The following is a 57671-nucleotide window of genomic DNA, read 5'->3' as shown; positions in this document are numbered from 1 at the left end:
TCCCCCCGACCTTTCTTGACTTTCGACCGGCCGCACGGGCAGACCCCCGGCCGGTCTTGCATGAGGAGTAAGAACCGTGGCACGCGTGAAGCGGGCAGTGAATGCCCAGAAGAAGCGCCGCACCGTCCTGGAGACCGCCAGCGGTTACCGCGGGCAGCGCTCGCGCCTGTACCGCAAGGCCAAGGAGCAGGTGCTGCACTCGATGCAGTACGCCTACCGCGACCGTCGCGACCGCAAGGGTGACTTCCGCCAGCTGTGGATCACCCGCATCAACGCCGCGGCGCGCGCGAACGGCCTGACCTACAACCGGCTCATCCAGGGCCTGCGCCTCGCCGGCGTCGAGGTCGACCGCAAGATCCTCGCCGATCTCGCCGTCCGCGACGAGAAGGCGTTCAGCGGTCTGGTCCAGGTGGCGAAGACGGCCGTTGCCGCAGCCTGACCCGCACGCACTGTCACGACCCGGGGTGTTCACCGTTCGGACGCCCCGGGTCGTTGCCGCTCGGCGCCTGCACCGCCGCCGGGACCGCGACGAGACCGGCCGCTTCCTGGCCGAGGGCCCGCAGGCGGTCCGCGAGGCCGTCCGGGCCGGCGTCGTCGCCGAGCTCTTCGCCACCGCCGAGGCGGTGCGCCGCTACCCCGAGCTGACGGGGGACGCCAGCCTCGTCGACGACGGCGCCATGCAGGCCCTCGCCGACACCATGCAGCCGCAGGGCCTCGTGGCCGTGTGCCGGCAGCGCGACGTCCCGCTCGCCACGGTCCTCGCGTCGCGGCCCCGGCTGGTCGCCGTCTGCGTCGACATCCGCGACCCCGGCAACGCCGGCACCGTGCTGCGCACCGCCGACGCGGCCGGCGCCACCGCCGTCGTCTTCGCAGGCGACGCCGTCGACCCCTACAACGGCAAGGCCGTGCGCTCGTCGGCCGGCAGCCTGTTCCACGTCGACGTGGTGCGGGCCCGCGACGCCGCCGCCACGATCGCCGCCCTGCGCGCGGCCGGCGTGCAGACCCTCGCCGCCGACGGCTACGGCGACACCGACCTCTTCGACCTCGACGCCGAGCTGGCCCGGCCCACCGCCTGGCTCTTCGGCTCCGAGGCCCACGGCCTGCCCAAGGACCTGCGGGCCGACCGGCGGGTCCGGGTGCCCCTCTACGGCGGCGCCGAGAGCCTCAACCTCGCGGCGGCCGCCGCCGTATGCTTGTACACTTCGGCGAAAGCCCTGAGGAGCGTGTGATGAGCCTGTTTATGTGGCCCGCCGGTGGCGGTGGGCGGATGGGGCTCAGTATCTCCTGAACAGCGGTACCCCCTGACTCCTTCCCACGGCCGGCGGGCGGACCTCACTACACTGTCCGAGGCCAATCTCCCGTGGGAAGAGTCCGATGACGTACCGCAATGATCCGTACGACCCGAAGCAGCCGGCCCTGCTCGACCAGAGCGCGCTCGACGACGCCGTCGCCGGGGCCGACAAGGCGTTCGCCGACGCCGGTGACCTGGACGCCCTCGCCGCGCTGAAGCATCAGCACCTCGGCGACAAGGCCCCGGTGTCCCTGGCCCGCCGCGAGATCGGCTCGCTGCCCCCGGCGGCCAAGGCCGATGCCGGCAAGCGCGTCAACCTCGCCCGCGTCGCCATCCAGGCGGCCTTCGACGCCCGGCTCGCGGTGCTCACCGCCGAGCGGGAGGAGCGCGTCCTCGTCGAGGAGACGGTCGACGTCACGCTGCCGACCACCCGCCGCCCGGCCGGTGCCCAGCACCCGCTGACCAAGATCACGGAGCGGGCCAGCGACCTGTTCGTGAGCATGGGCTACGAGGTCGCCGAGGGGCCCGAGGTCGAGTGGGAGTGGTACAACTTCGACGCCCTCAACATGCACCCGGACCACCCGGCGCGCTCGATGATGGACACCTTCTTCGTCGCCGCCGGCAGCACGTCGGACCGGTCCCAGGCGCAGATCGACTCGCGCGTCGTCCTGCGCACCCACACCTCGCCGGTGCAGGCGCGCACCATGACGACCCGCAAGCCGCCGATCTACATCGTCTGCCCGGGCCGCACGTACCGCACCGACGAGCTCGACGCCACCCACACCCCGGTCTTCCAGCAGATCGAGGGGCTCGTGGTGGACAAGGGCATCACGATGGGGCACCTCAAGGGCACGCTCGACAAGTTCGTCAAGGGCATGTTCGGCGAGCAGGCGCGGACCCGGCTGCGCCCGGCGTACTTCCCGTTCGTCGAGCCGGGCGCCGAGATCGACGTGTGGTTCCCGCAGCATCGCGACGGCCCGCGCTGGGTCGAGTGGGGCGGCTGCGGCATGGTCAACCCGCGGGTGCTGCGCGCCTGCGGGATCGACCCGGAGGAGTACTCCGGCTTCGCGTTCGGCATGGGCATCGAGCGGGCGCTGATGTTCCGCAACGAGGCGTCGGACATGCGCGACATGGTGGAGGGCGACGTGCGGTACGCGCGGGCGTTCGGATGGGAGGCCTGAGGTGCGCGTTTCGCTTTCCTGGCTGCGTGAGCACGTCGACCTGCCGGCCGGCCTCGACGGTGACGGACTGGAGAAGGCCCTCGTCAAGGTCGGCCTGGAGGTCGAGGAGCTGCACGACGCCGGCGCCAGCGTCTCCGGGCCGCTCGTGGTCGGCCGGGTGGAGTCGATCGAGGAGCTGCAGGGGCTGAAGAAGCCGATCCGGTACTGCCTGGTCGACGTCGGCAACGAGCAGCCCCAGGGCATCATCTGCGGCGCCCGCAACTTCGCCGAGGGCGACCTGGTGGTCGTGGCGCTGCCCGGCGCCGTGCTGCCCGGCGACTTCACGATCTCGGCCCGCAAGACCTACGGCCGCGTGTCCAACGGCATGATCTGCTCCGGCGAGGAGCTCGGCGTCAGCGACGACCACGACGGGATCATCGTGCTGAGCCCGGACTCGGCGAAGCCCGGCGACGAGGCCCGGCCGATCGTCGGGCTCGGCGACATCGTGGTCGAGATCAACGTGACCCCGGACCGCGGCTACTGCTTCTCGGTCCGCGGCATCGCCCGCGAGCTGTCGCACTCCCTCGGCGGCGCCTACCGCGACCCGGTCGCGGCGGTGGTCCCCATCGAGGGCGACGGCAGCGACGCGTACCCGATCGAGGTGCTCGACAGCATCGCCTGCGACCGGTTCACCGCCGTCGCGGTCCGCGGCGTCGACCCGGCCGCGCCCACCCCGCAGTGGATGAAGCAGCGCCTGGCCACGGCCGGCATCCGCACCATCTCGCTGCCGGTCGACATCACCAACTACGTGATGATCGAGATGGGCCAGCCGATGCACGCCTGGGACCTCGGCCAGCTCACCGGCCCGCTGGTCGTGCGGCGCGCCGAGGCGGGGGAGAAGCTCACCACGCTCGACGGCGTCAACCGGGTGCTCGACCCCGAGGACATCGTCATCGCCGACGGCGCCGGCGTCGTCTCGCTGGCCGCGGTCATGGGCGGCACCACCACCGAGGTCTCCCCGGCCACGGTGGACGTGCTGTTCGAGGCCGCGCACTGGGACCCGCGCTCGGTGGCCCGCACGATCCGCCGGCACAAGCTGCCCAGCGAGGCCGGCAAGCGCTACGAGCGCGGCGTCGACCCGCAGATCACCGCGGCCGCCTGCGCGCGGGCGGCGGCGCTGCTGGCCGAGCACGGCGGCGGCACCGTCTCCACCGGCGTCACCGACGTCTACGCGGTCGTCCCGCCGGCCTCGATCACGATGTCGGTGCGGCGGCCGTCGCAGCTGGCCGGCGTCGAGTACGCGCCGGAGCGGGTGCTCGAGATCCTCGCGATGATCGGCACGCAGGTCGTGGCCGACGGCGACCGGCTCACCGTCACCCCGCCGAGCTGGCGGCACGACCTCAACGACCCCGCCGATCTCGCCGAGGAGGTGTTGCGCCTCGACGGGTACGACCGGATCCCCAGCGTGCTGCCGATCGCCCCGCCCGGGCGTGGGCTGACCGCCCTCCAGCGGCGGCGGCGCACCATCGGCCGGGCACTCGCCGACGCCGGCTACGTCGAGGCGCTGTGCTGGCCGTTCGTCGGCACGCCGGCCCTTGACGCGCTGCGGGTCCCGGACGGCGACCCGCGCCGGGAGGCGCTGCTGCTGCGCAACCCGCTGTCCGACGAGGAGCCGGCGCTGCGCACCACGCTGCTGCCGCCGCTGTTCGCCGCGCTGCGCCGCAACCTCGGCCGCGGGCTCAAGGACGTGGCGCTGTTCGAGATCGGGCCGGTGTTCCTGCCCGCCGGGCCGCTGCCGGTCTTCCCGGCCGCGGGCGTCGACGGGCCGCCGAGCGACGAGGAACGGGCCGGGATCGACGCGAACCTGCCGCACCAGCCGTGGCACGTCGCCACCGTCATCGCCGGCGAGGCCGACCCCGCCGGGTGGTGGGGCGGCGGCCGCGCGGCCGACTGGGCCGACGCGGTCGAGTCGGCCCGGACCGTCGCCGCGGCGGCCGGCGTGACGCTCACCGTGCGTGCGGCGAACTACGCGCCGTGGCACCCGGGGCGCTGCGCCGCGCTGCTGGTCGGCGACGTCGTCGTCGGGCACGCGGGGGAGCTGCACCCGGCGGTCTGCGCGGACCTGGACCTGCCGCGCCGGACCGTGGCGATGGAGCTCGACCTGGACGCCGTGCCGCTGCCGGGCGTGTCGATCGCGCCCCGGCTGTCGAACTTCCCGACCGCCCTCATCGACGTCGCGCTCGTGGTCGACGCGGCCACCCCGGCCGGCGAGGTCGAGGCGGCGCTGGCCGAGGGCGCGGGGCCGCTGCTGGAGTCGGTCCGGCTCTTCGACGTGTACGCCGGGCAGCAGCTGGGCGAGGGGCGCAAGTCCCTGGCCTACAAGCTCACGTTCCGTGCTCCGGACCGCACGCTGACCGGCGAGGAGGCGCTCGCCGCGCGCGACGCCGCCGTCGCGGTGGCGGCCGACCGGCTCGGCGCTGTCCTGCGCGGAGCGTGACGGACCAGTTGCGCAGATCGTCGACGGCGGTCACATTTGTGAATGTGGCCGCCGTCACGTGTATCCATTATCGGACACTGTGCGTGATGCTCGGTGGCACCCGGATCCGGCGGAGATGGTACCGTCACGGCGCCGAGCCCAACCTTCCGCGCAGCTAGCGGCGTTGTACATAGGGCCGGGTCCGTGGCACAGGCCGGAACCGATCACGAATCTCCTGAAGGGGCAGCGCGTGTCAGACGTCAATGCATCGGCGGGGTTCACCACCGACGTCGTGGTGATCGGTGGTTGCGGCCGGGTGGGGCTCCCGCTCGGCATCGCGCTCGCCTCCCGTGGCTTGCAGGTGACCCTGTACGACATCAACGAGGCCGCCGTCGCGGTGGTCAACGGCGGCACCCTGCCGTTCGACGAGGAGGGCGCCGCGGAGCCGCTCGCGACCGCGGTGGCCGAGGGCCGGCTCAAGGCCAGCACCGACCCGGCCACCGTGGCCGAGGCCGAGCACCTGGTCGTCATCGTGGGCACGCCGGTCGACGAGCACCTCAACCCCAACATCGCGGCGGTGCCGAAGGCGATCGAGCGGTGCGCGGAGTACCTGCGCGACGGCCAGCTCATCGTCCTGCGCAGCACGGTGCACCCCGGGGTGACCGCGCTGACCGAGAAGCTCATCAAGAAGCTCGGGGTCAAGGCCGACGTGGCCTTCTGCCCGGAGCGCATCGCCGAGGGCAAGGCGATGACCGAGCTCTTCGAGCTGCCGCAGATCGTCGCCGCCCGCACGCCGGAGGCGACCGAGCGTGCCGAGAAGCTCTTCCGCAACCTGGCCAGCCAGATCGTCATCCTTGAGCCGGAGGAGGCGGAGCTGGCCAAGCTCTTCACGAACACGTGGCGGTACATCAAGTTCGCCGCCGCCAACCAGTTCTGGATGATGTCCAACGACTTCGGCCTGGACTTCGAGCGCATCCGGCACGCGATCCGGTTCCAGTACCCGCGCGCCACCGACATGCCGGGCGCCGGCTTCGCGGCCGGGCCGTGCCTGCTCAAGGACACGATGCAGCTCGCGGCGTTCAACAACAACAACTTCGTCCTCGGCCACAGCGCGATGCTCATCAACGAGGGCCTGCCGCTGTACGTCGTGTCGAAGCTCCAGGAGCGCTTCGACCTGTCGGAGATGACCGTCGGCATCCTGGGCATGGCGTTCAAGGGCGGCAGCGACGACATCCGCGAGTCGCTGGCGTACAAGCTGCGCAAGGTCGTGATGCTGCGCGCCAAGGAGACGCTCTGCAGCGACCCTTACGTCAAGGACGATCGATTCGTCCCGCTCGACGAGGTGCTCACGCGGGCGGACCTGCTCATCATCGCCGCGCCGCACCCGGAGTACCGTGACCTGCAGACCGACATCCCGGTCGCGGACATGTGGGGCGTGACGAACAAGGGCGTGCGTATATGAGCTTGGTACCACAGGTCTCTGTGGTGATCCCGGTCTACAACGAGGGCGCGGCGATCGTCCGCTGCCTCGACCGCATCCTCCGCGAGGTGATGATGCCGGCCGAGGTCCTCGTGGTGCACGACATGCCCGAGGACACGACCGTGCCGTTCGCGCGGGAGGTGGCCGACAGCGACCCGCGGGTGCGCACCGTGCTCAACACGTACGGCCGCGGCCCGGCCAACGCGATCCGCTTCGGCATCGACGTGGCCCGGGCCCCGGTCGCGGTGGTCACCATGGCCGACGGCTCCGACGACCCGCGCCAGATCGAGGACCTGGCGCGGCTCGTGGACCGCGGGGTGGTCGTCGCGGCCGCGTCCCGGTACATGCCGGGCGGGCAGCAGGTCGGCGGCCCCCGGCTCAAGCGGTTCCTGTCCCGCAACGCGGGCCGGACCCTGCACTGGTTCGCCCGGGTGGGCACGCGCGACGCCACGAACAGCTTCAAGGCGTACTCGACCGACTTCGTGCGCAAGGTCGGCATCGAGTCCAAGACCGGCTTCGAGATCGGCATCGAGCTCACCGCGAAGGCGGCCCGGCTGCGGCTGCCCGTGGCCGAGATCCCCACCATCTGGCTGGACCGCCAGCTCGGCGAGTCCCGCTTCGATGTGGGGCGGTTCATGCCGAGTTACCTCAAGTGGTACCGGTTCGCGTTCGGCCCCAGACTGACAATGGAACAGCTGGCCAAGCGCCCGGCGTCCACGGCGGCCCGCGTCGACGCGCAGGCCGCACGCGAAAGCTCATCCGCACCTCAAGGCTAAGGAGTGTTAGTGGCAAAGGTCCTGGTCACCGGCTCGGCCGGCTTCATCGGTGGATATGTCGTCGAGGAGCTGCTGGCCCGCGGCTACCAGGTCGTCGGCCTGGACAACTACTCGAAGTACGGCCCGGTCACCCGCAGCTACGATTCCCACCCGGACTACCGGTTCGTCGAGGGCGACGCCCGTGACGTCGACCTGGTCACCGAGCTGCTGGACGGCTGCGAGCACTTCATCGCCGGCGCGGCGCTCATCGGCGGCATCTCCTACTTCCACGCCTACGCTTACGACCTGCTCGCCACCAATGAGCGGATCATGGCCTCGTCCTGCGACGCCGCGATCAAGGCGTTCCAGGCTGGGACGCTGAAGAAGATGACGTACATGTCCTCGTCCATGGTCTTCGAGTCGACCACGCAGTGGCCGTCGAAGGAGGGCGACGAGCGCGCGGTGCCGCCGCCGCTGTCCTCCTACGGGTTCCAGAAGCTGGCCGTGGAGTACTTCGCCAAGGCCGCCTGGGACCAGTACCGGCTGCCGTACACGATCGTCCGCCCGTTCAACTGCGTCGGCGTGGGCGAGGGCCGCGCGCTGGGCGAGGTCGAGGTCCTCTCCGGCAACGTGAAGCTGGCCATGTCCCACGTGGTGCCCGACATCGTGCAGAAGATCGTCAAGGGCCAGGACCCGCTGCACATCCTGGGCACGGGCGAGCAGGTGCGCCACTACACGTACGGCGGCGACCTGGCCAAGGGCATCATCGCGGCGATGGAGTCCGACGCGGCGCTCAACGAGGACTTCAACGTCTCGACCGAGCAGTCGACCACGGTTCTCGAACTGGCCGAGGTGATCTGGCGCAAGATCAAGGGCCCCGACGTGCCGCTGCGCGTGATCTCCGACGACCCGTACGAGTACGACGTCCAGAAGCGCGTGCCGGACTGCAGCAAGGCGCGCGAGGTGCTCGGCTTCGAGGCGACGACGTCGCTGGACGAGATGCTGGACGAGGTCATCCCGTGGGTGACCGAGGCGGTCAAGGAAGGCCGGCTGTAAGGACATTCGACGTTGATGGGCCCCGCCGCTCGGCGGGGCCCATTTTCGTTGTATGGGTGTGCTTGCCCCTCGACAACACGAAATTTCCGGACATGCCCGACTCCGCCGCGCCGCGGCCGTGCCCGTGCCGGCCCGGCCCGCCGCGACCCCCGGCCCGCCCGAGCTGGATGGCGTGGCCGACGTAGCTGGCGCGGGGGAGACAGACGGCGCGCCCGAGGCTGGTGGCGTGGCTGAGGGCGGCGGCGTGGCCAATGTGGCTGGCGCGGTGGAGATGGGCGGTGTGCCCGAGGCTGGTGGCGTGGCCAGGGGCGGCGTGGTGGGGATAGGCGGCGCGCCCGAGACGGGTGGCGTGGCTGCGGGCGGCGGCGTGGCCGAGGCGGGTGACGCGGTGGAGGTGGGCGACGCTGGCGCGGTGGAGGTGGGTGGCGCTGGCGTAGTGGTGATTGGCGGTGCCGCCGGGGCGGGTGGCGTGGCTGAGCTGGATGGCGGAGCCGATGTAGCTGGCGTGGTGCAGATCGGCGGCGCGGCGGACGCGGGTAGCGCGGTGAGGATCGGGGGTGCGGTGGAGGCAGGCGGCGCGGCGGAACCGGATAGCGCGGCCGAGTTAGGTGGCGTGGCGAACCTCGATGGCGTTGCCGAGGTGGCCGGCGTGGTGGAGGTGGGTGGTGCTGCCGAGTTCGATGGGGTGGCTGAGCTGGGTGGTGTGGCCTGTGTAGCTGGCGCGGTGGAGATGGGCGCTGTCGGCGGGGTAGGCGGCGCGGCGGGCGCGGCCGGCGTGGGCGGTGCGGCGGACGCGACTTGGCCGGCGGGTGTGGGTGGGGTGGCGGATGCGATTCGCTGGGGCGATCTGGCCGGCGCGGGTGACGCGCGAGCAACGCCGAGCGCCGCCGAGGCTTTGCCCCGAAAAATCCCGAACGCTGGCGCGTTCAGGATTTTTCGAACATTTCACCTGTCGGGGTATAAATCCGATAAGTCGCGGCACGGAGCGCCCGACTTATCGCAATTCGCAGTATCCGTAGCGTTCGTCGGGCTGGGCGCGGCCGTCGGGCTGCTGAGGACCCGCGAGATCGACTCCATCTGGGCCGAGGACGGGCAGAACTTTCTCACCGACGCGCTCAACCGGCCCTGGTACGAGGCGATCTTCACGCCGTTCAACGGGTACTTCCACGTGGCCGCCCGGCTCGGCTGGGCGCTCATCGCGCTCTTCCCGCTGCGCTGGGCGGCCGTGCTCAACGCCGGACTCGACGCGCTGGTCACCAGCCTGCTCGCGGTTGCCGTGTACCGCGCGGCGCGGGAGCGCCTCTCCGGCGGGGCCGCCGCGCTCGTCGGGGTCAGCGCGGCGCTGCCGATCGGGTTCGTGCCCAACGCGCTGGCGCAGCTGCAGTTCCCGCTCGTGTACGCCGGGCTCTGGATGCTGCTGTGGCGGCGCGCGAGCCTGCTCACCGTCGGGCTTCCCGGGCTCGCGGCGCTCAACTCCATGCTCGGCGTCCTGCTGCTGCCGGTGGCGGTCGGTGGGCTCGTGAGGTACCGGTGCCGGGAATGGCTCTTGAAGCTTCTCGGGCTGCTGCCGGGCACATTGTTGCAGGTGGGGGCCATGCTCGCCGGGAGGACCGAGCGCGGGCTGGGCGAGCGGCCCGAGTGGGACCCGGCCGTGCTCGCCGCGCTCTACCTGCGGTGGGGGGTGCCGCACGCGTTCGTCGGGCTGGAGTGGCCGGCGTGGGCGCCGCTGGATCTCGGGCTGCTGGTCCCGGCGCTGCTGCTGGGGGCGGCGCTGTACCGCAGGGCGTACGCGAGCGTTCGGCTCGCGGGAATCCTGGCCGGGTTCGGGGCGATTGCCGGGGTTGTCCAGTTCGGCGCGCACGGGGGCGTGGAGGACCGGTACCTCGTGCTCGTCGCCCTGCCGACCATCGCCGCGGCGGCCTGCCTGGCCGATGGGGCGCAACAGTCAAGGTCGGTTTCCGGTTGCCTTGCGAGCCGTTTGCCACTTGTCGGGTTTGCGACAGTTTTTGCGATCGTGGCGGCGGTCAACCTGCGGCCCGAGGGGCCCCGCGACGGCTCGCCGCAGTGGGGGCCGACCGTGGCCCGCGCCCGGGCGGAATGCCTTGTACAGCCCGGTTCGGGGCGGGTGACCGTCCACATCGCGCAGTGGCCGGTGCTCGGCTGGGAGGCGGTGCTGCCCTGCTCCCGGCTGCGATGATCGAAGGTCGTTGCGGCTTCACGCGGGTGTATCGCGCAGTTCTCCTGCCGTTGCGACGGACGGGCGTTCGTTAGAGACTCGGCGTCGTGGTGAGCACCGCGTCGGCGCCCATCGGCCGGGCCGATCTCCTGAACCACGCCCGGGAGCGGCTCGCGGCGGGAGCCAGCGTCGTGCTGTGCGGGCCGGCGGGGATCGGCAAGTCCACCATCCTCGATGCGCTCGCCGCGGCCGAGACCGAGGCGCTGGTGCTGCGGGCGGCGGCCGCCGAGGCCGAGGCCGACCTGCCGTATCTGGCGCTCGTGGACCTCTTCGACGGCGCGCCCGACGCCTCTGACCTGCTGCCGGCCCACCTGCGCGCGGCCCTGGACGGCGCCCTGCTGCGCAGCGCCCTGCCGGCCACGCCGCACGACCAGCTCGCGGTGCGCCTGGCCGTGCTCGAGCTGTTGCGGGCCCTCGCGGCCGAGCGGCCGGTGCTGCTCATCCTCGACGACGTGCAGTGGATCGACGAGCCCAGCGCCGGGGTGCTGCGCTTCGTGTCGCGGCGGCTGGGGGAGGTGCCGGTGCGGGTCCTGGCCGCCGAGCGGGTGCCCGACGGCGGCGCGCCCACCCGGCTGGACCTGTGCCCGCCGCCCGGCGTCGCGCTGCCGGTGCCGCCGCTGCCCCAGAGCGACGTGGCCGACCTGCTGCGGGCCCGCTTCGGCGCCGAGGCCGGGCGGGCGCACGTGCAGCGCATCTTCGAGGCCTCGGCCGGCAACCCGCTCTTCGCCGTCGAGCTCGGGCGGGCCATCGGCAACAGCTCGTTCCCGGTCACCGATCCGCTGCCCGTTCCCGACCGCCTCCGCGAGCTGCTGTCCGCGCGCCTGCACGCCCTGCCCGCCGTCGACCGGCCGGCGTTGCTGGTCGTCGCCGCGGCGGCCCGCCCCAGCCTGACCCTCCTGGCCGCGTGCGGGCTCGCCGAGGGGCTGATCGAGGCGGCGCTGGCTTCGGGGGTACTGCACGTCGAGCCCGACGGCGCCATCCGCTTCTCCCACCCGTTGCTGCGCGAGATGGTCTACGCCGACGCCACCCCGGCCGCCCGCCGGGAGACCCACGAGCGGCTGGCCGACACCGTCACCGACCCGGTCGACCGGGCCCGCCACCTCGCCGCCGCCCGGCCCGAGCCCGACGAGGGGCTGGCCGAGTGTCTCGCCGACGCCGCGTCGGCCGCCCGGCTGCGAGGGGCCCCGGCCATGGCCGCCGACCTGGCCGCGCTCGCGGCCGACCGCACGCCCCGGGACACGCCGGGAGTGGCGGCGGTACGGCGTCTCAGCGCCGCCCAGTACGCGTACTCCGCCGGTTCGCCCGCCGACGCCCGCCGCCACGCCGCCGCGGCCCTGCGCGACGCGGCCGACCGGCGGACCAGGATCGGCGCGCGGCTGCTGCTGGTGGAGATGTCCGGCGAGGACCACTCCAACTCCGGCCCGCTGCTCGACGCCGCCTTCGTCGAGGCCGTCGACACCCCGGACCTGCTGGCCCACGTGCGGCTGTACAAGGCGATCAAGGCCTACTGGGACGGCGACAGCGAGGCCGCGCTGGCCGAGCTCAAGCGGGCCGAGGAGGCCGCCGAGCAGTGCGGCGACATGGAGCGGCTGGTCGAGGTGCTCAGCTGGCGGGGCAACATCCTGCTCGGCACCGAGGGCGACGAGTACCTCGAGCGGGCCGGCAAGCTGGCCCGCGGGCTGTCGCTCACCCCGGCCACCGTCGCGGCCCGGCAGGTGGCCGCGATGAGCCGCCTGTTCAAGGGCGAGACCGCGGAGGCGGTCCGGCGCATCGAGGCGCTGCGGATCGCGGTCGAGCGGGCCGGGACCGTGCGCGACCTCGCCGCCGTGCTGGTCTCCGTGGCCGGCATCTACTGGCGGGCGGGGCGCTGCGCCGACGCGCTGGCCGCCGGCCGGGACTGCGTGCGCCTCTACGTCGACGTCGAGACCACCCCCGGCCCCGGCTACCTGGTGGCCGCCCTGGTCGAGTACGCGGGCGGCACCGCCACGGCCGCCGCCGGCTACGCCGACCGGGGGCTGGCCGCGTGCCTCGCCGCCGGGGACGAGGACTGGATCAAGCTGGCCCACGCCACCAGCGGGCTGGTGCACATGCTGCGCGGCGACCCGGTGGCCGCCGCCGAGGCCATGCGCGAGGCCTACGCCCTGGACCAGCGGCTCGGCCGGCTCGACCCGGGCATCCTGCCCTGGCACGCCGACTTCGTCGAGGCCCTCGTCGGGGCCGGCGCCCGGGCGGAGGCGGCCGAGGTGCTCGAGGAGGTCGAGCAGCGGGCCCGCCACCTCGACCGCCGGGTGGTGTTCCTGGGCCTGACCCGGGCCCGGGCCGTGCTCACCGCCGCCACCGGCGAGGCCCGCGAGGGGGCCGAGCTGCTGCAGCGGGCCATCGAGGAGTGGCAGGACCACCCGTACCCCCTGGAGCTGGCCCGCGCCTATTACACCCTCGGCGGCCTCGAGCGGCGGGCCCACCGCCGCGGTGCCGCCCGGGCCGCCCTGTCCGAGGCCGTGCGCCGCTATGCGCTGGCCGAGGCCGACACGTGGCGCGAGGTCGCCGCGGCCGACCTGGCCCGCCTGGACGGCGGCCGGGGCGCGGGGCTGTCGGAGACCGAGCGGCGCATCGTCGAGCTGGTCCGGGCCGGGGCCACCAACCGGGAGATCGCGCGGGCGCTGTTCCTGTCCATCAAGGCGGTCGAGGCCAACCTCACGCGGCTCTACCGCCGCCTGAACGTCCGCAACCGGGCACAGCTGGCCAGGTTCCTGGATCCCGAATAGCCCTTCGGCAAGGTGCGGGGCGGCATCATCCGCGACGGCAGCACCCGGGCCACGCTGGCGTTCCGGCTATGCGTGGACACCGCAGAGACGGGTAGTACCGCCTTCGACGAACTGACCGCGACCGCCGGCTCCTCGACCATGGCCACCTACTCCGGCGTGAGGGTGGTCGCAACGTCCTTGAAACAGGCGGTTGCATAGCGATACAGTCGAGCGCATGGGAATACGTGTCGCCGTTGCGGGGGCCTCCGGGTACGCCGGCGGTGAGCTGTTGCGGATCATCGCCGGCCACCCGCAGTTCGAGCTCGCCGTGGCCACCGGGTTCGCGCAGGCCGGATCGACCATCGGAAGCGTCCACCCGCACGTGCGATCGCTGCGCGACGTCGTGCTCGCCAAGACCGACCCGGCCGTGCTCGCCGACGCCGACCTGGTCTTCCTGGCCCTGCCGCACGGCGAGTCCGCCGCCATCGCCGCGAAGCTGCCCGACTCGGTGAAGATCGTCGACCTCGGCGCCGACTTCCGGCTGCGCAGCGCCGCCGACTGGGAGAAGTACTACCCCGGCGCGCACGCCGGCACCTGGACCTACGGCCTGCCGGAGCTGCCCGGGCAGCGCGAGCTGATCGCCGCCTCGACCCGGGTGGCCAACACGGGCTGCTACGCGGTCACCGCGATCCTCGCGCTCGCCCCGCTCGTCGCGGCCGGCGTGGCCGACCCGGACGACGTGGTCATGGTGGCCGCCTCCGGCACCTCGGGCGCGGGGCGCTCGCCCAAGCAGCACCTGCTGGCCTCGGAGGTGATGGGGTCGATGTCGCCGTACAAGGCCGGCGCCCACCAGCACGTCGCCGAGATCAAGCAGGCCAGCGGGGCCCGGACCCTGTCCATGACGCCGCTGCTCGCCCCGATGCCGCGGGGCATCCTCGCCACCGTGACCACCCGGCCGCTCGGGGGCGCCGACCCGCGGGAGGTGCTGGCCGCCGCCTACGCCGACGAGCCCTTCGTGCACGTGCTGCCGGAGGGGCAGTGGCCGCAGACCGGGGCCACCTTCGGCGCCAACTCGGCCCACCTGCAGGCGACCCTGGACGTCGACAGCGGCCGGATCGTGGTCGTCTCGGCCACCGACAACCTGGTGAAGGGCGCGGCCGGGCAGGCCGTGCAGAACGCCAACATCATGCTGGGCCTGCCGGAGACCGCCGGCCTCGCCATCGACGGGATCGCGCCATGAGCGGTCCGGAGCGCAGCGTTGCGGAGGTGACGGTATGAGCGTCACCGCGCCCAAGGGCTTCCGCGCCAGTGGTGTCGCCGCCGGGATCAAGACCGAGGCGGGGGCGCTCGACGTGGCGCTCGTCATCAACGACGGGCCCGACACGACCGCCGCCGCGGTCTTCACCGGCAATCGGATCAAGGCCGCGCCCGTGCTGTGGAGCCAGCAGGTGCTCCGGGCCGGCATCGTGCGCGCCGTCGTGCTCAACTCCGGCGGGGCCAACGCGTGCACCGGGCCGGCCGGCTTCCAGGACACCCACGCCACCGCCGAGCACACCGCGGGCGTGCTGTCCGGGCGGGCGTCGCGCTTCCCGGTCGGGGCCGGCGACGTCGCGGTCTGCTCCACCGGGCTCATCGGCGAGCGGCTGCCGCTGCCGAAGCTGCTGCACGGCATCGACGCGGCGGCCCGCGGCCTGTCCCGCGACGGCGGGGCCGACGCGGCCAAGGCCATCATGACCACCGACACGATCTCGAAGACCGCCGTCCACAGTGGGCAGGGATTCACCGTCGGCGGGATGGCCAAGGGCGCCGGCATGCTCGCCCCGGGCCTGGCCACCATGCTCGTGGTGCTCACCACCGACGCCGTGGCCGACGCGTCCGCGCTGGACACCGCGCTGCGCGAGGCGACCGAGGTCACCTTCGACCGCCTCGACTCCGACGGCTGCATGTCCACCAACGACACCGTGCTGCTCATGGCCAGCGGGGCGTCCCGGATCGAGCCGACCCCGCAGGAGCTGGCCGAGGCGGTCACCGCGGTCTGCGCCGACCTGGCCCGGCAGCTCATCGCCGACGCCGAGGGCGCGACCAAGGAGATCGCCATCGAGGTCACCGGGGCCGCCTCCGCCGCCGACGCGGTCGAGGTGGGCCGGGCGATCTCCCGCAACAACCTGGTGAAGACCGCGTTCTTCGGCAACGACCCGAACTGGGGCCGGATCCTCGCCGCCATCGGCACCACGGCCGCGGCCTTCGAGCCGGACGAGGTCGACGTGGCCATCAACGGCGTGTGGATCTGCAAGGGCGGCGCGGCCGGCGAGGCCCGCACCAAGGTGGACCTGAGCGCCCGCGCGGTGACCGTGACCGTCGACCTGCACGCCGGCGACGTGTCCGCGACGGTCTGGACGAACGACCTCTCCATGGGGTACGTCCACGAGAACTCGGCCTACTCGTCGTGAACGGCCGGGACCTGGGCATCGCGCTGGGGAAGGCGAACACGCTCATCGAGGCGCTGCCGTGGCTTGAGCGGTTCTCCGGCGCGACCGTCGTGGTCAAGTACGGCGGCAACGCGATGGTCGACAACGAGCTCAAGCGGGCCTTCGCGGCCGACATGGTGTTCCTGCGCCACGTCGGCATCAAGCCCGTCGTCGTGCACGGCGGCGGCCCGCAGATCTCGGCCATGCTCAAGCGGCTCGGCATCACCAGCGAGTTCAAGGGCGGCCTGCGGGTCACCACCCCGGAGACCGCCGACGTGGTCCGCATGGTCCTCGTCGGGCAGGTCGGCCGGGAGCTCGTCGGGCTCATCAACGAGCACGGCCCGCACGCGGTCGGCATGTCGGGGGAGGACGCCGGGCTGTTCACCGCCGTGCGCCGCCCCGCCATCGTCGACGGCGCGCCCGTCGACATCGGTCAGGTCGGCGACGTCGAGCGGGTCAACGTCTCCGCGGTCGCCGACCTCATCGCGGCCGGGCGCATCCCGGTCGTGTCGACCGTCGCCCCGGACGCCGACGGGGTGCTGCACAACCTCAACGCCGACACCGCGGCGGGGGCCCTCGCGGTCGCCCTGCGGGCGCGCAAGCTCGTGGTGCTCACCGACGTCGAGGGGCTGTACCGCAACTACCCGGACCCGTCCTCGCTGATCTCGCAGCTGAGCGCGGACGAGCTCACCGAGCTGCTGCCGTCGCTGCAGTCGGGGATGGTGCCGAAGATGGAGGCCTGCCTGCGGGCGGTCAAGGGCGGGGTGCCGGCCGCGCACGTCGTCGACGGGCGGGTGCCGCACTCGCTGCTGCTGGAAGTGTTCACGTCGGAGGGTTTCGGGACGATGGTGGTGGCGCAATGACGGGTTCTCTGACCTCGAGGTTCGAGGCCTCCGTGATGAATACGTACGGCCCGCCGTCGCTGGGGCTGGTCAGCGGCCACGGCGCGGTGGTGGTCGACGAGGCCGGACGCTCCTACGTGGACTTCCTCGGCGGCATCGCGGTCAACCTGCTCGGCCACGGCCACCCGGCGGTCGTCGCCGCGGTCAGCGAGCAGATCGCGACCCTCGGCCACGTCTCCAACCTCTTCGCCTCGCCGCCCGTCGTGGCCCTCGCCGAGCGGCTGCTGGCCCTGGCCGGCCGCCCCGGCGCGGTCTTCTTCGGCAACTCCGGCGCCGAGGCCAACGAGGCCGCGTTCAAGCTGTCCCGGCGCACCGGCCGCACGAAGATCGTCGCGGCCGAGGCCGGCTTCCACGGCCGCACCATGGGCGCGCTGGCGCTGACCGGGCAGCCGGCGAAGCAGCAGCCGTTCCTGCCGCTGCCCGGCGAGGTCGTGCACGTGCCCTACGGCGACGTGGCGGCGCTCGAGGCGGCGGTGGACGACGCCACGGCGATGGTGCTGCTGGAGCCGATCCAGGGCGAGTCGGGCGTGGTCGTACCGCCGGCCGGGTATCTCACCGCGGCCCGCGAGCTCACCGCGCGGCACGGCGCCCTGCTCGCCCTCGACGAGGTGCAGACGGGCATCGGGCGCACCGGCTACTGGTTCGCCCACCAGGCCGAGGGCGTGCGCCCCGACGTCGTCACCCTGGCCAAGGGCCTCGGCGGCGGCCTGCCCCTCGGCGCGATGATGGCCTTCGACGAGGCCGCGACGCTGCTCGGCCCGGGTCAGCACGCCTCCACCTTCGGCGGCAACCCGGTCTGCTGCGCCGCCGCGCTGGCCGTGCTCGACACCATCGAGTCGGAGCACCTGCTCGACGCGACGAAGCGGCTCGGCGAGCGGATCCGCCGCGGCGTCGAGGCGCTGGGCCACCCGCTCGTCACCGGCGTGCGCGGGGCCGGCCTGCTGCTGGGCATCGTGCTGCGCGGCCCGGCCGCCGGTGCGCTGGCCGCGGTCATGCGGGACAAGGGCTTCCTGGCCCAGGCCGCCCAGCCCGACGTGCTGCGCATCGCCCCGCCGCTGATCCTCAGCGAGGAGCAGGCCGACGCGTTCGTGGCCGCCCTCGGCCCGGCGCTCACGGCGGTGCAGCCGTCATGACCCGCCACTTCTTGCGCGACGACGACCTCAGCGCCGCCGAGCAGCTGGAGGTGCTCGAGCTGGCCGCGGCCATGAAGGCCGACCGCACCGGGTTCTCCCCGCTGGCGGGCAAGTCCGTCGCCGTCATCTTCGAGAAGCCCTCGCTGCGCACCCGCGTGTCGTTCGAGGTCGGCATCGCCCAGCTGGGCGGCACGCCGGTCATCATCGACGCGACCACCACGCACTTCGGGCGGGGCGAGACGATCGGGGACGCGGCCCGGGTGCTGTCGCGCTACGTCGACGCGATCGTCATCCGGTCCAACTCCGACGCCCGCGTGGCCGAGCTCGCCGCCGAGGCGAGCGTGCCCGTCGTCAACGCCCTGACCGACGGCTTCCACCCCTGCCAGCTGCTCGCCGACCTGCAGACCGTGCGCGAGCGGTTCGGGCAGACCGAGGGGCGGATCCTGACGTACTTCGGCGACACCGCCAACAACATGGGCCACTCCTACGCGCTCGCGGGGGCGACCGCCGGGATGCGCGTGCGGCTCAGCGGGCCGGCCGGGTTCGAGCCCGACCCGGCGATCGTGGCGGCGGCCCGGGAGCGGGGCGTGGTCGAGCTGATCGGCGACCCGGCCGAGGCGGCCAAGGGCGCCGACGTGCTCGTCGCCGACACGTGGGTGTCGATGGGGCAGGAGGACGACGGGCTGGACCGGCGGACGCCGTTCATGCCGTACCAGATCAACAGCGCCTTGCTCCTCAACGCCAAGCCCGGCGCCATCGTCCTGCACTGCCTGCCCGCCCACCGCGGCGACGAGATCACCGGCGAGGTGATCGACGGACCGCAGTCGGCCGTCTGGGACGAGGCGGAGAACCGCCTGCACGCCCAGAAGGCCCTGCTCGCGTTCCTGCAGGAACGACGATGAGCTCGCCGGCCACCAAGGCGGCCCGGCTGGACCGCATCGCCTCGCTGATCCGCGGCGCGGCGGTGCACTCGCAGACCGAGCTCGCCGAGTTGCTGGCCGGCGACGGCTTCCAGGTCACGCAGGCCACGCTCTCGCGCGACCTGGAGGAACTGCGGGCGGTGAAGGTGCGCGGCGCGTACCTGATCCCGGAGGACGGCGAGCGGGCCCTGCGCCCGGCCGAGGAGGCCCCGACGCGGCTGATCCGGCTGCTGCGGGAGCTGCTGACCGGGGTGGACTGGTCCGGCAACCTGGTGGTGCTGCGCACCCCGCCCGGGGCGGCGCAGTTCCTGGCCAGCGCGATCGACCGGACCGGGCTGCCGGACATCGTGGGGACGATCGCGGGCGACGACACCATCCTGGTGGTCGCCCGCGAGGCCCCTGACCCGGCCCGCCCGTCGGCGGGGGAGCTGCTGGCCTCGAAATTGACGGCGTGGAGCCAGCCCGAGACGCTGTGAATATCATGACTTCCGATAAATACGCCGCTCCGAGACGCATTTATCGGACATTTCATGTTTTAGGCACCCATTGTAGTCACCTGTGATACGGCCCTGAGCCGCGGTGATCTTGTAGTTCGCATTGTGGAAGGATCGTTGCGTGGCTTCTGAGACCCCGACCCGCCTGTGGGGCGGCCGGTTCGCCGGCGGACCCGCCGAGGCGCTCGCCCGGCTGTCCGTGAGCGTGCAGTTCGACTGGCGCCTGGCGCCGTACGACATCGCCGGCTCCCGCGCCCACGCCCGCGTCCTGGCCCGCGCCGGCCTGCTCGACGCCGACGAGCTCGGCCGGATGCTCGCCGCCCTCGACGACCTCGAGTCCGCCTGCGCCGCCGGCGAGTTCCGCCCGAGCGTCGACGACGAGGACGTGCACACCGCCCTGGAGCGCGGCCTGCTGGAGCGCCTCGGCACGCTCGGCGGCAAGCTGCGGGCCGGCCGCTCGCGCAACGACCAGGTCGCCACCGACCTGCGGCTGTACCTGCGCGACCACGCCCGCGGCGTCGCCTCGCGCATCGTCGAGCTGGCCGACGCGCTCATGGAGCAGGCCGCCCGGCACGTCGACACCCCGGCCCCCGGCTTCACCCACCTGCAGCCGGCCCAGCCCATCGCCTTCGGCCACCAGCTGCTGGCCCACGTCCAGGCGCTGCTGCGCGACCTCGACCGGCTGCGCGACTGGGACGCCCGGGCGTCGGTCAGCCCGCTCGGCGCCGGGGCCCTCGCCGGCTCGTCGCTGCCGCTGGACCCGACCCAGGTGGCCAAGGAGCTCGGCTTCGCCACCGCCGCGGCCAACTCGATCGACGCGGTCGCCGACCGGGACTTCGTCGCCGAGTTCCTCTTCGTGGCCGCGCTGACCGGCGTGCACCTGTCCCGCCTCGGCGAGGAGGTCGTGCTGTGGACCACGCCGGCCTTCGGCTGGGTGCAGCTGGACGACGCCTTCGCCACCGGCTCCTCGATCATGCCGCAGAAGAAGAACCCGGACATCGCCGAGCTGGCCCGCGGCAAGTCGGGCCGGCTGGTCGGGCACCTCACCGGTGTGCTCACGATGCTCAAGGGCCTGGCGCTCGCGTACGACCGGGACCTGCAGGAGGACAAGGAACCCGTCTTCGACGCCGTCGACACCCTGGAGCTGGTCCTGCCCGCCCTGGCCGGGATGATCTCGACCATGACCGTGCGGGTCGACCGGCTGGCCGCGCAGGCCCCGGTCGGGTACACCCTGGCCACCGAGGTCGCCGAGTGGCTGGTCCGGCAGGGCGTGCCGTTCCGCGAGGCGCACGAGATCACCGGCAAGCTCGTCGTGATCTGCGCCGCCCGCGAGATCGGCCTGGACGAGGTGTCGGACGAGGACCTGGCCGCGGTGAGCCCGCACCTGACCCCCGCGGTCCGGGAGGTCTTCTCGGTGCCCGGGGCGCTGGCCGCCCGGACCACGCCCGGCTCCACCGGCCCCGGCCCGGTCTCCGACCAGCTCGCCACCGCCGCGGACAAGCTGGACCGGTGGCGCGACTGGTCGGCCGAGCAGGTGATTCCGCGGGACTGAGCGGCTCGGGGCCCGGGACCATGCGGACCTGCGCGAGATCGCGCAGGTCCGTTCTGGGCGGCCCCGAGGTGCCGGGCTCGTCGGCTCAGGGAGTGGCGCGGCGCAGCCCCAGGTAGGAGGCGCCGCCCAGCAGGAGGGCCAGCAGCAGGGGCCAGCCGGCGAGCAGCGCCACCGGGCCGGTGCGGGCGAACCAGTGGGCGACGTCGGGCCAGCGATGGAGGTAACCGATGAGGGCCGCGGCGCCGCCCGGCAGCACGATGGCCGCCGCCACGCCGGTCAGCACGCCGTTGACGCGCCAGCGGGCGTAGAGGGTGCCGAACGCGGCGCCGAGGACGGCCATGAACAGCAGCGGCGAGGCGTACATGGCGAACTGCACCGGCGGGGAGTAGTCGTCGAGGAAGCCCAGGCCGAACATGCGCAGGCGCAGGCCCCAGCCGCCGGTGGCGTCCTCGATGGACTGCAGGAGCACCAGCAGTACCGCATAGGCAATGGTCTGCGCGGTGACGAAGAGGGCCAGGCCGGCGGTGAACTCGCGGCGGGTCACGCTCAGGCCGAGCGCGAAGGGCAGGTGCTGGGTCACCGCGACGGCGCCGAAGGCCATGGTGGCGATGTAGATGCTGGCCAGGGCGCCGGTCACGGGCTGGTCCTGGACGCTGTCGGAGATGCTCGCGAAGACGACCAGGTTGGTGCAGATCGCGATCGTCAGGATGCCCACCGGCCACAGGACGGCGTCGCGGCGGCCCAGGGCCTGTAGGCGCGCGATCGCCACGATTCGGTTCATGCCGCGTGCTCCTTCGTGTTGGCGGTGGTGATGCGCACGACCAGCTGCTGCAGCGACACCGGTTGCAGCTCGACGCCGGCCGCGCGGGCCTCGCCGGGCTCGACCCGGCCGCGGATGGTGGCCCGGATCAGGCCGCCGAGTCGCTCGCGGTGCAGCTCGTCGGCGTTGACGGCCAGGGCGTCGACCGCGCCGGCCGGGCCCGTCAGCGTCACCACCTGGCCGCGCAGCGCGTCGGCGCTCTCGTCGAGCACCAGGCGGCCGCGCTCGATGAGCAGCACGTGCTCGATCAGGTCGCTGACCTCGTCGATGAGGTGCGTGGAGAGCACCACCGTGCGGGGGAACTCGGCGTAGTCGGCCAGCAGGCGGTCGTAGAAGAGCTGCCGGGCGACGGCGTCCAGGCCCAGGTAGGGCTCGTCGAAGAAGGTCAGCGGGGCGCGCGAGGCCAGGCCCAGGACCACGCCCAGGGCCGAGAGCATGCCCCGGGAGAGCTTCTTGATCTGCCGCTTGGCGGGCAGTGCGAAGTCGTCCACGAGGGCGCGGGCGAACGCCTCGTCCCAGTGCGGGAACAGCATCCGGCCGGCGGTGAGCGCGTCGCGGACGCGGAAGGTGTCGGGGTACCGCTGGCTCTCCTTGATGCATGCGACCTGCCCGAGCACCCGCTCGTTCTCGTACGGGTCGCCGCCGAAGACCTCGACGCGGCCGGCCGACGGGAGCTGCTGGCCGGTCAGCACCTGCATGAGGGTGGTCTTGCCGGCGCCGTTGCGCCCGAGCAGGCCGTAGATGCCGCCCCGCCGCAGCTCGAACGTCACGCCGTCCAGCGCCGTGACGCCGCCGAAGCGCTTGGTCACGGCCTCGGCCCGCACGATCGGGGTGGTCATCGGGTCTCCTCGTGGCGCTCGATCATGGCCATCAACTCGGTGGTGCGGATGCCGAGCTTGGCCGCCTCGGCCAGCAGCGGCTGCAGGTACTGCTCGGCGAACTGGTCGCGCCGGCGCTGCCGGAGCTTGGCCTGGGCGCCGGGGGAGACGAACATGCCGATGCCTCGCTTCTTGTAGAGGATTCCGTCGTCGACGAGATGGTTGACGCCCTTCGCCGCGGTGGCGGGGTTGATGCGGTGGAAGGCGGCCAGCTCGTTCGTCGACGGGACCTGCGTGTCCTCCGGCAGGCCGCCCTCGATGATCGAGTTCTCGATCCGCTCCGCGATCTGGAGGAAGATCGGCCGCCCGTCGTCCATCAGCGCGCCCGGTTGGTTGGTTCATTAGTCATGTAAGTAACCATGCAACCGACGAACCTCCCGTGTCAAGCAGGTAGGGTCGAGGCATGTTCGGGTGGGGGCCCAAGATGGCGTGGCTGGCCGTGGCGGCCGAGCCGCGGTTGGTGATGGACGCGCTGGAGCTGCGTGACCTGGGATCGGTCGAGCCGCGCACGGGGCTTGACCTGGCGCACTTCACCGGCGACCGGGTGGTCGTGGTGGCGCTGGAGAAGTGGACCCTCGTGGCCGGCAAGTGGCTGTTCGGCTGGAAGGGCATCGCGGCGCTGTCGATGCGGCTGGGGGCCGAGGTGCAGTATTTCGCCACCGACCGCAGCCTCGTGATGCACCGCTGGGCGCGGGCGCACGGCCCGGACGTCTTCGTCAGCGACGAGGAGGCCCTGGTCGACGAGCGCGACGTGTTCCGGATCGCGGCCGAGTGGAGCGTCGACCCGCGTGAGCTGCCCGTGGTGGCGTTACATATCGCGGCGGTCCCCGTTCACGAGTAGTCTTCCGCACGTCGATATTTATCGTCGACGATGGCTGCATGACTCGCTTGCTGAGCCGTCTCGCCGTCGCCGTCGTGCTGCTGACCGGGCTGCTCGTCGCCCCGGCAACCGCCGCCAACGCCTCGGTCTACTCCTCGTGCACCATCTCCGGGTGCGCCGACGCGCGCACCGCCCGCTCGGGCTGGAGCAGCCTGGGCTTCCCGACCACGCGCAACTGGTACGCGTGGCCGTCCGGCAAGTACAACTTCGCCGGCGGCCAGTACTACAACAACGAGGGCGAGTTGCCCGCCGGCGCGACCTACTACGAGTACGACGTGATCCCCCGCAACAAGGGCGCGGCGCGCGACGCGAAGCGCATCATCATCAACCGCAGCACCGGGGTCACCTGGTACTCGCCGAACCACTACACCGACTTCTACCGACTGTAGTCGGCCCGTCCGACCGGCGTGGCCGGGGCTCAGCCCCGGCTGCGCCTGCCCTTGACGATGCCCGCCGGTGGGCCGCTAATGGCCCGCGTAGTGCAGGATCACGTTGTGGATGTGCTGGGTCTTCTCGACCCCGCGCACGTCGATCTCGTAGGTGTGCGTGCCCACGTGGACGGCCACCGTGCCGCTGCTGAAGAAGCTGCCGGCCCACGACTTGTTGCTCACCACCGAGACCGCGGTGATCTTGCCGTACGGGACCGAGGTGATCGCCACCCGCTTGCCGACGAACGACCGGTCCTGCAGGATGACCCGCCTGTCGGTGAGCCCGATGAACCCGGTCCCGACCCCGACCGCGTCGTAGACGGCGATGATGGTCTCGCCCGGCAACAGCCCCGACTGGATCTGATCGAACTGGTCCCGCCGGTCGTACTTCGCCTGCTGCGCCATGCGTTCAACGTAAACAACGCGATCAACCCGCGCCATCGCTGGTGAGAACCCGACTTACAAGTGCTCCATCGCGAGGTATCGTTTCGGCCTTGGCTGGCTGATGTGCAATCGCTATAGGTTGCTCTCGATCGACCGTTGGGGGGCGGCCACGGTGCGAGTGCGGCTTCTCGGTCCGATCGACGTGGTGGTCGGCGGCGAGACGCGGCCCGTGCAGGGGCTGCGGCGTAAGGCCGTGCTCGCCGTGCTCGGGCTGCACGCCGGGGAGGTCGTGAGCACCGGGCGCCTGGTCGATCTGGTCTGGGACGGGGCGCCGCCGCCCAATGCGGTCAACGCGCTGCAGAGCCACCTTTCCTACCTGCGCCGCACGCTGTCGGACAAGGGCGTGGTGCGCTTGCGGCCGCCCGGGTACGTGCTCGACGTCGGCGCCGAGGGGACCGACGTCGCGGTGGCCGAGCGGCTGATCAGCGCCGGGCTGCAGGACCGCGACGACGGCAACCGGGCCCGCGACCTGCAGCGGGCACTGGACCTCTGGCGCGGGGAGCCGATGGCCGACGCGATCGGCGTGACCTGGCTGGAGGAGCAGGCGCAGCGGCTCGGGCAGCTGTGGCTGCAGGGCAAGCGCGCGCTGCTGCAGGCCCGGCTCGGGCTCGGGCAGCACGCCGCGCTGCTGCCGGAGCTGGCGCAGCTGACCCGGGAGCACCCGTTCGACGAGCAGCTGCACGGGCAGCTCATGCTCGCGCTGTACCGCATGGGCCGCCAGGCCGACGCGCTGGCCGCCTTCCAGCGGCTGCGTCGCACGCTGCGCGACGACCTGGGGATCGAGCCGGGCGCGGCGCTGCGCGAGCTGGAGTCGGCGATGCTGCGCCAGGACGCCGGGCTCGACCCGCCGGCCGCCCCCGTGCGCCTGGCCCCCGAGCGGGAGCCGCGGGCGCCGGCGGGCACCGTGCCGGCCCAGATCCCGCTGGCCGTGCGCACGTTCGCCGGGCGGGCCGGGCAGCTGGCCCGGCTCGACGCGCTGCTGCCGGCCGGGTGGGCCCCGCCCGGCGCGGCCGTCTTCGTCGCGGTGGTGTCCGGCACGGCCGGGGTCGGCAAGTCGGCGCTCGCGGTGTACTGGGCGCACCGGGTGGCCGACCGGTTCCCCGACGGCCAGCTCTACGTGAACCTGCGCGGCTTCGACCCGGGCGACCGGCCGATGCCGCCGGCCGACGCGGTGCGCGGCTTCCTCGACGCCCTCGGCGTGCCGTCCGAGCGTGTCCCGGCCGACCTGGCCGGCCTGTCCGGCCTGCTGCGCAGCCAGCTGGCCGGCAAGCGGGTGCTGATCCTGCTGGACAACGCCCGCGACGCCGAGCAGGTCCGCCCGCTGCTGCCGGCCGCGCCCGGCTGCCTGGTCGTGGTCACCAGCCGCGACCCGCTGACCTCGCTGGTGGCGATCGAGGGCGCGGTGCCCGTGCCGGTCGACCTGCTCACCGACGCCGAGGCCCGCGACCTGCTGGTGAGCCGGCTCGGGGCGCGCCGGGTGGCGGCCGAGCCGGCCGCCGTCGAGCGGATCGTGACCTGCTGCGCGCGGCTGCCGCTGGCCCTGGCGGTGGTCGCCGGGCGCGCCGCCACCCGGCCGGAGCTGCCGCTGTCGGCGCTGGCCGACGAGCTCGGCGTGCGCCGCTCGACGCTGGACGCGATCGCCGGCAGCGACCCGGCCTCCGACGCGCGGGCCGTGTTCTCGTGGTCGTACCGCTCGCTGAGCCCGGCCGCGGCCGAGGTGCTGCGCCGGATGAGCCTCGGGCCGGGGGCCGACCTCGGCATCGACGCCGTCGCCGCGCTCGCCGGCGTGACCACCGCGGCCGCCCGGGCCGGCCTGGCCGAGCTGGACCGGGCCGGGCTGGTGATGGAGCAGCGGCCCGGGCGGTACACCTTCCACGACCTGCTGCGCGCCTACGCCACCGAGCTGGCCGAGACGACCGACGGCGAGGCCGTCCGGGCCGCCGCCGTGCACCGCCTGCTCGAGCACTACCTCGCCACCGCCCAGGCGGCCGCGCAGCAGCTCGACCCGGCCCGGGACCCGGCGCCGCGGGCGGCCCGGCACCCGGCGATCGCGGTGCCGGCCCCGCCGCGGGAGCAGGCCCAGGCCTGGTTCGCCGACGAGCACCGCGCGCTGCTGGCCGCGGTGGGCCTGGCCGCCGGGCGCGGGCTGGACGAGCACACCTGGCGGCTGGCCGCGGCCATGACCACGTTCCTGGACTGGCGCGGGCAGTGGCAGGAGCTGGTGAGCATCCAGGAGGCGGCGCTGAGGGCGCTGCGCCGGCTGGGCGACCGGCCCGGGCAGGGCGCGGCGTCCTGCGAGCTGGGCCAGGTCTACGCCCGCATCGGCCGCTTCGACGAGGCCCACCAGTACCTGTGGACGGCGCTGTGCCTGTTCGAGCAGCTCGACGACGCCCCCGGGCTGGCCCGCGCGCACTACCACCTGGCCTGGCTGCAGCACGCCCAGCGCAAGTACCGCGAGGCCCTGAGCCACAGCGAGCAGGCCCTGGAGCTCTTCGAGCGGCTCGGCGACAAGCTCTGGCGGGCCCGCGCCCTCAACGCCACCGGCTGGATCATGGGGCAGCTCGGCGACTACGCGGACGCGCTGCGGCGCTGCGGCGACGCGCTGGTGGAGAACCGCGAGGCCGGCGACCGCCACGGCGAGGCCGGCACGTGGGACGCCGTCGGCTACGCCCATCACCGGCTGGGCGACCCGCGCCAGGCGGTCGCCTGCTACGGCCACGCCCTGCGCGCCTACCGCGAGCTGGGCGACCGCTCCGGCCAGGCCTGCGTGCTGTGCCACCTGGGCGACGCGCACGCCGCTATCGGTGACGCCGCCGCCGCGGCCGAGGCGTGGCGGCACAGCCTCGACATCCTCGACGAGCTCGATCCCGCGCAGGCCGCCACCGTGCGCGCGAAGCTCCCGTCCGGCTCGCCCGGCCCGCCGACTACCGTGAGGGGATGACGGCGCTTCGCACCTTACGGGCCGAGCTGGCGGCGGCGGCCCCGCAGATGTACGACGACCTCGCCGAACTGGTCGCGGTCGAGTCCCCGTCCTCCGACGTGCACGCGCTGGCCCGCTGCGCCGATGTGGTGGCCGCCCTCGGCACCCGCAGCCTCGGCGCCGCGCCGGAGCGGATCGTGGTGGGCGACCGGCCGCACCTGCGCTGGCGCTTCGGGGAAACGCCGGCCCGGGTCGTGCTCATCGGGCACTACGACACGGTCTGGCCGCTCGGCACGCTGGCCCGCTGGCCGTTCGCGATCGACGGCGACCGGGCCACCGGCCCCGGCGTGGTCGACATGAAGGGCGGCCTGGTCGTGCTCTTCCACGCCCTCGCCGCGATCGGCGACCTCGACGGCGTCACGGTGCTGATCAACGCCGACGAGGAGCTCGGCTCGCCGACCTCGACCGCGCTCATCGAGGACACCGCCCGCGGCGCGGCCGGCGCGCTGGTGCTGGAGGGCAGCGCGCACGGCCGGCTCAAGACCGCCCGCAAGGGCATCGCGCACTACACGGTGCGGGTCACCGGCCGCGCCTCGCACGCCGGCAACGCCCCGCACGGTGGCATCAACGCCGGCGTGGAGCTGGCCCACCAGGTGCTGCGCATCGCGGCGCTGGGCGACCCCGGGCGTAGCACGACGGTCACCCCGACCGACTCGGTCGCCGGGACGACGAGCAACACCGTGCCGGCCGCCGCGCGGCTCAGCGTCGACGTGCGCTCGTTCGACCAGGCGGAGCTGGACCGGGTCGACGCCGCCCTGCGCGGGCTGGCCCCGGTGCTGCCCGGCGCGCGGGTCGACATCGAGCGCGGCCCGGCCCGCCCGGCGCTGCCCGAGAGCGCGTCGGCCGAGCTGTTCGCGCTCGCGCAGCGGCTCTGCGAGGAGCTGACCGGCGCCCCCGCGACCGGGGAGGCGGTCGGCGGCGGCTCGGACGGCAATCTCACCGCCGGAGTCGGCGTGCGGACCCTCGACGGGCTCGGCGCGATCGGCGGCAATGCACACGCGGAGGGGGAGTGGATCGAGTTGTCCAGCCTGCCGGAGCGGGCGGCCCTGGTCGGGGCGCTCGCGGCGCGGATCGGGCGGGAGCCGTGACGGCCTTAGCCGACGCCTCGGCCGCCGCCGAGCGCATCGGGGTCAAGGTGGTCGAGCTGTCCTCGGCCGTCGAGCTCGAGGAGTGCTCGGCGCTGCTGCAGCGGGTGTGGCGGGCCGGGCACCCCGCGGAGATCGCGTCGCCGTCGATGCTGCGGACGTACGTCCACTCGGGCAACTACGTCGCCGGCGCCTACCGCGCCGGGGTCCTGGTCGGCGCGGTCGTCGCCTTCTTCGGCCGCGACGAGGCGGGCGAGCACCTGCACTCCCACCTGGCCGGCGTCGAGCGCGGCGGCCACGGCCAGGGCGTCGGGCGCGCCCTGAAGCTGCACCAGCGGGCCTGGACCCTGGCCCGCGGGGTGCCCGAGGTGCACTGGACCTACGACCCGCTCATCGGCCGCAACGCGTACTTCAACCTGCAGAAGCTCGGCGCCGACGCGGCCGCCTACCTGCCGGAGTTCTACGGCCGGATGACCGACGGCATCAACACCGGCGACCTGACCGACCGGGTGCTCGTCGTGTGGCGGCTGGACAGCCCGCGGGTCGGCGAGCTGGCCCGCGGGGCCTGCGCCGACGTCGACACGAGCGACGCCGCGCCGCTGGTGTCCCGCGCCGAGGACGGCGAGCCGCTGCTGCACGAGCCGGACCCGGCCGCGGCGGCGCTGACCGTGGCCGTGCCGGTCGACGTCGAGGAGCTGCGCCGCGGCGACCCGGCGGCGGCGCTGCGCTGGCGCCACGCCGTGCGCGACGCGCTCATGGGCCGCCTGGCCGCGGGCCTGCGCATCGCCGGCATCACCCGCGACGGGCACTACCTGCTGGAGGCCGGACGATGAGCGGTCCGCAGCGTTGCGGAGGGGCCTCGAACAATCGGCACAGGGTTGGCTCAGGCCGGTGCCGCAGCGTTGCGGAGGCGACGGGATGAGTGACATGCGACTGCAGGGCCTGGAGCTGCGGCGGATCGCCATGCCGCTGGTGGCGCCGTTTCGCACCTCCTTCGGCACCGAGCACACCCGCGACGTGCTGCTCGTGCGCGCGGTCACGGCCGAGGCCGAGGGCTGGGGCGAGTGCGTGGCGCTGAGCGGGCCGTTCTACTCCGCCGAGTACGTCGACGGCGCCGAGGCGTTCATCCGGCGGTACCTCGTGCCGCTCCTGCGCCGTTGCACCGGCAGCGTCTACGCGCTGGAGCGCCTGTTCGAGCCGCTCAAGGGCCATCCGATGGCCAAGGCGGCGGTGCAGACGGCCGTGCTCGACGCGCACCTGCGCGCGGCCGGGCTGCCGCTGGGCGACTTCCTGGGCGCGGTGCGCGACACGGTGCCGGCCGGCGTCTCGGTCGGCATCATGGACTCCGTTCCCGCCCTGCTGGAGGCCGTCGAGGGGTACCTCGCCGCCGGCTACCTGCGGATCAAGCTCAAGATCGAGCCGGGCTGGGACGTCGAGCCGGTGCGGGCCGTGCGCGAGCGCTTCGGCGACGGCGTGCTGCTGCAGGTCGACGCCAACACCGCGTACACGCTCGCCGACGCCGACCGGCTGGCCCGCCTCGACCCGTTCGACCTGCTGCTCATCGAGCAGCCGCTGCCGGAGGACGACCTGCGCGGCCACGCCCGCCTGGCCGGGCTGCTGCGCACGCCGATCTGCCTGGACGAGTCGATCGTCAACGCGCGGGCGGCGGCCGACGCGATCGCGCTGGGCGCCTGCCGGATCGTCAACATCAAGCCCGGGCGGGTCGGCGGGTACCTCGAGGCCCGCCGCATCCACGACGTCTGCGCGGCCAACGGGGTGGCGGTCTGGGCCGGCGGGATGCTGGAGACCGGCCTCGGCCGCGCGGCCAACCTCGCCCTGGCCGCCCTGCCGGGCTTCACGCTGCCCGGCGACACCTCCGCCTCCGACCGCTACTACGCCCAGGACATCACCGAGCCATTCACTCTCGACGGCGGCCACGTGGCCGTGCCGACCGGCCCTGGCATCGGGGTCACGCCGATCCGGGAGGTCCTCGACGCTGTGACGACGGCGACAGAGTGGATTAACTTTACAAGCGTTAGCTGACGGCTATAACCTTACGGGCGTAAACAAACGCCCGTAAGGAGCCTGTGCCATGTCCGAGTCCGAGTACGAGCACCCGCGCCGCTGGGCCGCTCTCGCGGTGCTCAGCCTTACGCTCGTCGCCGTCACCCTCGACAACTCCGTGCTGAACACCGCGCTGCCGTCGCTGGCCCACGCGCTGCGGGCGGGCACCTCCGACCTGCAGTGGATCACCGACGCGTACACCCTCGTCTTCGCCTCGGCGCTGATCCTGGCCGGCACCCTCGGCGCCCGGCTCGGCTCGCGCAACGCGCTGCTCGGCGGCCTGGTCGTGTTCGGCGGCGGCTCGGCGGTCGCGGCCCTGTCCGGCTCGCCCGGGCAGCTCATCGCCTGGCGGGCGGTCATGGGGCTGGGCGCGGCGTTCGTCATGCCGGCCACGCTGGCGATCATCACCCGGATCTTCCCGCCGGCCGAGCGCCCGAAGGCCTTCGGCGCCTGGTCGGCCGCGGCCGGCATCGGCGTGCTCATCGGCCCGGTCACCGGCGGCGCCCTGCTCGAGCGCTTCTCGTGGAGCAGCGCCTTCTGGATCAACGTGCCGCTGGTCGCGTTCGCCATCGGCGCCGTGTTCGCCCTCGTCCCGTCCGTCCCGGCGGTGCGCGGAGGCAGGCTCGACATCCTCGGCGCGCTGCTGTCCACCGCGGCTGTCGCCGCGCTCGTCGACGCGGTCATCCAGGCGCCGTCGCGGGGCTGGGCCGACCGGGTGACGCTGGCCGAGTTCGCGCTGGCCGCCGTGCTGGTAGCCGGGTTCGTCGCGTGGCAGCGCCGGGCCGCCTCGCCGCTGGTGCGGCTGGAGCTCTTCACCAACCGCACCTTCGCCGTCGCCGCGCTCTCCCTGGCCGTGGTGTTCTTCGTGCTCTTCGGGACGCTGTTCGAGCTGTCGCAGTACCTGCAGCTGGTCCACGGCTACAGCCCGCTCGTGGCCGGCCTGGGTGCCATGCCGTTCGCCGCGGCCATGGCGCTCACCTCGGCCACCTCGCCGCTCATCGCCCGCCGGCTCGGCGTGCGCGGCACCCTGGCGCTGGGCCTGTTCCTGGCCGCCGCCGGCCTGCTCGGCCTCGCCACGACCGGCGTGCACACGGCCTTCTGGCAGATCGCCGCCGGCACCGCGGTCATCGGCTTCGGCATGGGCATGATGATGGCCCCGGCCAGCCTGCAGATCTCCGGCTCGGTCCCGCCCCGGTTCGCCTCGATGGCCAGCGCGCTCAACAGCGTGATCCGGGAGCTCGGCGGCGTGTTCGGGATCGCGGTCCTCGGCACGGTGGTCTCCTCCGCCTACCGTTCCGGCGTCGGTACCGGCCTGGGTCCGGCCGGCACCGACCTGCCGACGGCCCACGGCGTGGCGGCCACCCTCCCGGCCCCGGCGGCGCAGCACGTGATCGCGGTGGCGGACCGGGCCTTCACCGACGCGATGGACCGCGGCGCCCTCATCGCGGCGGGGATCGCCCTGCTGATGGCGGTGGCCGTGCTGGTGGTCCGCCCGGCCCGCGCGGCGGCGCCGTCGGCGCCCGGGGCCGAGGTCCAGGCGGCGGAGCCGGTGCTGCAGACGGCATGATGAAGGTCATGAAGGCGGAACAGGACGGATCGGCCACCCCCGCCCCCGGGGGTGGCCGCACCCGTAACCGGCGCGGCGAGGGCGCCCTGCTGCGCGACGAGATCGTGGCCGCGGCCGAGCGGCTGCTGGAGCGCGAGGGCAACGAGGAGGCGCTGACCCTGCGCTCGGTCGCCCGCGAGGCCGGCATCTCGGCCCCGTCGATCTACGGCCACTTCGCCGACCGCGACGCGATCCTGGGGGCCGTGCTCGACATCGGCTTCGAGCGGCTGCGCGTGCTGGTGCTCGACGCGGCCGACGGGATCGACGACCCGGTGGAGCGGCTCCTGGCGGGCTGCCAGGCCTACGCGCGGTTCGGGATGCAGGACCCGGCGCAGTACCGCATTCTCTTCGGCCGCCAGCGGCCCGACCGCCCGAGCATGGACTCGCCCGCCGACATCGCCGGCCTGCCCGAGGTCTGGCGGCGCCGGCTCGACGCGTTCATGGTCATGGTCGACTCGCTGACCGAGTGCGTGAAGGCGGGCCGGTCGGCCAGCGCCGACCCGTTCGCCGACGCCACCACCCTCTGGACCTCGCTGCACGGCGCCGTGGTGATGCGCCAGTTCGTCCCGGGCTTCCCCATGCCGCCGCTGCACCGCGCGGTCGAGGACCTCGTCCGCCGCATCGGGTTGATCCGGCCATGAGCGGTCCGCAGCGAAGGGGAGGCGGCGCAATGAGCGGTCCGGAGCGCAGCGGAGGGGCCGCGAACGATCAGCACAGTGTTCGTTCGCGCCGACGCCGCAGCGAAGCGGAGGTGGCGGCGCGAAGCGGTCCGGAGCACAGCGGAGGTGGCGGCGTGAGCCTGGTCGAGGCGCTGGCCGGACCGGTGGGCAAGGCGGCGGTCGCGCTGCTGGGCAGCCGCCTGACGGTGGGCGGGGTGACCGTGCGGCTGACCGAGGTGGAGGCGTACTCGGGCACCGGCGAGGACCCGGCCTCGCACGCCCACCGCGGCCGCACCCCGCGCAACGCCATCATGTTCGGCCCGGCCGGTTACGCGTACGTCTACTTCACCTACGGCATGCACTACTGCATGAACGTGGTCACCGGCACCGAGGGCACCGCGTCGGCCGTGCTGCTGCGGGCCGGCGAGGTGGTCGACGGCCTGGAGACGGCCCGCGCCCGCCGCCCGGCCGCCCGCTCGGACGCCGAACTGGCCCGCGGACCGGCCCGCCTGTGCAGCGCGCTGGGCATCGAGCGCGACTTCTACGGGACGTACCTCCTCGACGGCCTCCTGACCGAGCCCACCACCCCGCCGGGCGACATCTCCGCCGGCCCCCGCGTCGGCGTGACCGGGGCCCATGACATCCCGTGGCGCTTCTGGCTCACGGGCGATCCCACGGTGAGCGACTACCGCCGCCACGTGTCCCGGCCGCGCAAGGGCCCCGCCGCGTAGCCACGGCAGGGCCCGGACATCGCCGGCGGGCCTCGCGCTCCGGAGCCGGCGGACCGCGCCCTGCCCGGGAAATCGACTTAATTTAGTTCCGTGGAAAGTTGACATGCATATCGGCGCACGGCGACGATCGATGCATGACCGGACCCGGGCGACTCTTCTCGCCCCGACACATCGCCTTCACGAGGCGACGCGTCATCGACAACATGTTGTCGGTGTCCATGCAGTGTCGTTGATCGACGCTGCTTCTCCGGTGCGGTGATTTCCGGTCTTACCGCGCCATCTTCACGATCGTACGGCCGCATGCGGGCCGCGACGATGCCGTTCGCGTGCCCGAAGGTAGATCCGAGGAGAAATCGCGATGACAGCAGGCAGCCTCACCGCACTTTCCGTCCGTAAGGTCACCGCCCGTATCGGGGCCGAAATCCGCGGCGTGAACATCGGCGACGAGCTGGACGGGGAAACCGTCGCCGCGATCCGCGCCGCGCTGAACGAGCACAAGGCGCTCGTATTCCCCGACGTCGACCTCGACGACGCCGGCCAGGAGCGCTTCGCCCGCTACTTCGGCGAGCTCACGACCGCCCACCCGACGGTGCCGTCGGAGCCGGGCGCGCCCAACGTGCTGCCGGTCGACAGCGAGCGAGGCCGGGCGAACCACTGGCACACCGACGTCACCTTCGTGGTCAGCCCGCCGCAGGTCAGCACGCTGCGCAGCATCGTGCTGCCGCCGTACGGCGGCGAGACGCTGATCGCCAACGCGGCCGCGGCCTACCGGGACCTCCCGGAGCCGCTGCGCGCGTTCGCCGAGACGCTGTGGGCGGTGCACACCAACGACTACGACTACGACTACGCGGTGCCGCCCGAGTCGCTGGACGAGAGCGCGCGGGAGCGCCGGACGCAGTTCACCTCCATCGGCTACGAGACGGTGCACCCCGTCGTGCGCGTGCATCCGCTCACCGGCGAGCGGGGGCTGTTCATCGGCGGTTTCGCGAGCCGGATCGTCGGGCTTTCCAACACCGAGTCGCGCGACATTCTGCGGTTGCTGCAGTCGTATGTCACGCGGCCCGAGAACGTGCTGCGGTGGCGGTGGTCGCTCAATGAGCTCGTCGTCTTCGACAACCGCATCACCCAGCATTATGCGATCGACAACTACGACGATCTTCCGCGCCGCCTGAATCGCGTCACGGTCGCCGGCGAAATCCCGGTCGGCGTGCACGGCAAGGCGAGCTACTCCATTTCCGGCGACGCTTCGCACTACACGCCGGCCATCTCTGTCCCGAACGCCGCGTGACGGCCAGGAACGAACAGGCCATGAATATGAGAACAGGGAAGATGAGTCTGCGAAACGAACAGGGCCGGCCCGCGGCAGGGGCGCTGGCGGTCCTCGCCGTCGTGGCGGCGGCCGCGCTGTCGGCGTGCGGCTCGGCCAAGGCCAGCGGCAGCGAGCCCGACGCGTCGGGCGTCACCACCCTGCGGTACCAGGGCTGGGCCAACCAGGTCACGCTGCCGGAGGTGGCCGAGCACCTCGGCTACTTCGACGGCAAGATCAAGCTCAAGTGGGTCGGCAACACCATCAGCGGACCCCAGGACATCCAGTCCGCGGCCACCGGCGAGACCGAGTTCGGGGGCGCCTTCGGCGGCGCTGTGGAGAAGCTCGTCAGCTCCGGCGCCGGCATCAAGGCGGTGATCAACTACTACGGCAGCGACGCCAAGGAGTTCACCGGGTACTACGTGCTGGACGGCAGCCCGCTCAAGGAGCCCAGGGAACTGGTCGGCAAGAAGGTCGGCGTGAACACCCTCGGCGGCCAGAACGAGGCCGACATCTTCAACGTGCTGCACAAGGCCGGGCTGTCCCCGGCCGACATCAAGAAGGTCGAGCTGGTGACGCTGCCGCCGCCGAACGCCGAGGACGCGCTGCGCAAGGGCCAGATCGACGCGGTCGCGCTCTCCGGGCAGTTCCGGCAGCGGGCCGAGGCGGCCGGCGGGGTGCGGACGCTGTTCACCCACAAGGACCTGTACGGGCCGGTCAACGGTGGGCAGTACGTGTTCCGCAACGACTTCATCAAGAAGAACCCGGCGGCGGTGCGCGCCTTCGTCGACGGCGTCGGCAAGGCGATCGAGTGGGAGCGCACGACGCCGCGCGACGAGGTCGTCGCCACCTTCACGAAGATCGTCGAGACGCGGGCGCGGACCAACGAGTCGACGGCGTCGCTGAAGTACTGGCAGAGCGTCGGCGTGCCGTCGCACTACGGCTACATCGTCGACGGCGACTTCGCGCTGTGGCAGGACTGGCTGCTCACCACCGGGTCGGTGAAGCAGGCCCCGAAGTCCTCGGACCTCTACACCAACGAGTTCAACCCGAACGCCACCTCGCCCGCGCTGCCTTCCGGGGCGCCGAAGTGAGCACCAAGATCCGGATCAGGAACATCACCAAGACGTTCCCCGCCCGCAACTCGGGCGCGCTGACGGCCTTGGAGAACATCAGCCTCGACATCACCGCCGGGGAGTTCCTCGCGCTGGTCGGCCCGAGCGGGTGCGGCAAGTCCACGCTGCTGGACCTGATCGCCGGGCTGACCAGCCCGACCTCCGGCGAGCTGACCATCGGCGGGCAGCCCATCACCGGCCCCGGCCTCGACCGCGGCGTGGTCTTCCAGCAGTACGCCCTGTTCCCGTGGCGGACCGCGCAGGCCAACGTCGAGTTCGGCCTCGAGGTCAAGGGCGTGCCCCGCCGGCGGCGGGCCGAGCGGGCCCGGGAGATGCTGGCGCTCGTCGGGCTGACGGCCTTCGCCGACCGGTACCCGCACGAGCTCTCCGGCGGCATGCGCCAGCGGGTGGCCATCGCCCGCAGCCTGGCGTACGAGCCCGAGGTCCTGCTGATGGACGAGCCCTACGCGGCGCTGGACGCGCAGACACGGGAGGCGCTGCAGGAGGACCTGCTGTCGATCTGGCGGCGCACCGGCACCACGGTGCTGTTCATCACGCACAGCATCGAAGAGGCGGTGTACCTGGGCCAGCGGGTCGCGGTGATGACCGCGCGGCCGGGACGGATCAAGCGCATCGTGGACATCGAGCTGCCGGACAGCGACGGCGGCGACCCCCGCTCGACGCCGGAGTTCGTCCGCTACCGCCGCGAGATCTGGGAGCTGCTGCACGACGAGGTGCGCAAGGCCTTCGAGACGCAGGGTTCGGGCTACGTGGCGGGCAAGGCGGTGGCCGCCGGTGTCTGAGACCACGATCGCGGTCATCGACCAGCCGGCCGGCCGCGCGGGGACGCCGGCCGGCGGCACACCCGGCCTCCCGGCGAAAACGCGAGCGTCGTGGCGCGCGGCGCGCCTGCTCGGCTCCGGCGTGCGGCGGATCGTCGCCATCGCCGCCTTCCTCGCGCTGTGGCAGATCGCGCCGGCGGTCGGCTGGGTCGACCGGGCGTTCCTGTCGCCGCTGAGCGAGGTGCTGGACACCTGGTGGGGGCTCGCGGTCGGCGGCGACCTGTGGACCAACATCTGGGCGAGCCTGCACCGCTCGCTGGCCGGCTTCGCGATCGCCATCTCGATCGCGGTGCCGCTGGGGCTGCTCATCGCCTGGTACCGCGCGGTGGCCGGGGTCCTCTCGCCGCTGCTGGCCATCTTCCTCAACACGGCGGCGGTGGCCCTGCTGCCCGTCTTCACCCTGATCCTCGGCATCGGCGACACGTCGAAGATCGCGATCATCGCCTACGCCTGCTTCTGGCCGGTGCTGTACAACACGATCAGCGGCGCCCGCGACGTCGACCCGCTGCTGATCAAGTCGGCCCGCTCGCTCGGGCTGCCGCACATCAAGCTCTTCACCAAGGTGATCGTCCCGGCGGCGCTGCCGACGATCTTCACCGGCATCCGGCTCGCCGGCGCGGCCTCCATGCTCGTGCTGATCACCACCGAGTACGTGGGGGCGAAGGCCGGGCTCGGCTACATGATCATCTCTGCGCAGTTCAACTTCCAGATCCCCGAGATGTACGCCGGCATCCTCACCGTGTCGATCATCGGCGTCGCGTTCAACTACCTGCTGCTGTTCATCGAGTCGAAGGTACTGAGGTGGCGACCGTGACCGACCGCAAACTGCATCTCAACGCGTTCCTGATGAGCTCGGGGCATCACGAGGCGGCGTGGCGGCTGCCCGAGAGCGACCCCTACGCGGACGTCGACGTGCAGCACTGGATCCGCCTGGCCCGGATCGCCGAGCGCGGCAAGCTCGACTCGCTGTTCCTGGCCGACGGGCCCGCGCTGTGGCAGGGCATCGAGTTCCGCCCGGCCGGCCAGCTGGAGCCCACGATCCTGCTGACGCTCCTTGCGGCCGCGACGAGCCGGATCGGGCTGATCGCCACCGCCTCGACGACGTACAACGAGCCGTACAACCTGGCCCGCCGCTTCGCCTCCCTGGACCACGTCAGCGGCGGCCGCGCGGGCTGGAACATCGTCACCACCGCCGGGCGGGACGCAGCGCGCAACTTCGGCCTCGGCGACCGCCCGGACCACCTCGACCGGTACCGCCGGGCGACCGAGTTCGTGGAGGTCTCCCGCAAGCTGTGGGACTCCTGGGACGACGACGCCCGGCTGGCCGACAAGGCCCGCGGCCGCTACGTCGACCCGGCCAAGGTGCACGCCATCGGCCACCGCGGCGACTACTACAAGGTCGAGGGCGCGCTGAACGTGCCGCGCCCGCCGCAGGGCCATCCGCTGCTCGTGCAGGCCGGCTCCTCGCACGACGGCAAGGACTTCGCCGCCCGTTACGCCGACGCGGTCTTCACCGCGCAGCAGACGATCGCCGACGCCCAGCGGTTCTACGCGGATCTGAAGGCGCGGGCGGCCGCGTTGGGCCGGGATCCGGCCGCGGTGAAGATCCTCCCGGGCATCGTGCCGATCCTCGGCTCGACCGAGGCGGAGGCGCTGCGGCTGGCCCAGGATCTCGAGGACCTGATCGTGCCGGAGTTCGGGCTCGGGCAGCTCTCGGAGATCCTGGAGGTGCCGGTCGCCCGGCTGGTCCTGGACGAGCAGCTGCCGGACGACATCCCGGACAGCGCCTCGATCGAGGGCGCGCAGAGCCGGTCCAGCCTGATCGTGAACCTGGCGCGGCGCGAGCGACTGACCGTGCGCCAGCTCATCGGACGGCTGGGCGGCGGCCGCGGTCACTGGACCTTCATCGGTACCCCGGAGCAGGCCGCCGACGTGCTGCAGGAATGGTTCGACAACGGCGCGGCCGACGGCTTCAACGTGATGGGCGCGGCCCTGCCGTCGGGGCTGGAGACCTTCGTCGACCAGGTCGTGCCGATCCTGCGCGAGCGCGGCCTGTTCCGCACCGAGTACGAGGGCGCCACGCTGCGCGAGCACTACGGGCTGGCGCGCCCGGCGAGCCGGTACGAGGTCTCGGCCGCACCTGCTGAGCCGTCCGGTCAGGAGGCCTCGTCGAACGCCATCACGGTGAACGGATCGGTGTAGAGGGCGTCGAGCATGACCGCGCCGCCGGCCATCGCCAGCGGCGCGTGCATGAAGCTGGACATCATCACGGTCCGGTCGGGGTCGGCGACCGTCGCGCTGTGCCTGGCGACCTGCTCACGCAGGGTCGCCAGGCAGTCGGGCAGCCGGGCCAGGCCGGGCTCGACCAGCAGTACCAGCTCGGGGTTCAGCAGGTCCGCGATCGGCGCGATGGCCCGTCCGACCACCTCGGCCCGCCAGCGGAAGAGCTCGTGGGCGGCCGGGTCGCCCGCGGCCGCGACGTCGACGAGCTCGAAGATCGACCGTTCGCCGATCAGCCCCGCCTGGTGCGCGTGGCGCACCAGGCGGCGCTCCGACACGGTCGCCTGCAGGCAGCCGGTGCGGCCGCACGAGCACGGCTCGGTGCTGCCGGCGACGGGCAGGTGCGCGATGCTGCCGGCCTGGAAGCGGGGCCCGTGGTTGACCTGCTCGCCGAGCGCGAACGCGGCGTCGACGACGTTGCCGATGAAGACCGCGAGCACGCTCTCCCGCGAGCGGGGATGGCCGAACAGCTGCTCGGCGCGCACCAGCGCCCGGGAGTGCGAGTCGACCAGCGCCGGCACCCCGAACCGGCGGGCGAAGATGGCGGCGACCGGAACCTGGCGCCAGCCGAGCATGGGGTGCTCGACGATCGTGCCGTGATCGCGGTCGACCCAGCCGCCGGTCGCGATCCCGATGCCCAGCAGCCGGTCGCCGTGCGGATGCTCGTGCAGCAGGCGCGCCAGCGCGTCGGCGCTGCGCTCGATGATGCGCTCCGCGCCGGCGTTGCCGTGCGGGATCATGCGCTCGGCCAGCACGCGCCCGCGGATGTCGAGCACCGCGACGGTGGCGTGCGGAATGGCGTAGTGGATGCCGGCGACGATGCCCACCGAGGTGTCCAGGTCGACCGGGAGGAACGGCCGTCCCATCCCGTTCGTGGCCGTGGCCTCGGACAGCTCGGTCAGCAGGCCGAGCGACAGCAGCTCGGCGGCGTGGCCGGTCACCGACGCCGGCGACAGGCCCGTGAGGCGCGCCATCGTGCTGCGGGGCAGCGGGCCGTGCTCCAGCACGACGCGCAGGAGCGATCCGACGCTGGCCGTGCGGCGTCGCTGCGGGCGTGAGGAGGCTCGCGACCGTACCAACATGGAATATATCCTACTTCACAGATAGGGTTGATATGTTAAATCGGCGTCGCTGCGTATGCGAAAGAGCCCCGCCGCGCGGTCGCGACGGGGCTCTCGGTCACCAGCAGGCCTCCCGGTCCGGGAGGCGGTCGGCTTCGGGCAGGCGGACCGCCATGGACTGCGGCGGGCGGGCGTACTCGGCATCGGTGACCTGCTCGCCCCACTCCGTGCCGGTGCCGTCCGGGTCGGTCTCGTGGGTGGACACCACGGCCACGAAGGTCGCCGGGCCGGCGCCGTGCCAGTGCCACTCGCCGGCCTCCACCACGATCGTGTCGCCGGCCCGCACCTCGTGGACCGGGCCGCCGCGGCGCTGGACCCGGCCCACGCCGTGCAGGACGTGCAGGACCCGGCCGTACGGGCAGCGGTGCCACGCCGTGCGGGCGCCCGGGTTGAACTGGGCGTGGAACGTCGCCAGGCGGGACGGCTCCATCGCGACGACGTCGCGACCGATCCAGGCCACGCCGGAGTAGCGCTGCTGCGGCGCGGGCCGGCTGGTGCTCGGCGCGCGGATGACCTCCATGTGTACCCCTCCCTCGCTGTGTAGTCCTGTCGGTCTATGCCTTCGTGTAGTCGGCCCAGGACATGTCCCAGGCCGTCCAGCCGTCGCCCGCGTCGAGCGGCGCGCCCGTGTTGCGCGTGACCACCGGGTCGCCGACCAGCAGCGACTCGTAGAGCCACCGGCCGTTGTCGGTGGAGACGTTGGTGCAGCCGTGCGAGACGTCGCGCACGCCCTGGTCGCCGACCGACCAAGGGGCGGCGTGGATGTACTGCCCGCCCCAGGTGAGGCGCATCGCGTACTGGACCGCGGCGGTGTACTCCGGCGTGCGGAACACCGTCGAGGGCTCCCGCGACATGACCACCGTGGTGCCGCTGGACGAGGGCGTGGACGGCTTGCCCAGGCTCACCGGAATAGTGCGGATCGGCTGGTCGTTCTGGAACACGGTCATCTGCTTCGTGCTGTCGTCGATGTCGACGGTGAGCTTGCGGCCGATCGTGATGGAGGCGGTGAGGTCCTCGTCGGTGTGGCCGTTGCCGATGGGCACGCCGTTGAGGGCCTTACGCGCGGTGATCTTCGTGCCCGGCTGCCAGTAGTTCTGCGGGCGGTACATCACCTCGTGCCCGCTGAACCAGCGCCACGCCCCGGGCTGCGGCGGATCGCTGGTCACGAAGAGCCGCTGTTGCACGGCCGCGCGGGATTCGGGCGGCACGTCGCTGCCGAAGTCGACGACGATCGGCATCCCGACGCCGTACGTCCCGCCGTTGGTGAGCATCAGGTCGGAATTGATCGCCGGGCCGGTCGGCTTGGCCGCCGTGGTGAAGGTCGACGTCTTCGTCACCGGCTTGCCGTCAGCCCCGACGGCGGTCACCTTGACGGTGTAGGAGGCGCCGTAGTGCAGGGCGGCGGCCGGCACCCAGGAACTGCCGTCGGCCCGTGGCTCGCCGGCCACGGCCTGACCGGCCGCGTCGGTGAGTGCCACGTTGGTGATCTTGCCGTCGTTGACCTTCAGCCCGATTTCGGCGCTGATCGGCGACCCGGCGTCGCCTGCGGTCGGGGTGATGGAGAGCCCGACCGGTGTCGGGGGAGCGCTGTGCTTGGCCACCGAGGGTTTCCGCGTGGAACCATCGCAGGCCGACAGCGCCGGTTGCGCCGCGATCGCGAGCACGAGCAGCGCGGTCGCGGACCGGAACACGCTGTGTCTGTACATGCGGCTCATCGTCGTGCCGGCCCGGGCGAGGCCGGGCCGGCAAACGAATGACAACGGGAAGGATCGGCGGCGGCCTTACATCGTGGCGTCGGCGATCGTGTTGGCGAGGCCCTCCCACTTGGCGTACGCGTCGGGGAAGGCGGAGCCCTGGACCTTCTGCGCGGCCACGGTGACCGCGTAGTCGCCCCAGCCGGGGATGCGCAGCAGCGCCGCGTAGAAGCGGCGGGCCGACTCCTCCGGGTTCATGAGCTGCTCGATGCTGCCCCAGCTGGGCCGCTGCTGGAACAGCCCGACCGAGTCGTAGTCGTAGCCCACGCCCTCGTTCGGGTGCTCCAGCGACGCGGGGAGGTTGCCGTTGGCCAGGTTGCGCAGGTGGCTCTCCTGCAGCGCGGTGGCCAGCGCCACCACGACCGCGCGCTTGGGCAGCCTCTCCCGCTTGGCCACCGCGACGATGGCCAGCGCGTTGTCCATCTCCATCTGGCTGAGCCCGCCCACGGGCGCCACCTTGGTGGGCGCGGCGGACGGCGGGGACGTGTCGGACGGGTTGGAGGGGTTGGACGGGTTCGAGGGGTCGGAGGTTTTCGGCGGGTTGGACTTGGACTTCTTGGACGGGGCGGGCGGGTTGGCCGGCGCCCGTTCATGGTTGCGGGAAGCCACCTCTCCTTCCTCCCGCGAGGAGTCGGGACCGGCAGTCGCGGCGGCCGGGCGTTCGGCCGAGGTGACGTCCGGGTCGTCACCCGGGGCGGTCAGCACGGCCGTGAGCCCGAATGCGGCCACGGCGAACACGGTCGCCGCCGCCGCGCCCCGGCGGGGGCCGAGGCTCAGCAGCGGGCGGAGCCGGTCGCGCACCGCGTCGAGGCGGGCGGGGTCCGGCAGCAGGGGGCGGAGCCGGTCGCGCACCGCGTCGAAGCGGGCGGGGTCCGGCAGGAGGACACGGAGGCGGGCCACCGATTGGCGGCCAGAGCGAGTTCGCAGATGGCGAGGACCCGGTTCGGTCTCGTCGCTGGGCTGCGGATTTTCGTCGGCACCGGCGAGCATCCGGCGAGACTAGGACCCCCGGGGTGAGGGGGTGATTCTGGGCATGATAAACGGCGCCCGAGCCGTGTGCGCCGGGGCGCTTTTCGCCTGGGCATCACGCCCCGTAGCCGTTTCGACGGGGGGTGCAAAGCCCTGTTGACCGGCTCGAATAGCCTCGCCGGGTCCACCTCGCCGACGTCTTTCACTCACAGTGGGTGACGGCGTGGCGGATCCGCTGAGTCGTGCGCAGGCACGAGCCGGGGACCCACGTTCTGGGGTGAGTCCGCGTTTGCCGCGGTAGGGCGACCTTCGGCGTCCGAACCCGTCAGCTAACCCGGTAAGCGGTACCGGAAGGAGTGGTACCCCTGAGCTACCTCTACAAACCCCGGCACAACCCCCGGCAGGGCGACCCGTCCGGGCCCGGCCGCCGCCGGATCCCCCTCGTGGCCGCCGCGGCCGCTGTCCTCGCCGTCGCGGCGGGCCTCGGCGTCGCCGGCCTGCAGCGCTCCTCCGCCACGTCCACCCCGCCGGGCGCCACGACGGTCCGGGCCGCCGACGCCCAGGCGCTGGTCGGCGAGGTCCCCGCCGGATCCACGGGCGCGCACGACACGCCGGCGGCCCCGCCGCAGCAGCACGGCGCGGCCCCGGCGACCACCAAGGCCGCGCCCGCCCAGGCCCACAGCGCCGCCCCGGCCCCCAGCGCTTCCCCCACCCCGACCGTCCCGGTCCAGAAAGACTTGACGTACCAGTTCGCCCTCCAGGAGAACTACTACTTCTGCGGTCCGGCCGCGACCCGCATCGCGCTCACGGTCAAGGGCCTCTTCCCGAGCCAGTCGGAGGTCGCCCAGAGCCTGGGCACCACCGAGGGCGGCACCAACTCGTCGAACGACACCACGCGTGCGCTCAACGCGTACCTGAAGACCGACCTCTACAAGGCCCACTTCATCACCGGGCAGGCGGCCTCCGAGGCCGACATCGCCGAGCTGAAGGCGGCGGTCGTCAACGCGGTCTCGCACGGGTACGCCGTCGTGGCCAACATCGCCGGCACGACCACCGACGACGCCGGGCGCGGCCACTCCTACGAGGGCGGGCACTACCTCACCATCGTCGGCTACCGCGACGGCGGCCAGACCGTGAAGATCGCGGATCCGGCCGACGCCCAGGGGTCCGGCTCCTACACCCTGTCCATCGCCAACATGGCCAACTGGATCGCCCAGCGCGGCTACTCGGCCTGATCGCTTCGACCGCCGCGCGGCGTCCGCCGGTTCAGGCTCCCATCGCCCGGGCCCGGCTCGGGACGGCGAAGTTCTGGACCGGCACGCCGCGCAGCGCGAACGCCATGGTGTGCGCCACGGCCCCGTTGACCGAGCTGGAGACGCCGCCGCCCACGTAGTCGTTGGGGTTGTCCGGGTTGACCGCGATGCCGGCCGCGGCGATCTGCGGGGTGAAGCCCACGAAGGTCTCCGTGGCGTTGTACTCCGCGCTGCCCGTCTTGCCCGCCACCGGCCGCCCGAGGATCCCGGAGACGGCCTCGGCGGTGCCGCCGTCGCACTTGCCGTAGGCCGAGCCCTTGCTGACCGGGCAGCGGGCGGCGTCGGTCGCGGCCGCGGCCACGTCCGGGTCGACCACCTGCCGGCACTTCGGGGTGCCGGCGTCCAGCGTCTTGCCGTCGGCGTCCTTGATGGACAGCACCGGCAGCGGCTGGCAGTACACGCCGCCGGCCGCCACCGCCGCGTAGGCGTTGGCCAGGTCCAGCGGGCTGGTCGAGGCGACGCCCAGCGTGAACGAGCCCCATGTGTCGGCCTTGGCCGCCAGCGCCGCGTCATGGTCGTCGCGGAAGACGATGCCCAGCCGCTGCGCCATCTCGATCGCCCGGCTGGCGCCGACCTGCTCTTCCAGCCACACGAAGTACGTGTTCACCGAGCGCCCGAAGCCGTTCCACATCGTGCGGTCGCCGTCCATCCAGCTCGGGGTGTCGTTGGCCGGGCACCACCGCCCGCCGCAGCCGGACGACCCGTCGCCCGGCCAGATGGTGACCAGCCGGGCCGGCGCGTTGAAGTGCGTGTTCAGGGGCCGCCCGGAGTCCAGCGCGGCGAGCATCGTGAACATCTTGAAGGTCGATCCGGCCTGGTACCCCGCGACGCCCGAACCGCCCGCGACGAGCTGGTTGACGGTGTTGGGGTAGTTCGGGTGCTCCGGCGGGTTGGCCTCCAGGCTGTAGTGCCGATTGACCGCCATCGCCAGCACCCGGCCGCTGCCCGGCTGGACGACGGCCAGGGGCAGCGAGCGGGCGTTGCCGTAGCCGTAGACGCCGAGCGACTGGCCCAGCGCCGCGGCCTGGATGCCGGGATCGATCGAGGTGACGATGGTGTAGCCGCCGGTGCGCAGCGCCTCGTCGCGCTCGGTCGCGGTGGTCCCGAACTCGGCCTGGCTGTTCCACCACTGCCGGAAGTAGTCGCAGAAGAAGCCCCAGTCGTTGTGCGCGGCGTCGACCGCCGTGCAGTCGTTGGGCGGCCGCAGCTCCGTCAGGCGCACCTCGGCGGTCTTGGCCGCGTTCGCCGCCGCCGGCGTGACCGCGTGCATCTTCGCCATCGAGTCGAGGGTGTAGGCCCGCCGCTGCAGCGCATGTTCCCGCTCGCCGCGCAGCGGGTTGTCCACGTCCGGAGACTGCAGCACGCCGGCCAGCATGGCCGCCTCGGCCAGCGTGAGGTCGGCCGGATTCTTGCCGAAGTAGGTCTGGGCGGCGGCGTAGATGCCGTAGGCACCCGCGCCGAAGTAGGCGATGTTGAGGTACCGCTGCAGGATCTCGTTCTTGCCGAGGCGCTGCTCGAGCGCCAGGGACAGCTTCATCTCGCGCAGCTTGCGGGCCGGGGTGTCGGAGAGCGCGTCCAGGTGCTGCTGGGGCGTCAGGCCGGGGTCGTTCTTGAGCACGTTGCGCACGTACTGCATGGTCAGCGTCGAGGCGCCCTGCTGCGCGCCGCCGCGGCTGTTGGACACGAACGCGCGCGCCACGCCCTTCAGGTCCACGCCGTGGTGCTGGTAGAAGCGGGTGTCCTCGGCCGCCACCACGGCCTGCCGCATGACCGGGGCGACCTGATCGAGCGGGATGTCGCGGCGGTTCTCGTCGTAGAACGTGGTGAGCAGCGTCTTGCCGTCGCTGGCGTAGACGTAGGACGTCTGGGCCGGCGGCGGCGTGGCCAGGTTGACCGGGAGGTTCTCCCACGTGTCGCTGCCCGCCCTGGCCAGCCCGCCGGTGACGATCGCGACCGGTAGCAGGCCGGCCGCCACCACCAGGCCGGCCAGCACCGCGCACAGCAGCAGCCGCAACAGCCGGGTGGCCACGCGCCGCTTCCGGGGCTGGGGACGGGGGCGGGGGCGGCGGCGCAGGCGCATAACTGTTCTCCCGGGGTGGGGCTTTTTCGGTGGCGCGCCGCTACCCGGCGGGCCCGGCGGTAACCACCGCCCCGTCGTGGATCACCCGGGCCATTGGCCGGGGCGAGGGATCGGATGGGTGGGGACATATCCGCCCGCCCGGTCGCCCGCAGTCTGATCGGCTGGATGCGCGGCGCACCGTGGCCGTCCGGAGCGAAGGGGGCGAGACGACACCATGTGCGGCTTCGTGATGTACACCGGCAACGACATCATCACCGCGGAACTGCTCGGCGCGATGGAGCGCCAGCTCGGGCTGATCGACCACCGTGGGCCCGACGACATGGCCCTGGAACGGATCGCCCCCGGCGTGGCGGCGGGCTTCCGGCGCCTGGCGATCATCGACCGCCAGGGCAGCCGGCAGCCGCTGAGCTACCCGCCGTCCGGCCCCCAGACGGGCCGCTGGACGTTGGTCTTCAACGGCGAGATCTACAACTTCGAGGCTCTGCGCGAGGAGCTCATCCGCGAGCACGGCGCCGTCTTCGCCACCGACGGCGACTCGGAGGTGCTCGCCGCCGCGTTCCACCACTGGGGCGAGGACGCCCTGCAGCGGCTGCGCGGCATGTTCGCGTTCGCCATCTGGGACTCCGCCACCGAGACCCTCTACGCCGCCCGGGACCCGTTCGGGATCAAGCCGCTGTACTACGTCGAGACCCTCGACGGCGGCCTGTGGCTGGCCAGCGAGAAGGCGCCGCTGCTCCTGCAGACCTCACGGGAGCTCGATCCGACGGCGCTGTCGCTGTACCTCACGATGCAGTACGTCCCGGAGCCGTACACGATGCACCGCGACGTGCGCCGGCTCCCCGCCGGCGGCCTGCTGATCCGCCGGTTCGCCGGCTCCCCGGTGATCCGCCGCTACACCCGCAACTGGCTGCGCCCCGACCCCGCCGCCGACGAGGCCGCCGCCGTGGCCGACCTTCGCGAGGCCCTGCGCGACAGCGTCCGCGCCCACATGCGCGCCGACGTCCCGGTCGGCGCCTTCCTGTCCAGCGGCATCGACTCGACCGCGATCGTGGCCCTGGCCTCCGAGCTGCACCCGCGCCTGCAGGCCTTCACCGCCGGCTTCGACACCACGACCGCGTTCTCGGAGCTGGAGATCGCCGAGCGCTCCGCCGCCCACCTCGGGGTCGACCTGCATCCCGCCGTGGTCCGCCCGGACCAGGTGATGGAGGCGCTCCCGCGGATCATCTGGCACCTCGGCGACCCGGTCGCGGACCCGTCCATCGTGCCGCTGTACTTCCTCGCCCGCACCGCCGCCGAGCACGTCACCGTGGTGCTCTCCGGCGAGGGCGCCGACGAACTGGCCGGCGGGTACACCATCTACCGCGAGCCCCATTCGGTCGCCCCGGTCGCCAACCTCGGCGAGCCCCTCCAGCGGGGCCTGCGCGCCCTGGCCCGCGCCCTGCCCGACGGGATGCGTGGCAAGAGCTACCTGCAGCGGGCCACGACCCCGATGCCGGACCGGTACTTCGGCAACGCCCGCATCCTCACCGACGAGGAGAAGGCCCGGATCCTGCGCGGCGCCCGGGTGGTCGGCCACCAGCACGTGACCGCCGCCCTGTACGCCGAGGCCGCCGCCCTCGACCCGGTGGCCACCATGCAGCACATCGACATCAACACGTGGCTGACCGGCGACATCCTGACCAAGGCCGACCGCATGTCGATGGCCCACTCCCTGGAGCTGCGGGTGCCGTTCCTGGACCGCCGCGTGTTCGAGGTCCTGTCCCGCCTGCCCTCCCGGCTGAAGGTCCCGGACCGCGGCCGCACCACGAAGTACGCCCTGCGCCGCGCGGTGGCCGGCATCGTCCCCGACTTCATCGTCGACCGGCCGAAACTGGGCTTCCCCACCCCGGCCCGCCGCTGGCTGCGCGCCGAACTCGCCGAGTGGGCCCACCACGTCTTCTCGACGTCGGGCGCCGGCCGGCTGATCGACCTGAACTACGCCCACACCCTGCTGTCGGCCCACGAGAAGGCCGAGGCCGACCACGCCCGCAAGCTGTGGATCCTGCTGACCTTCTGCCTCTGGCACGGCATCTTCGTCGACGGCACCATCACCGTGACGCGCCCGGAGCCCCGGGTCCGCCCCATGCTCACCGGCTGAAGGCCAGCGCCCGCCCCGCGCCGGCCGCACGATCGCCGCCCTGCCGGCCGGGGCTGGCCCGGCGTGGAGCCCCTCGCCGGTCCCACGGTCGCGGACTGGATGGCCTCGAGCCGCGTCGAGCCAGGTCCCACGGTCGCGGACTGGATGGCCTCGGCCCGCGTCGAGCCTGGCGCCGGCCCACGGTTACGGGCCGGGCTGGGCTGGGCTGGCCGACGGCCTCGGGCTGGGCCGCGCGGAGTCCCGGATTGGTCTGCGGTCGGCGGCCGGCCCGCGTGCTGCCGCATTGCCGCGCCGGAAGGCCAGTCCCGCCTGCCGCGGCACGGCGGCGCCAGAGCAAACCGATCCGCCCGAGCGATCGGGTGCGGCCGAGCGATCCGGTCCGCCGAAGCGATCGGGTGCGGCCGGGCGATCCGGTCTGCCCGAGCGTCAGGGTTCGACGTCCCACGGGGGTTCCTCGTCCCACGGCGGCTCCTCGTCGCCCCACAACATCTCGTCGTCGGGCCCGGTGGCGCGCGTCGCTGGGGCGGGCGCCGTAGCACGCGCCGCCGCCGGAGCGGAGGCCGTCGCGGCGGGTGTCGCGGCCGCTGCCCGTTGCGGTCGCGAGCCTGCCCCGGAAGCGGGTGCCGTGGAGGCGTGCGGCGCGGGCGGCGTGGAGGCGTTCGACGCGGCGGCCTGGGCGGGCACCGCCGGGGTACGCGGCGACGGCACAGGATCGCCGTCGAGTTCGGCAAGGGTGGCGAGAATCTGGTCGCCGTACTTGGTGAGCTTGGTCCCGCCGACCCCGTTGATCCTCGCCAGGTCGGCGAGCGCGCGTGGCTGTTCGGCGGCGATCTGGTGCAGGGTGGCGTCCCGGAAGATCACATACGGCGGGACCGCGTCGGCCCGCGCCACGGACGTGCGCCACGCGCGGAGCCGCTCGAAGACCCGGCCGGGATCGTGCACCACCCGCCCGGCGCCCCCCGAAGCATCCACGTCGAACAGGGAGGCCTCACCATCGGCGGCGGAGGCCGTCGAGCTGGATGCCGCCGGGGCGGGCGATGGCGAGCGGGGTGCCGGAGCGGCCGGAGCGGGCGAGGCAGGCGCCGCGGCGGGCGGGGCGGGCGCCACGGCGGGCGAGGTACGCACCGCGGCGGGCGGGGCAGGCACCGCGGCGGGCGGCGGCGCATCCGGGCCGGAACCCAGCTCGGCCAGGGCGGCGAGGATCTCGTCGCCGAACTTGGCCAGCTTGTTCTCGCCGACCCCGTTGATCCGGGCCAGATCCGCCAGCGTGCGGGGGCGGTCGGCGGCGATCTGGCGCAGCGTCGCGTCGTGGAAGATGACGTAGGCCGGCACGCCCTGGGCCTTGGCCGTCGTGGCGCGCCACGCGCGCAGGTGCTCGAAGACCGGCAACGTCTCCGGCGAGAGGTCGGCGCCGGCCTGGGCGTCGCGGCGGGCGGTCTTGGCCGCCTTTGCCGCGGAGACGGGGCGGTCGGGCTCGCGGCGGAGCATGACCTGCCGGCGGCGGCCCAGCACGTCGGCGCTGCCGTCGGTCAGCACGAGCGTGCCGTAGTCGCCCTCGACGGCCAGCAGGCCCTGGGCCAGCAGCTGGCGCACGACCGTGCGCCACTCGTTCTCCCGCAGGTCGGCGCCGACGCCGAAGACCGAGAGCTCGTCGTGGTGCCACTGCACGATCTTGTCGGTCTTCTTGCCGAGCAGGATGTCGATGCACTGGCCGGCGCCGAACTTCTGGTTGCGCTCCCGCTGCAGCCGCAGGATGGTCGAGAGCAGCTTCTGGGCGGCCACCGTGCCGTCCCAGGACTCGGGCGGGGCCAGGCACGTGTCGCAGTTGTCGCAGCCGCCGACCTGCTCCTGGCCGAAATACGCCAGCAGCTGCCCCCGCCGGCACTCGACCGTCTCGCACAGGGCGAGCATCGCGTCGAGGTGCTGGGAGAGGTTGCGGCGGTGGGCGGCGTCGCCCTCGGAGGTGTCGATCATCTTGCGCTGCTGCACGACGTCCTGCAGGCCGTAGGCGAGCCAGGCGGTGGAGGGCTCGCCATCGCGGCCCGCGCGGCCGGTCTCCTGGTAGTAGCCCTCGATCGACTTGGGCAGGTCGAGGTGGGCGACGAAGCGCACGTCGGGCTTGTCGATGCCCATGCCAAACGCGATGGTGGCCACCATGACCAGGCCGTCCTCGCGCAGGAAGCGGTTCTGGTGCTCGGCGCGGGTCCGCGCGTCCAGGCCGGCGTGATACGGCAGCGCCGGCACCCCGCTGTCCTTGAGGAACTCGGCGATCTTCTCCACGGAGTTGCGGGACAGGCAGTAGACGATCCCGGCGTCGCCGCGGTGCTCGCGGCGCAGGAAGTCCAGCAGCTGGCGCCGCGGGTCCTGCTTGGCCACGATGCGGTACTGAATGTTGGGCCGGTCGAAGCTCGACACGAAGTGCCTGGCGTCGGTGAGCCCGAGCCGGGTGGCGATCTCCTTGTGCGTCGCGGTGGTCGCGGTGGCCGTCAGCGCGATGCGCGGCACGTCGGGCCACCGCTCGTGCAGCATCGACAGGTTGAGGTAGTCGGGGCGGAAGTCGTGGCCCCACTGGGAGACGCAGTGCGCCTCGTCGATCGCGAAGAGCGCGATGCGGCCCCGCTCCAGCAGCCGCATGGTGCCGGCCGAGGCGAGCGCCTCCGGGGCCAGATACAGCAGGTCGAGCTCCCCGGTGGTGAACTGCGCCTCGACCGTGCGGCGCTGCTCGTAGTCGAGCGTGGAGTTGATGAAGCCCGCCTGCACCCCCAGCTCGCGCAGGGTGTCGACCTGGTTCTGCATGAGCGCGATGAGCGGCGAGATGACGACCGCGGTGCCCGCCCGCACGATCGCCGGGATCTGGTAGCACAGCGACTTGCCGCCGCCGGTGGGCATGAGGACCAGGGCGTCGCCGCCGCCGATCACGTGCTCGATGATCTCCCGCTGGCTGCCCCGGAACTCGTCATAGCCGAACACCCTGCGCAACACATCGAGCGCGTTCTTCCCACCGTCCACGGCGGCTATCCTACGGACCCCCACCGACAAGAACCGGGACGGCCGATCCGGTCGGTGACGGATCGGCCATACCGGCTACACGCAGGGTTACGCCTCCTGGGTGTACACGATCGGGCGCACCTCGATCGCGTTCCACCTGGCGTCGGGGATCATGGCCGCCAGCTCCAGCGCCCGCTCCTTGGTCGCCGTCTCGACCACGTAGAAGCCGGCCAGGAACTCCTTCGCCTCCACGTACGGCCCGTCGGTCACCGTCCGCGCGCCGGCCCGCACCCGCACCACGGCGCTCTCCTCGACCGGCCCCAGCGCGTCGGTGCGGATCATCTCGCCGCTCTCGGTGATGGTCTTGATGAACGACTCGTGCCCGGCCATCACCTCGTCGATGTCGGCCTGGGTCAGGGTCGCCCACACCTCGGGGTTCATGTGGATCAGCAGCAGGTACTTCATCATCAGCTCCTCGTAGGATCGCGGTTCACCCGGAGGTCGGAGCCGCCCCGCCCATCTCTACACGACTCGGTAGGTTGTGGGCGTGGACTTCCACGACCTGTTCGAGCGGCACCGGCGGGAGCTGCACGTGCACTGCTACCGCATGCTCGCCTCGTTCGCCGACGCCGACGACGCGGTGCAGGAGACGTTCCTGCGCGCGTGGCGGCACCGCGACGACTTCGAGCCGGGGTCGAACGCGCGCGCGTGGCTGTACCGCATCGCCACCAACGCGTGCCTGGACGCCATCCGCCGCAGCAACCGCCGCCCGCCCGCCGCCGGCGCCGAGGTCTCCTGGCTGCAGCCCTACCCCGACCAGCTGCTCGACCGGGTCGCGCCGGCCGAGGACGAGCCCCACGCCGTGGTGGTGGCCCGGGAGACGATCGAGCTGGCCTACCTCACCACGATCCAGCTGCTGCCGGCCCGCCAGCGCGCGGTGCTGCTGCTGCGCGACGTGCTGGACTGGTCGGCCGCGCAGACCGCCGCCGCGCTCGAACTGAGCGTCCCGGCGGCCAACAGCGCCCTGCAACGGGCCCGCGCGACGCTCAAGTCGGCCCCGGGGCGAGACGGCATGCCGAGCGCGCCCACCGGCGAGGAGCGGGAGCTGCTGGCCCGGCTCATCGCCGCGCACGACAGCGCCGACGTCGGCGCGACGGTCGCCCTGCTGCGCGAGGACGTGCGGGTCACCATGCCGCCGCTGCCGATGGAGTACCACGGGCTGGCCGAGTTCCTCCCGCTGCTGCACCAGGCCTTCGACGGGATGGGGCAGTGGCGCCTCGTGCCGACCGCGGCGAATCGCACCCCGGCCGCCGCCAGCTACCTGCGCGCGCCCGGCGACACCGAGTTCCGGGCGTTCAAGCTCGACGTGATCAGGATGGACGCCGGGCGGGTCGCCGAGTTCACCACCTTCGACGCGGCGCTGTTCCCGCAGTTCGATCTTCCAGTGGTACTGCGGGATTCACAGCTTCGTTGACGCGGGCAACGGCAGCGACTTGGTGAGCTTGGTGAGGGCGGCGGCGGCCTTGGCGAACGGCGTGCCGTCCGGGTGCACCGTCAGCACGGCGACGATGTACCGGTCGTCCTCGCCGACCGTGCCCGTGGTGTGCAGCACCTCGCCGACCATGTCGGGCTTGTTGGGCGCGGCCGCGGGGACGAAGGCGGGCTTGTCCCGCGCCGCCAGGTCCGCACCCGCGACACAGGGCGTGGCGGGCTCGTCGCCGAAGCCCGACCATCCCTGCTTGGCCGCGCGCGGCTGCTTGAACGTGCTGGGGATGCCGAACGACTGGTCGTAGTGGTCCGTCCCGCACTTCGTCGTCTGGTGCAGGTTGTCGATGATGAACTCGCGGACCGGCTCGGGCGCCTTGTCCAGGATGTACTGGTACACCCGGACCAGATCGGCGGCGCTGACGGCCGTGTAGCCCCAGTACCCCGGCTGGCTGACGGGCGGCGGCACGGTGTCCTGCAGCCCGAGCCGTGGCACCATGCGGGCCACGATCTGGCCCTGGCCGCCGGCCTTCCAGAAGCCGGTCGCGGCCGCGTCGTCGCTGGAGCGCAGCATGGTCTCCAGCTCCGGCTGGTCGGCGGGCGGCACGGAGTACGACGGCCCCTTGTCCCAGAAGTAGTCGAGCGCGATGAGCAGCTTCACCAGCGACGCCGAGCGGAAGCGCCAGCTGCCGTTCTGCTGCAGCACGTACCGCCCGGCCTGCCGGTCGTAGATCACGATCCCGGCGGTCACCCCGGCCGGCACGGGCACGGCCGTGGCCGGCGACGCCGCCGGCGCGCCCAGGCTCGCGTCCGCAGGCGCCGAGGCGGGCTCGGGGCGGGTCGTGGCCGGCGCCGCCGACGCGAAGTTGCTGTCGGCGGCAGGGGGGCCGGCCGGGTCGCCGCAGGCCGTGAGGCCGAACGCGACGACGGCGGACGTGGCCAGCAGCAGGAGCCGGGGGGAGGTCGCACTGCGCATGCCTCATCGTGACCGCCCCGGGCGGCGGAGACAAACACGTGGTCGCGGCGTCGCTCGGCAGAGTCGACGGCCGCTGGGACGTCTGGCCGTCAACGTAGCCTTGAGCTGTGCGGGGGCGCGGCTGGTGGCTGTTCCTCGCCGCCGCGGTCCCGGTCGGGCTGCCGCTGCTCGGGCGGTGGTGGGCCGGGCTGGCCTTCGCGGGCCTTGCCGCGGCCGCGATCGGACCCCTCTTCCTCGCCCAGTGGTGGGCGCGGCGGCATCAGCGCGCGTTGCTCGCGAGTGGTGCCGAGCGCTGGCTCTGTCACGTCCCGCTGCACCGCGCCGCGCTGATCTGGGAGCTCGGCGCCGGCTTCGCGCTGCTGTTCGGCGGCGGCGTGCCGGTGTGCGCCGAGGCCGGCCCGGGCGGGCTCACGCTCCGGCTGCGCCGCCCCGCGTCGCGCCGCCACCCGCCGGTCATCGTGCTGTGGCAGGACATCGCCGCCGTGCGGGCCGAGCCGGCCGGGCGCTTCACCGACTGGGGCCGGGTCGCGCTGCTGCCACTGACCGTCGTCTCGCTCGACCTGCCGGCCGACATCGGCGGCCCATTGATCCTCACCGCGCACGACGCCGGTGGGCTGGTCGAGTCGGTGACGGCGCACAAAATATCGGAGCGGACCGGACACCGTGGGTGAAACGGCGCAGGCGTGACGGAGTCGGCACCCCGCGTGGCTGGGTTGCGCCCGTTTCCGCCGGTTCCGTACGGTGGACATCCATGGCGGAGTTGATCGAGGTTGGTGCCTGGTACGAGGCCCGACCGATCACGGTTGACCAGGGCGTCGACCGTTTCGAGGCACTGCGGCGGGGCGATGCGGCATGGGCTGCAGTCGATCCCGGTGTGGAGCGGTTCGAACGCGAGGTGCGCGCCGGCGTCGACGCCGGGGTGTGGGCCGAGCCGGTCGCCGGCGAGCCCACCCACGTCCTGCTCACCCTGCGCGGCGACGCGCCCACGGAGGCGCTGGACTTCATCCACAAGCTCGCCGACGAGTGTGAGCTGCTGTGCTTCCAGCGGCCCGGCCGCCACCAGCCTGCCGCGCTGTGGCAGCCGCGGCGGCTGCTGCGCGTCCCGGTGCCGCGGCTGACGACCGAGGACGGCTCCCTGGCCCATCACCCGACCGGGGACGACATCCGCGACTTCATCGGCCGCCTGGACGAGGACAACACCACGGCCGTGCTGTGGCGGGAGGACGGCTCCTCCATCCGGGTCGCCTTCGTGCCGGCCCAGCGGCGCTGGCGGGTCTCCACCACGGTGGGCGAGGAGACCAGCGCGGAGCCGGAGCGGGAGGACCTGACCGGCGTCGCCGAGCGCTTCGAGGCCTTCGCCTCCGCCTCCTAGTCCTTCTTTACTCGTGGACGAGTATTCCCCTATACTCGTCCACGAGTACACGCATGCGAGTACGCGGGGGAGGTGTGCGGGGTGATGGCGAAGCGCCGCCGGGTCGGCAACCTGCTCGGGCTGCACGTGCTCGCGACGCTGCACGAGCGCCCCATGCACCCCTACGAGATCGCGGCGGAGATGCGGGGCCGCGGCAAGGAGCAGGACGTCAAGATCCAGTGGGGTTCGCTCTACACCGTGGTGCAGAACCTCGAGAAGCACGGCCTCGTCGAGGCGGCGCACACGGCCCGGGAAGGCCGGCGCCCCGAGCGGACCGTGTACCAGATCACCGACGCCGGCCGCGAGGAGACCGTCGACTGGCTGCGGGAGATCGTGGCCGCGCCGGAGCGGGAGTATCCGCGCCTGCGCTCCGGCCTCTCCGTGCTCGGCATCCTGCCGCCCGACGAGGCGGGCTACCTGCTGCGCAAGCGGCTGGAAGTGCTCGTCCACCAGATCGCGGTCGAGGAGGCCGATCTCGCCGCGTCCGCCGAGAGGGTGCCCCGGCTGTTCATCATCGAGGCCGAATACGGGCTTGCGCTGCTGCGCGCCGAGGCGGACTGGCTGCGGGGACTCGTCGCCGAGATCGAGTCCGGGGAGCTCTCCGGAATGCAGATGTGGCGGCAGTACCACGAAGAGCACCAATAGCAGCGCCGGGCCGCGGTGCGGGAACACCACGGCCCGGCAACGACCTCGACCGATCCCGCGGGAACGGGTCCGGCCTCGGTGTCTGCAACGAACACCAGGATAGCGAACCCGCGGGACCGGTCCGACCCGACCGGAGAACCCGTCATGACCGCTGCCGTGCTGGCACGCGACCTCGTCAAGTCGTATCCCAAGGGCGTGCGCGCCCTCGACCACCTCTCGCTGAGCGTCGAGCCCGGCGAGATCCTCGGCCTGCTCGGCCCCAACGGCGCCGGCAAGTCCACCACCGTCAAGATCCTCACCACGCTCGCCCGGGCCGACTCGGGCCGGGCCGAGGTGGTGGGCCACGACGTCACCCGCGAGCCGGGCCGCGTGCGGGCCGCCATCGGCGTGGTGGCGCAGCGCTCGGGCCTCGACCCGGCCGCCACCGGCCGGGAGAACCTCACCCTGCAGGGCCACCTCTTCGGCCTGCGCGGCGCCGCCCTGCGCCGGCGGGTCGACGAACTGCTCGAGCGCTTCGACCTGGCCGAGGCGGCGGGGCGCCGTACCCGCGAATGGTCCGGCGGCATGCAGCGGCGCCTCGACGTGGCCATGGGGCTCGTCCACCGCCCCGCCGTGCTCTTCCTCGACGAGCCGACCACCGGCCTGGACCCCGAGGGCCGGGCGGCGCTGTGGCGGGAGATCCGCGGCCTGGACGGCATGGCCATCCTGCTCACCACCCACTACCTCGACGAGGCCGACCGCCTCGCCGACCGGATCGCCATCGTCGACGGCGGGCGGGTCGTGGCCGAGGGGACGCCCGACGGGCTCAAGGGGGAGTTGCGCGGGGACGCCGTACACATCGAAGTCCTGGATCCTCCGGAAGGGCCGCAGGCCCGCACGGCGCTGACCGGGCTCCCCGGCCTGCGCGAGATCACGCTGGACGGCAACCGGCTCTCCGCGCGGGCCGGCGACGGGGCGGCCGCCGTGCCCGCCGCGCTCGCCGCGCTGGATGCCGCCGGGATCAGGGTCGCCACGGTCACCGTCGCCCGCCCGAGCCTCGACGACGTGTACCTCAAGCACGCCGGCCGCCGGCTGGAGGTGCACGCGTGAGCCTCGCGTATCTGACCGGACGGCGGCTGAAGGTTTTCATCCAGCAGCCCGCGTTCCTCGTCTTCACGATCATCCAGCCCGCGATCTGGCTGTTCCTCTTCGGCAACCTCTTCCGCAAGATCGTGGACCTGCCCGGCTTCGGCGGCGGCAGCTACCTCGCCTACCTCGTCCCCGGCGTCGTGGTGATGAGCGCCGTGTCGTCCAGCATGTGGTCGGGCATGGGCGTGCTGGAGGAGATCGACCGCGGCACGATGAACCGCTTCCTCATCACCCCGGCCCGCCGCGGCGCGATCCTCGACGCGGTGGTCATCGAGACGACACTGAGCGTGACCGTGCAGTCGCTCATCATCGTGCTGCTCGGCCTGGCCGCCGGCGCCCGGTACCCGTTCGGCGGCGTGCTGCTGCTCCTCGCCGCCTCGGCCCTGCTGGCGGTCGTGTTCAGCGCCCTGTCGAACACGGCGGGCATGCTGGTGCGGCAGCGCGAGTCCATCATCGGCATGAACACCCTGCTGTTGCTGCCCCTGACGTTCCTGTCCTCGGCGTTCGTAGCCCCCGGCCTGATGCCGTCGTGGATGCGGACGATCGCGCGCGGCAACCCGGTGAACTGGGCCCTGGAGGTCTGCCGGTCGGCGCTGCTGGGCTCGTACGACTGGCCCCGCACGCTGTCCTTCGGTGGCCTCCTGCTGGTTCTGGCGGCGGCTCTGGTGCTGTTGTCCGCCCGAACCTTCCGGTCCTACCAGCGTTCCGTCGTCTAGTTGGGGATCCGGTCTAAGGTCTGTATCGAAGTCCGGTTGTAATGCCGGGCTTGGTCGACAGTTCGGGTTGTGCGTCTCGTCGTTCCGGTGTGGTCCTGGCCACTGGTGTGGTTGCGGGTCTCATCCGGGGTTGTCGAGGGCTCGTTCCGAAGGTTCGCCGAGC

The 57671-nt window shown here is 72.9% G+C and carries 49 protein-coding genes, 1 pseudogene and 1 riboswitch; of the genes and pseudogenes, 38 read left to right on the top strand and 12 right to left on the bottom strand.

Translation table 11 applies throughout. The features are described from left to right. Positions 1-76: 76 nt before the first annotated feature. The 16 genes from rplT to argH all read left to right on the top strand — a co-directional run bounded on the left by rplT (position 77) and on the right by argH (position 20667). Positions 77-439, top strand: coding sequence for a 50S ribosomal protein L20 (gene rplT / locus AB0M46_RS24680; protein WP_363339351.1), 363 nt, complete (start codon positions 77-79; stop codon positions 437-439). A gap of 25 nt (positions 440-464) precedes the next feature. Beyond that, positions 465-1229 (top strand): RNA methyltransferase, encoded by a 765-nt coding sequence (locus AB0M46_RS24675; RefSeq protein ID WP_363339349.1) that lies wholly within the window; start codon positions 465-467, stop codon positions 1227-1229. A gap of 145 nt (positions 1230-1374) precedes the next feature. Next, positions 1375-2472, top strand: coding sequence for a phenylalanine--tRNA ligase subunit alpha (pheS, locus tag AB0M46_RS24670; protein WP_363339347.1), 1098 nt, complete (start codon positions 1375-1377; stop codon positions 2470-2472). Between the two features lies 1 nt (position 2473). Continuing rightward, the gene (gene pheT, locus AB0M46_RS24665) at positions 2474-4948 is read left to right on the top strand and encodes a phenylalanine--tRNA ligase subunit beta (RefSeq protein ID WP_363339345.1); all 2475 of its coding nucleotides are present in this window, start codon (positions 2474-2476) and stop codon (positions 4946-4948) included. A 229-nt stretch (positions 4949-5177) separates the two neighbouring features. Next, entirely contained in the window at positions 5178-6389 is a 1212-nt protein-coding gene (locus AB0M46_RS24660; RefSeq protein ID WP_363339343.1) for a nucleotide sugar dehydrogenase, read from the top strand. Continuing rightward, entirely contained in the window at positions 6386-7183 is a 798-nt protein-coding gene (locus AB0M46_RS24655; RefSeq protein WP_363339341.1) for a glycosyltransferase family 2 protein, read from the top strand. Before AB0M46_RS24660 ends, AB0M46_RS24655 begins: the two co-directional genes overlap by 4 nt. 9 nt (positions 7184-7192) lie before the next feature. Further along, positions 7193-8218 (top strand): NAD-dependent epimerase/dehydratase family protein, encoded by a 1026-nt coding sequence (locus AB0M46_RS24650; protein ID WP_363339339.1) that lies wholly within the window; start codon positions 7193-7195, stop codon positions 8216-8218. A gap of 226 nt (positions 8219-8444) precedes the next feature. Next, positions 8445-10415, top strand: coding sequence for a hypothetical protein (locus tag AB0M46_RS24645; protein ID WP_363339337.1), 1971 nt, complete (start codon positions 8445-8447; stop codon positions 10413-10415). A gap of 86 nt (positions 10416-10501) precedes the next feature. Beyond that, on the top strand, positions 10502-13219 hold the full coding sequence (locus tag AB0M46_RS24640) for an AAA family ATPase (protein ID WP_363339335.1): 2718 nt from the start codon (positions 10502-10504) through the stop codon (positions 13217-13219). Between the two features lie 214 nt (positions 13220-13433). Further along, entirely contained in the window at positions 13434-14438 is a 1005-nt protein-coding gene (gene argC / locus AB0M46_RS24635; RefSeq protein ID WP_363339333.1) for an N-acetyl-gamma-glutamyl-phosphate reductase, read from the top strand. Between the two features lie 34 nt (positions 14439-14472). Continuing rightward, the gene (gene argJ / locus AB0M46_RS24630; RefSeq protein WP_363339331.1) at positions 14473-15648 is read left to right on the top strand and encodes a bifunctional glutamate N-acetyltransferase/amino-acid acetyltransferase ArgJ; all 1176 of its coding nucleotides are present in this window, start codon (positions 14473-14475) and stop codon (positions 15646-15648) included. Then, positions 15645-16529, top strand: coding sequence for an acetylglutamate kinase (gene argB, locus AB0M46_RS24625; RefSeq protein WP_363339329.1), 885 nt, complete (start codon positions 15645-15647; stop codon positions 16527-16529). Before argJ ends, argB begins: the two co-directional genes overlap by 4 nt. Further along, positions 16526-17701, top strand: coding sequence for an acetylornithine transaminase (locus AB0M46_RS24620; protein WP_363339327.1), 1176 nt, complete (start codon positions 16526-16528; stop codon positions 17699-17701). Before argB ends, AB0M46_RS24620 begins: the two co-directional genes overlap by 4 nt. Next, the gene (gene argF / locus AB0M46_RS24615; protein WP_363339325.1) at positions 17698-18603 is read left to right on the top strand and encodes an ornithine carbamoyltransferase; all 906 of its coding nucleotides are present in this window, start codon (positions 17698-17700) and stop codon (positions 18601-18603) included. Before AB0M46_RS24620 ends, argF begins: the two co-directional genes overlap by 4 nt. Continuing rightward, positions 18600-19097, top strand: a complete 498-nt coding sequence (gene argR, locus AB0M46_RS24610) for an arginine repressor (RefSeq protein ID WP_363339323.1) — start codon at positions 18600-18602, stop codon at positions 19095-19097. The genes argF and argR overlap by 4 nt, the downstream gene beginning before the upstream one ends. A gap of 139 nt (positions 19098-19236) precedes the next feature. Then, on the top strand, positions 19237-20667 hold the full coding sequence (gene argH / locus AB0M46_RS24605; protein ID WP_363339321.1) for an argininosuccinate lyase: 1431 nt from the start codon (positions 19237-19239) through the stop codon (positions 20665-20667). Positions 20668-20752: 85 nt separating this feature from the next. Here argH and AB0M46_RS24600 read toward each other — a convergent pair whose 3' ends face one another. Genes AB0M46_RS24600 through AB0M46_RS24590 form a run of 3 tightly spaced genes read right to left on the bottom strand, consistent with a single transcriptional unit; the run spans position 20753 to position 22682 of the window. After that, positions 20753-21448, bottom strand: coding sequence for a hypothetical protein (locus AB0M46_RS24600; protein ID WP_363339319.1), 696 nt, complete (start codon positions 21446-21448; stop codon positions 20753-20755). Then, positions 21445-22326 (bottom strand): ABC transporter ATP-binding protein, encoded by an 882-nt coding sequence (locus tag AB0M46_RS24595; protein WP_363339317.1) that lies wholly within the window; start codon positions 22324-22326, stop codon positions 21445-21447. The genes AB0M46_RS24600 and AB0M46_RS24595 overlap by 4 nt, the downstream gene beginning before the upstream one ends. Continuing rightward, positions 22323-22682, bottom strand: coding sequence for a GntR family transcriptional regulator (locus tag AB0M46_RS24590; protein ID WP_363339315.1), 360 nt, complete (start codon positions 22680-22682; stop codon positions 22323-22325). Before AB0M46_RS24590 ends, AB0M46_RS24595 begins: the two co-directional genes overlap by 4 nt. A gap of 86 nt (positions 22683-22768) precedes the next feature. On the opposite strand from AB0M46_RS24590, the gene AB0M46_RS24585 reads away from it, so the two are divergent. Both AB0M46_RS24585 and AB0M46_RS24580 read left to right on the top strand, forming a co-directional pair. Continuing rightward, the gene (locus tag AB0M46_RS24585; protein ID WP_363339313.1) at positions 22769-23206 is read left to right on the top strand and encodes a hypothetical protein; all 438 of its coding nucleotides are present in this window, start codon (positions 22769-22771) and stop codon (positions 23204-23206) included. 38 nt (positions 23207-23244) lie between these two features. Next, positions 23245-23634 carry a ribonuclease domain-containing protein gene (locus AB0M46_RS24580; RefSeq protein ID WP_363339310.1) on the top strand — a complete coding sequence of 130 codons (390 nt, stop codon included), beginning with the start codon at positions 23245-23247 and terminating at the stop codon, positions 23632-23634. A 75-nt stretch (positions 23635-23709) separates the two neighbouring features. Here AB0M46_RS24580 and AB0M46_RS24575 read toward each other — a convergent pair whose 3' ends face one another. Beyond that, positions 23710-24078 (bottom strand): PH domain-containing protein, encoded by a 369-nt coding sequence (locus tag AB0M46_RS24575; RefSeq protein WP_363339308.1) that lies wholly within the window; start codon positions 24076-24078, stop codon positions 23710-23712. A gap of 157 nt (positions 24079-24235) precedes the next feature. Here AB0M46_RS24575 and AB0M46_RS24570 point away from each other — a divergent pair, with 157 nt between their 5' ends. The 12 genes from AB0M46_RS24570 to AB0M46_RS24515 all read left to right on the top strand — a co-directional run bounded on the left by AB0M46_RS24570 (position 24236) and on the right by AB0M46_RS24515 (position 38707). Next, a complete protein-coding gene (locus tag AB0M46_RS24570) occupies positions 24236-27058 on the top strand; it encodes a BTAD domain-containing putative transcriptional regulator (RefSeq protein WP_363339306.1) in 2823 nt (940 codons plus the stop codon). Beyond that, the gene (locus AB0M46_RS24565; RefSeq protein ID WP_363339304.1) at positions 27055-28185 is read left to right on the top strand and encodes a M20 family metallopeptidase; all 1131 of its coding nucleotides are present in this window, start codon (positions 27055-27057) and stop codon (positions 28183-28185) included. Before AB0M46_RS24570 ends, AB0M46_RS24565 begins: the two co-directional genes overlap by 4 nt. Then, the gene (locus tag AB0M46_RS24560; protein WP_363339302.1) at positions 28182-29015 is read left to right on the top strand and encodes a GNAT family N-acetyltransferase; all 834 of its coding nucleotides are present in this window, start codon (positions 28182-28184) and stop codon (positions 29013-29015) included. Before AB0M46_RS24565 ends, AB0M46_RS24560 begins: the two co-directional genes overlap by 4 nt. A 94-nt stretch (positions 29016-29109) precedes the next feature. Beyond that, positions 29110-30225 (top strand): o-succinylbenzoate synthase, encoded by a 1116-nt coding sequence (gene menC, locus AB0M46_RS24555; RefSeq protein WP_363339389.1) that lies wholly within the window; start codon positions 29110-29112, stop codon positions 30223-30225. A 49-nt stretch (positions 30226-30274) separates the two neighbouring features. Then, positions 30275-31813, top strand: a complete 1539-nt coding sequence (locus AB0M46_RS24550; RefSeq protein ID WP_363339300.1) for an MFS transporter — start codon at positions 30275-30277, stop codon at positions 31811-31813. Between the two features lie 8 nt (positions 31814-31821). Continuing rightward, positions 31822-32493, top strand: a complete 672-nt coding sequence (locus AB0M46_RS24545; protein ID WP_363339299.1) for a TetR/AcrR family transcriptional regulator — start codon at positions 31822-31824, stop codon at positions 32491-32493. A 152-nt stretch (positions 32494-32645) separates the two neighbouring features. Further along, a complete protein-coding gene (locus AB0M46_RS24540) occupies positions 32646-33242 on the top strand; it encodes a DNA-3-methyladenine glycosylase (RefSeq protein WP_363339298.1) in 597 nt (198 codons plus the stop codon). A 358-nt stretch (positions 33243-33600) separates the two neighbouring features. Continuing rightward, a complete protein-coding gene (locus AB0M46_RS24535) occupies positions 33601-34530 on the top strand; it encodes a TauD/TfdA family dioxygenase (protein WP_363339297.1) in 930 nt (309 codons plus the stop codon). Between the two features lie 41 nt (positions 34531-34571). Then, entirely contained in the window at positions 34572-35642 is a 1071-nt protein-coding gene (locus AB0M46_RS24530; RefSeq protein WP_363339296.1) for an ABC transporter substrate-binding protein, read from the top strand. Continuing rightward, the gene (locus AB0M46_RS24525) at positions 35639-36466 is read left to right on the top strand and encodes an ABC transporter ATP-binding protein (protein WP_363339295.1); all 828 of its coding nucleotides are present in this window, start codon (positions 35639-35641) and stop codon (positions 36464-36466) included. Before AB0M46_RS24530 ends, AB0M46_RS24525 begins: the two co-directional genes overlap by 4 nt. Then, positions 36459-37319, top strand: a complete 861-nt coding sequence (locus tag AB0M46_RS24520) for an ABC transporter permease (RefSeq protein WP_363339294.1) — start codon at positions 36459-36461, stop codon at positions 37317-37319. Before AB0M46_RS24525 ends, AB0M46_RS24520 begins: the two co-directional genes overlap by 8 nt. Beyond that, complete coding sequence (locus tag AB0M46_RS24515) at positions 37316-38707, top strand: LLM class flavin-dependent oxidoreductase (protein ID WP_363339293.1); 1392 nt, start codon at positions 37316-37318, stop codon at positions 38705-38707. The genes AB0M46_RS24520 and AB0M46_RS24515 overlap by 4 nt, the downstream gene beginning before the upstream one ends. On the opposite strand, the gene AB0M46_RS24510 is transcribed toward AB0M46_RS24515, so the two are convergent. The 4 genes from AB0M46_RS24510 to AB0M46_RS24495 all read right to left on the bottom strand — a co-directional run bounded on the left by AB0M46_RS24510 (position 38662) and on the right by AB0M46_RS24495 (position 42560). Next, positions 38662-39867, bottom strand: coding sequence for an ROK family protein (locus tag AB0M46_RS24510; RefSeq protein ID WP_363339292.1), 1206 nt, complete (start codon positions 39865-39867; stop codon positions 38662-38664). The genes AB0M46_RS24515 and AB0M46_RS24510 overlap by 46 nt on opposite strands. 97 nt (positions 39868-39964) lie before the next feature. Next, the gene (locus tag AB0M46_RS24505; RefSeq protein ID WP_363339291.1) at positions 39965-40426 is read right to left on the bottom strand and encodes a cupin domain-containing protein; all 462 of its coding nucleotides are present in this window, start codon (positions 40424-40426) and stop codon (positions 39965-39967) included. A gap of 34 nt (positions 40427-40460) precedes the next feature. Beyond that, positions 40461-41612, bottom strand: a complete 1152-nt coding sequence (locus AB0M46_RS24500; protein WP_363339290.1) for an Ig-like domain-containing protein — start codon at positions 41610-41612, stop codon at positions 40461-40463. A 75-nt stretch (positions 41613-41687) separates the two neighbouring features. Beyond that, positions 41688-42560 carry a hypothetical protein gene (locus AB0M46_RS24495; RefSeq protein ID WP_363339289.1) on the bottom strand — a complete coding sequence of 291 codons (873 nt, stop codon included), beginning with the start codon at positions 42558-42560 and terminating at the stop codon, positions 41688-41690. Positions 42561-42852: 292 nt separating this feature from the next. Continuing rightward, a riboswitch (cyclic di-AMP (ydaO/yuaA leader) is annotated at positions 42853-42988 on the top strand. On the opposite strand from AB0M46_RS24495, the gene AB0M46_RS24490 reads away from it, so the two are divergent. Next, positions 42986-43864, top strand: coding sequence for a C39 family peptidase (locus tag AB0M46_RS24490; RefSeq protein WP_363339288.1), 879 nt, complete (start codon positions 42986-42988; stop codon positions 43862-43864). It overlaps the preceding riboswitch by 3 nt. Positions 43865-43895: 31 nt before the next feature. Here AB0M46_RS24490 and AB0M46_RS24485 read toward each other — a convergent pair whose 3' ends face one another. Further along, a complete protein-coding gene (locus tag AB0M46_RS24485; RefSeq protein WP_363339287.1) occupies positions 43896-45971 on the bottom strand; it encodes a transglycosylase domain-containing protein in 2076 nt (691 codons plus the stop codon). 280 nt (positions 45972-46251) lie between these two features. On the opposite strand from AB0M46_RS24485, the gene asnB reads away from it, so the two are divergent. After that, a complete protein-coding gene (gene asnB / locus AB0M46_RS24480) occupies positions 46252-48159 on the top strand; it encodes an asparagine synthase (glutamine-hydrolyzing) (protein ID WP_363339387.1) in 1908 nt (635 codons plus the stop codon). A 738-nt stretch (positions 48160-48897) separates the two neighbouring features. Here asnB and recQ read toward each other — a convergent pair. Together recQ and AB0M46_RS24470 are read right to left on the bottom strand one after the other, a co-directional pair. Next, positions 48898-51192, bottom strand: a pseudogene (gene recQ / locus AB0M46_RS24475) (DNA helicase RecQ); the annotation flags it as partial. A 63-nt stretch (positions 51193-51255) separates the two neighbouring features. Further along, positions 51256-51615: a YciI family protein gene (locus AB0M46_RS24470; protein WP_363339286.1), complete on the bottom strand. Its 360-nt coding sequence runs from the start codon at positions 51613-51615 to the stop codon at positions 51256-51258. Positions 51616-51694: 79 nt separating this feature from the next. Between AB0M46_RS24470 and AB0M46_RS24465 the strand changes: the two genes are divergently transcribed. Continuing rightward, complete coding sequence (locus AB0M46_RS24465) at positions 51695-52621, top strand: RNA polymerase subunit sigma-70 (protein WP_363339285.1); 927 nt, start codon at positions 51695-51697, stop codon at positions 52619-52621. On the opposite strand, the gene AB0M46_RS24460 is transcribed toward AB0M46_RS24465, so the two are convergent. Beyond that, positions 52607-53608 (bottom strand): hypothetical protein, encoded by a 1002-nt coding sequence (locus tag AB0M46_RS24460; protein ID WP_363339284.1) that lies wholly within the window; start codon positions 53606-53608, stop codon positions 52607-52609. The two genes, AB0M46_RS24465 and AB0M46_RS24460, sit on opposite strands and share 15 nt — an antisense overlap. 107 nt (positions 53609-53715) lie before the next feature. Between AB0M46_RS24460 and AB0M46_RS24455 the strand changes: the two genes are divergently transcribed. From AB0M46_RS24455 to AB0M46_RS24435, 5 genes are all read left to right on the top strand, one after another. After that, positions 53716-54279, top strand: a complete 564-nt coding sequence (locus tag AB0M46_RS24455; protein WP_363339283.1) for a hypothetical protein — start codon at positions 53716-53718, stop codon at positions 54277-54279. 80 nt (positions 54280-54359) lie between these two features. After that, the gene (locus tag AB0M46_RS24450) at positions 54360-54980 is read left to right on the top strand and encodes a hypothetical protein (RefSeq protein ID WP_363339281.1); all 621 of its coding nucleotides are present in this window, start codon (positions 54360-54362) and stop codon (positions 54978-54980) included. Positions 54981-55064: 84 nt separating this feature from the next. Continuing rightward, positions 55065-55664, top strand: coding sequence for a PadR family transcriptional regulator (locus tag AB0M46_RS24445; protein ID WP_363339279.1), 600 nt, complete (start codon positions 55065-55067; stop codon positions 55662-55664). A 144-nt stretch (positions 55665-55808) separates the two neighbouring features. Beyond that, positions 55809-56753 carry an ATP-binding cassette domain-containing protein gene (locus AB0M46_RS24440; RefSeq protein WP_363339278.1) on the top strand — a complete coding sequence of 315 codons (945 nt, stop codon included), beginning with the start codon at positions 55809-55811 and terminating at the stop codon, positions 56751-56753. Further along, positions 56750-57508: an ABC transporter permease gene (locus AB0M46_RS24435; protein WP_363339277.1), complete on the top strand. Its 759-nt coding sequence runs from the start codon at positions 56750-56752 to the stop codon at positions 57506-57508. Before AB0M46_RS24440 ends, AB0M46_RS24435 begins: the two co-directional genes overlap by 4 nt. Positions 57509-57671: the final 163 nt, after the last annotated feature.

Source organism: Dactylosporangium sp. NPDC051485, from assembly GCF_040682015.1.
In the GTDB taxonomy this organism is placed as follows: domain Bacteria; phylum Actinomycetota; class Actinomycetes; order Mycobacteriales; family Micromonosporaceae; genus Dactylosporangium.
This window is presented reverse-complemented; position numbering and strand designations above follow the sequence as displayed.

What these genes read in the sequence shown, in the direction of transcription:
- AB0M46_RS24565 (WP_363339304.1), top strand. Translation starts at nt 27,055, where the DNA reads ATGACGGCGCTTCGCACCTTACGGGCCGAGCTGGCGGCGGCGGCCCCG.
- AB0M46_RS24500 (WP_363339290.1), bottom strand. Translation starts at nt 41,612, where the DNA reads ATGTACAGACACAGCGTGTTCCGGTCCGCGACCGCGCTGCTCGTGCTC.
- AB0M46_RS24600 (WP_363339319.1), bottom strand. Translation starts at nt 21,448, where the DNA reads ATGAACCGAATCGTGGCGATCGCGCGCCTACAGGCCCTGGGCCGCCGC.
- argR (WP_363339323.1), top strand. Translation starts at nt 18,600, where the DNA reads ATGAGCTCGCCGGCCACCAAGGCGGCCCGGCTGGACCGCATCGCCTCG.
- AB0M46_RS24530 (WP_363339296.1), top strand. Translation starts at nt 34,572, where the DNA reads ATGAGTCTGCGAAACGAACAGGGCCGGCCCGCGGCAGGGGCGCTGGCG.
- asnB (WP_363339387.1), top strand. Translation starts at nt 46,252, where the DNA reads ATGTACACCGGCAACGACATCATCACCGCGGAACTGCTCGGCGCGATG.
- AB0M46_RS24445 (WP_363339279.1), top strand. Translation starts at nt 55,065, where the DNA reads ATGGCGAAGCGCCGCCGGGTCGGCAACCTGCTCGGGCTGCACGTGCTC.
- AB0M46_RS24550 (WP_363339300.1), top strand. Translation starts at nt 30,275, where the DNA reads ATGTCCGAGTCCGAGTACGAGCACCCGCGCCGCTGGGCCGCTCTCGCG.
- argF (WP_363339325.1), top strand. Translation starts at nt 17,698, where the DNA reads ATGACCCGCCACTTCTTGCGCGACGACGACCTCAGCGCCGCCGAGCAG.
- AB0M46_RS24460 (WP_363339284.1), bottom strand. Translation starts at nt 53,608, where the DNA reads ATGCGCAGTGCGACCTCCCCCCGGCTCCTGCTGCTGGCCACGTCCGCC.
- AB0M46_RS24505 (WP_363339291.1), bottom strand. Translation starts at nt 40,426, where the DNA reads ATGGAGGTCATCCGCGCGCCGAGCACCAGCCGGCCCGCGCCGCAGCAG.
- AB0M46_RS24620 (WP_363339327.1), top strand. Translation starts at nt 16,526, where the DNA reads ATGACGGGTTCTCTGACCTCGAGGTTCGAGGCCTCCGTGATGAATACG.
- AB0M46_RS24450 (WP_363339281.1), top strand. Translation starts at nt 54,360, where the DNA reads ATGGCGGAGTTGATCGAGGTTGGTGCCTGGTACGAGGCCCGACCGATC.
- menC (WP_363339389.1), top strand. Translation starts at nt 29,110, where the DNA reads ATGCGACTGCAGGGCCTGGAGCTGCGGCGGATCGCCATGCCGCTGGTG.
- AB0M46_RS24575 (WP_363339308.1), bottom strand. Translation starts at nt 24,078, where the DNA reads ATGGCGCAGCAGGCGAAGTACGACCGGCGGGACCAGTTCGATCAGATC.
- AB0M46_RS24655 (WP_363339341.1), top strand. Translation starts at nt 6,386, where the DNA reads ATGAGCTTGGTACCACAGGTCTCTGTGGTGATCCCGGTCTACAACGAG.
- AB0M46_RS24535 (WP_363339297.1), top strand. Translation starts at nt 33,601, where the DNA reads ATGACAGCAGGCAGCCTCACCGCACTTTCCGTCCGTAAGGTCACCGCC.
- AB0M46_RS24440 (WP_363339278.1), top strand. Translation starts at nt 55,809, where the DNA reads ATGACCGCTGCCGTGCTGGCACGCGACCTCGTCAAGTCGTATCCCAAG.
- argJ (WP_363339331.1), top strand. Translation starts at nt 14,473, where the DNA reads ATGAGCGTCACCGCGCCCAAGGGCTTCCGCGCCAGTGGTGTCGCCGCC.
- AB0M46_RS24590 (WP_363339315.1), bottom strand. Translation starts at nt 22,682, where the DNA reads ATGGACGACGGGCGGCCGATCTTCCTCCAGATCGCGGAGCGGATCGAG.
- AB0M46_RS24585 (WP_363339313.1), top strand. Translation starts at nt 22,769, where the DNA reads ATGTTCGGGTGGGGGCCCAAGATGGCGTGGCTGGCCGTGGCGGCCGAG.
- AB0M46_RS24510 (WP_363339292.1), bottom strand. Translation starts at nt 39,867, where the DNA reads ATGTTGGTACGGTCGCGAGCCTCCTCACGCCCGCAGCGACGCCGCACG.
- AB0M46_RS24580 (WP_363339310.1), top strand. Translation starts at nt 23,245, where the DNA reads ATGACTCGCTTGCTGAGCCGTCTCGCCGTCGCCGTCGTGCTGCTGACC.
- AB0M46_RS24545 (WP_363339299.1), top strand. Translation starts at nt 31,822, where the DNA reads ATGAAGGCGGAACAGGACGGATCGGCCACCCCCGCCCCCGGGGGTGGC.
- AB0M46_RS24470 (WP_363339286.1), bottom strand. Translation starts at nt 51,615, where the DNA reads ATGATGAAGTACCTGCTGCTGATCCACATGAACCCCGAGGTGTGGGCG.
- argC (WP_363339333.1), top strand. Translation starts at nt 13,434, where the DNA reads ATGGGAATACGTGTCGCCGTTGCGGGGGCCTCCGGGTACGCCGGCGGT.
- pheS (WP_363339347.1), top strand. Translation starts at nt 1,375, where the DNA reads ATGACGTACCGCAATGATCCGTACGACCCGAAGCAGCCGGCCCTGCTC.
- AB0M46_RS24595 (WP_363339317.1), bottom strand. Translation starts at nt 22,326, where the DNA reads ATGACCACCCCGATCGTGCGGGCCGAGGCCGTGACCAAGCGCTTCGGC.